Origin of the sequence: Polaribacter septentrionalilitoris (genome assembly GCF_009832745.1) — a bacterium.
GTDB classification, from domain to species: domain Bacteria; phylum Bacteroidota; class Bacteroidia; order Flavobacteriales; family Flavobacteriaceae; genus Polaribacter; species Polaribacter septentrionalilitoris.
In genome coordinates this window covers 115,344-173,014 of the sequence record NZ_VRMJ01000042.1, presented here as the reverse complement: position 1 = coordinate 173,014, position 57,671 = coordinate 115,344, and the positions used below count along the sequence as shown (strand labels likewise).

The window sequence follows — 57,671 nt, the reverse complement described above, 5'->3', positions numbered from 1 at the left end:
GTTTTCCTTTAAAATCTGAAAAATGGATAGGCTTATTCTGGAGACTATTCATCTCTATATTATAAATACTTGTCATAAATAAAATTAAATTTTAAAACTTACGATTCCGCAGTCTAATTCAAAAATTTGACCTGAAATAGAACTCGCTTTATCAGAAATTAGAAAAGTTGCTAAATCTGCAACCTCATTTGGTTTTAAAAACTTTTTTAAAGGATGACGTTCTTTAATATTTTCTATTAAACGTTCATTGCGCAATAATTTTGATGCTAAATCTGTATCAGTAACAGTTGGTGCAATGGCGTTAACACGAATTGTTGGTGCTAATTCTGCACCTAAAGATTTTGTAAGTCCTTCTATAGCAGATTTAGAGGCAGCTACACTTGCGTGAAAAGGCATACCTAATTTAGAAGCTACTGTGCTAAACAATAAGATTGATGAATTATTTCCTTTTTTTAAAACAGGTAAATATTGCTGTACCGCTTTTACAGCACCTATTACATTAATTTCAAAATCTTCTCTAAAATCATCTAATTTTAAACGAGAAATAGGTTTTAGATTTATGCTTCCCGGACAATAAATTAAAGAATCTATTGCGTCTAATTCAGGAAAATCATCAGTAAGAACATCACAATTGTGATGCGTGAGATTTTTATGATTTAGTTCTGGGGAAGTTCTACTAATGTTGATAACTTTGTTTTCATCGATTAGGGAAGTTAGAATTGCGTTTCCTATTCCTTTACTTCCCCCAATAACTAAAATTGTTTTCATAAGTGCTTTATCGTCTTCCTTTCAAGCGCTTTTCTATTTTTTGTTTAACAGCAGTTAAGCGCTTCATTTGATCCATAATTTCTGGATCTTTTTCTAATTTGTATACTTCGTTAAGCTCTAATATTAAAGCTTTTACTTCTCTAGAAGCTAAAATTCTATCACTTGTAGTTTTAAACGAGAATTTTCTGTTTTCAAACTCAGTGGCTCTTTCTAATAAATTCATTCTATGTATTTCCTATTTTACTAACTTTCGAATATAAATATAAAAGTTAGAAAAGCAAGAAAAAACTGAATTTATTATGCAGCTGTAAGAGGTTTTCCTTTTAAACGTTTTTCAATTCTTTGTTTAATAGCTGTTAAACGTTTCATAATATCCATTATTTTTTGATCTTTATTTTGCTTATAAATTTCGTTTAAGCTTAAAATTAAAGATTTTGCTTCTCTAGATGCTAAAATGCGATCGCTTGTAGTTGGGAATCTCATTTTTCTGTTTTCGAACTCAATTGCTTTTTGTATTAAATCCATGATTTAGTATTTTAAGGTGTTTTGTAATTCAGTGATTTTTTCTTGATTATTAAATTTTCCTCCAAAGAATGATGTAACCGTAGATGAAGTATCATCTTTAATACCTCTAGATGATACACATAGATGTTTGGCGTCTATTATAACAGCTACATCTTCTGTATTTAAAATAGTTTTTAATTCTTCTGCAATCTGGTTGGTTAATCGTTCTTGAACTTGAGGTCTTTTAGCGTAATATTGAACAATTCTATTTAATTTTGATAAACCAATTACTTTTCCAGAAGAAATATAAGCCACGTGGGCTTTACCTATAATTGGTACAAAATGATGTTCGCAATTTGAATAAAAAGTAATATTTTTTTCTACCAACATTTGGTTGTATTGATATTTGTTATCAAACAACGCCACTTTTGGTTTATTGGCAGGGTTTAAACCAGAAAAAATTTCTTCGATATACATTTTTGCAACTCTTTTTGGAGTTCCTTTCAGTGAATCGTCTGTTAGGTCTAAGCCCATAACATCCATAATTTCTGAAAATAATCTTGCAATTTTTTCTTTTTTTAGTTCATCAGAGAGTTTAAAAGCATCTTTTTTCATTGGTGTTTCTAAACCTGTAAACAAGTGGTCATCACCAACTTCTTCAAAGGAAAATCCGTTTAATTTTTCTGAGGCTTCTTTTTCTTTAAGTATTACTTCTGTAATCATCTTTAGTCTTTTTAATGTGCTGTCTTTAAGTACTCTAATCTTATAAGCAAAGCACTGTTATTATCTTTTTGCTATAGAGTTATTTGATATTGTTTTTTGTCTTGAACATTTAAATCTTCCTTTTTCAAACGTTCTTAATTTTTGATGTTTTGTTTTTCTTCCTTGTACTCGTTTTCTCCACATTCTAAAACTCGAAGGTTTCATTTCTCTTCTCATTAGGTTGATGACCTGTTGTTCTTTTAAACCAAATTGATGTTCTATAGCCTCAAATGTGGTTCTATCTTCCCATGCCATCTCTATTATTCTGTCAATTTCTATTCCATCTAACTTCATTTTAAATAGAATTAATTGATAGGAGTATAGAAATCATATTGTTTGTCGTGTTCAATCTTTAAATCGATTATTTTGTTGATAAATTTTTTATTTTCTTTTAATAATTTATTGTTTTTAAATCTCACAAAATTACCATGCGCGTGTATACTAAAGCCATTAGTTTTGTAAGTATGTAATTGATAAAAAGGAATTGCCCAACTAAAAGTTTGTAGCCCTTTATTTATATGAACAATAATGCCTTTTCTTCTCAATTCAATATTTCCATAGTTGATGTCTGCAACAGTATTCATATACTTTTTAAAACCAATACCCACTTCATTAATCATCATCCTCTTAGAGCCAGTACCACGCATCTTTATAGATTCTATGATAGAGAAGCCTTTACCTAAAAGGTCATTGAATATTGTTTGTGCTTCTTTGTTTGTGTGTGTAGTGTTATATATCATTTCTACATCAAATATATAAATGTTTAACTAAATTAAAAAATAGTTAAACAGAAATTAACATAACATTATAATTTCTTAAGCGTATGTAAATCAGTCATTTTTTAACATTCTATTTCTGTTAGAAATAGTATGTTTTTTAAGAATTCTAATGCTTTCTTCACGTACTCTTGGATTCCTTTTTAGGTTCCAAAGAATATCACTTGCTTTTTTTCTTGCAGATTTTAACTCAACAATTGGATGAGGATAATTTTCTCCCAATCTAAAATTGTTAAATTGTTGATCTAAAGGAGTCATTAAATATGGTTCATGTATAAAAGGAGTAGGCAAATTTGCCAATTCTGGAACCCATTTTTTGATGAAACTTGCATCAGCATCGTGTTCTAAGCTATTTTTTATAGGATTGTAAATTCTTAAATTATTAATGCCAGTTTCACCTGCTTGCATTTGCAATTGTGGAAAATGAATTCCAGGTTCAAAATCTAAGAATTGTTTTGATAAATGTTGCGAAGATGCTTGCCAAGGTTGCCATAGAATATGTGTAAAAAAAGAAACTAATAAAGAGCGCATCCTAAAGTTTAAATACCCAGTTTCTATTAAACATCGCATGCTAGCGTCTACTAAAGGGAAGCCTGTTTTACCTTCTTTCCAAGCTTTTTGGTACTTTACTGAAACACTTTTTTTTAATTTATGATATCCTTTATTTACACTTGCATTTTCCATAGTATGTTCCATTTCAAACTTTTGTATAAAATGCGCTTGCCAACGTAATCTTGATATAAAAGCACCTAAATGTCTTTTATTACTATTATTTTTATATTCTAAAGCTTTTTGAAATATTTGACGAATAGAAACATTTCCCCATGCTATATAAGGGGATAGTCTACTACTGCTTTCTCTTGCTAAAGCTGGTTTAGAAATGTGAAACATATATTGTTTATGTCTTTTTTCGAAAAAACTTACTGCATATTTCCAAGCCATTTTTGTGCCTCCAGGTTGAAATCTATTTGAAGGTTTTGTTTCTAGGTTAGGAATGATAAAACCTTTTTCTAAATTTTTAATCTTATCAAGATTGATAAAATTAGTGTGAGAATATTGAATGTTAATTTGAGGTGAAGCCATATATTCATCCCATTTTTCAAACCAATCTTCACGATTTAAAAGTCCTCTTAAAACACCATTATTATTGTTTTCAATCCAATTTATATTATTGTTTCTACAATATCTTGTAAAATCTTTGTCTCTTTTGTAGGTAATTAATAAACCTGTTTCTTGATGTGAAAAAACCGTATCAATTTTATAATAGTTTTGTAATTGGTTAAAAGCTGTAATTACTTCTGTTTGGACACATAAGATTTTAGTATTGTGTTTGGCTAAATCTTCATTAATATCAACAATAGATTGTTTTATAAAGTTCCAATGGCGTTTATCGTAATGAGGGTCATCAATCAAAGAATTTTCTAATACATATAAGAAAAGGGTTTTTTTATCAGAATTTATTGCATTAAATATAGCTTCGTTATCTTGTAAACGAAGGTCTCTTTTAAACCAAATTACATTTATTTCTTCTCTTTCAATCATTATCTAATTGTTTAAAAAACAGTTCTGCGTTTTTAAAATGAGTTTCTTTTTTCTCTTGCTTCATTTTATCAAATGTTCTAATTAGCATTCCTAATCTGGGATTACTCAAAAAGAAATCACGATGTTTATCCATAAAAGTCCAAAACAACCCATCCCAAGTTTCTTGCCAATCATCTTTTTTGTAATTGCTCATTTTCATGATATAATTACTACTGCTGATGTAGGGCTTTGTACTCATTAAGCCACCGTCTGCAAACAGACTCATACCGTAAACATTAGGTACCATTACCCAATCGTAAGCATCAATAAATAGTTCCATAAACCACTTGTAAACTTCATCAGGATCAAATTCACACAAGACCATGAAATTTCCTAAAATCATCAGTCGCTCAATGTGATGTGCATAACCAGTTTTTAGAACTTTTTTGATGACATCATCCACAGGGACAATTCCCGTTGAACCATCATAAAAAGATTTTGGAATTTTACGTTTGAATTTCCAAAAGTTTTTGGTGCGTTCTTCAGTTCCTTTGGCTTCGTAAACTCCTCTAATAAATTCTCTCCAACCTAATATTTGTCTCACAAATCCTTCAGTAGAGTTGATAGGGATTTCATTTTCTTTGGCAAAAGAAATCGCTTTTTCAATGACTTCTAAAGGATCTAATAATCCCACATTAATTAATGGAGATAGTAAACTGTGATTTAGAAAATGTTCCTCTTTTACTATTGCATCTTCATAAACTCCAAATTCGTGGAAACGGATTTCAAAAAACTGTGTTAACCATTTTTCTGAGGATTCATAATCAATAGGATAAACTACAAAATCATTAAATTCTCCATAATTGTCATTGAAATTATCATCTACATATTTTATGGCTTCTTTGTGATAATTTGTTTGCTTAGAAAATTGAATTGCAGGTGGTGTTTTGCCTTTTGGATATTTCTTTCTGTTGTCAGCATCAAACGTCCATTGACCTCCACTTGGATTTTTTCCATTCATCAAAATGTTTCTATCTCTTCTCTGGTTTTTATAAAATGAGGTTTGAAAAAACTTCTTTTTTGACGGTTTAAAAAATGAAGTCAACTCTTCTTTTGTGTTGATAAATAAAGGATTTTCATGCCAAATAATATCTAAACGCTCTTTAAATTGATTGAGATGTTTTTCTAACCAATTATCAGTAGGATTGATAATATGTATTTTTTGAATACCATCTTTTGCCAATTTAGGAAGTAGCTTTCTAACATCACATAAATCATCAGTTGCATCAATGTAGTTTACTTTTTTATTTTTTTTGAGGAGGTAATTTTCATAAAACTTCATGCTAGCTCTATGAAAAGCAATTTTTTGCTTATGAAATTTATATTGATTAAAAAATAAGTGTTCTTCCACCAAAAAAACAATATCAACTTTATCTAAAATTGCTGTTTTTTTAAAAAGTTGATGAGGGAAAATAATATGAATTTCTGTTTCTTTCATTTAGAATAACGTTTTTTGCAACCATAGATCTCTAAACTTGTAATTGCTGTCATAACGCTCTGCTTGCAATCTTGTATTGAATTTTCTATCTCTAGGGTCGTTACCAACACCAGCTACATACATCCAGTTTCCGTAGTTACTATGCACGTCATAATCTAATAACATCGATTCGAAATAAGCAGCACCAATTCTCCAGTCTTGTAATAATTCTTTTGCGAAATAAGAAGCAACATTTTGTCTTCCTCTGTTGCTCATCCAACCAGTTTCTTTGAGCTCAACCATATTTGCATTTACAAAATCGTCTTTAGTTTCACCATTAATCCAATTTTGAATAATGTTTTGATTGTTTTTCCATTCATAATCTCTGTCAAGAATTCCTCCAATTTTAAAGATGTTAGAATTGTATTTTAAGGATATAAATTTGAAATAATCTCTCCAAATCAACTCGAAAATTACCCAATAAGTAGATTGATTAGCTCCGTGTTTTTGTTCAAATTCTTTTACTTTCCAATAAATTTTTTTTGCAGAAATGCTTCCGTTTGCTAGCCAAGGAGAGAATTTAGTTGAGTAATCTTTACCTAATAACCCATTTCTTGTTTTTTTATAAAAAGCGATTTTTTTAGATTCAAAAAAATAATATTCCAATCGTTCTAAAGCAGCATTTTCTCCTCCTAAAAACGGAAAAGCACTTTTTTTAATGATTTTAATATTTGCAAAACTTAAATCTTTTAAAGTTGGAATAGAAGTTTTTTGCTCAATGATATTATAATCAAGCATTTTTTTGGGAATAACTTCAGGTAAAACTTCAACATATTTTTCAGCTTTTTTTCTAAAAATGCTAAAAACATCTGGAATTCTAGAAAAATCATTAGTTACTTTTTCTGGATGATATAAAAATTGATCATAATCATCGATAATATGTAATGAATTTGGTATTGATTCCTTAATTCTATAGTTTGTATTTGCCTCTTCAAAAGTCCATTCTTTCTGAGTGTAAATTGTATCAACAAAAAACTCTTCGCAAAGTTTATAAATTCTATTTTCTGGATTATCGAAATAGGTCAGGAGAGTGATATTTAAATCTGCTAAGTTTTGTTTTAAATCTTTTACAGTTTCAATTAAAAATTTTGCTCTAAACTTTTCGGTTTTTCGGAATCCAAATTTATCTTTTTCAAAAAGTTTAGGATCAAAGAAAAAAACAGCAATTACTTTATTGTGGTTTTGAGTAGCCTTAGATAATGAAATATTATCATTTACTCTCAAATTATTTCGAAACCAAACTAACCCAGTATCTTTTTGTTTTTGCTGCATTTTTTACTACAATATTTTACGTTTTTCCAATTTTTTTCCCATTTTTTTCTCCAGTTAAATGGTCTTTTGCAAACTGGACAAACCTTTGATGGGAGGTGTTCTTTTTTCAAAATTATTTGTTGATATTGTTAATCATTCCATTAAAAACAAACCAATGAAATGGCATTACTGCATACCAATACAATCTACCTCCAAGGCCATGAGGTCTAAAAGTGGCAGTTTGATATATTTTATTTTCTTTGATTTTAAACTCTAACCAAGCCTCTCCTGGTAAAATCATTTCTGCATATAATAGCAACTTGCCTTTTTCTTTATCCGCATAAATAACACGCCAAAAATCGAGCGCATCTCCTGCGTTTAATTCTGTAGGGTGTCTTCTTCCTCGTCGTAATCCAGCACCACCGAAAAATTGATCTAAAAAACCTCTAATTTTCCATAAGAAAGTACCATAATACCAACCAGTTTCTCCACCAATAGCCCAAATTCTATCTAAGGCTAGTTCTTTGTTTTTAATTTTACGTTTTTTAATATCTTTGAAACAACCGTATTCAGGAACATTGATGAATTCGTGAACATATTTTTTTAATTTCCCGCTACTTATATAAGAATCTTTCCAACTAGATATAATACTATTTTGCTCTATTTTTTTAAAAGCAAGTTGCACTGCTTCTTTGTAAGTCATTGGATTTACATCCAAAATTTGATTGATGTTACTCTTTTTTCCAATTACTTCAACTCCCATAGAATTTACCAATGAAGCTGCTAGTTTGTAGGAAGTAGAGGTAACAAAGTATAACCAATAAGAAGAAAGTTTCGGAGTCATCACTGGCACAGTAAAAATCCATCTTTTTAGCTTTCTTACGTCAGCAAACTGTAAAAGCATTTCCTTGTAAGTAAGAATTTCTGGCCCATAGATGTCGTATGAAGCATTGAATAATTCTTTTTTATTTAAAGCTCTATGTAAAAAAGACAAAACATCTCTTACAGCTAAAGGTTGTGTTTTTGTATTCAGCCATTTTGGGGCAATCATTGCAGGAAGTTTTTCAACTAAATCTCTAATAATTTCAAAAGACGAACTTCCTGAGCCTACAATAATTCCTGCTTTAAAAGTTGTAAGTGCATAATCTCCAGAGCTTAAGGTGTTTTCGACGTTTTTTCTTGATAGTAAATGTTTTGAAAGTTTCGTGTCATTGGTGATTCCACTGAGATAAATGACTTGTTTTAATGAGGTGGTTTTTGCAAATCGTTTAAAATTATTTGCACATTTTTCTTCTAAAATATGAAATTCTTTTGCAGAATTTGACATAGAATGAATTAAGTAATAAGCTGCATCTATGTCTTTGGGAATATCGTTTAATGATTGGGAATTTAAAAAATCTGCTTCTATTAAGTGTATTCTCTTTTGATTTCTGTAGTAGTTTTCAGCTCTTTTTTTGTCTCTAACAGGGCAAATAATGGTATGTCCGTCGTTTAGTAATAACGGAATTAAACGTTTGCCTATATAACCAGTAGCTCCTGTTACGAGAATTTTCATACACTTTATTGAATGTTTTTGGGTCTTTGGTAAGACAGTTGTTTTTTAAATTTCGGAATTGCATAGGTGTCTAGACCATTGATAGTAGCTATATTTCCTTTAGATAGATTTATAAGTCCATCTTTTTGCAATAATTCATCCTTGATGTATAATTCTTGAATTTGAGAAACAATTAGCAACACATCATTAGAAGGTACATAAATTTCTTCTATAAATTTCATGCTCATTTGTACAGGTGCACCCTTTACAAAAGGAGCTTTAAATTCGCCTTTATATTCTTCTTCTAAGTTGGTCATGTCAAACTCAGATATATCATCAGGATATTTTGCAGAAGTATGATGTGCATCTTCAATAATGTCTTCATAAATATGATTGATTGTAAAAAAAACTGTTTCTTTTAAGTTTTTGTGTGTATTTCTTGGAACAGTTGTGGGTCTTAAAATAAAACCAAGCGTTGGTGGATTAGAGCCCAAATGTGTTACTGAACTAAAAACTGCTAAATTAGGTATTCCATCTTTAGAAATAGAACCTAATAAATTTGCTGATTTAAATCCAGAGCAGCTATTAATCAAGTTAATTCTAAAGATTTTTTCTAAACCATAAATATCTTTTGCGTCAAAAAATGCCATTAATATGTGTTAAAATTATTAATTTTTATATTTTTTGCTTTTAAGTCATGCATTAAATTATACAATCCAAAAAAGGTCCTGTTAATGTAAATAAAGTGTTTAGATCCCCTATTTCCATTCATGTTTTTAAGTTCTGTGCTCTTTGCATATTTTGCACCAAGGTCAGATATTTTTCCAAAAAATACTTCATCAGAAAAATCAAAAGTTTCTTGATTAAAAGGTTGTGTAAATAAACTTAACATTTCATGAAACATAGCTCTAAAAAAAATCAATTCTTCTTTAGAGTCGTCTTCTCTTAAAATTTCTAACTCAAACAATTTCTGCTCAAAATATTCAGGATTAGCGATATTTTCTTTTTTTGCTAATTCAAAATAAGGAATGTAGAAATCATCAGGAATGGTTTTCATACAACCAAAATCGATAACAATTAGTTCGTTTTTTGGAGAAATTAAAAAGTTTCCTGGGTGTGGATCTGCGTGAACTTTTTGTAATTTATGAATTTGAAACATGTAAAAATCCCATAAAGCTTGCCCTAATTTATTAGCAACTTCTTCATCTTTGTATACAAATTCAGAGAGATGAACACCTTGCATCCAATCCATAGATATAATCCTGTCAGAAGATAATTCTGGATAGTAATTTGGAAACTTTAAATTTGGAATGTGTTTACAAGCTTCAACAATAGTTCGACTTTGTTCTACTTCTAAAATATAATTCGTTTCTTCTACGAGTTTATTTTCTACTTCTTTAAAATATTTATCAGAATCTTTTCCTCTGATGTTAAACATTTTAATTGCTATTGGTTTTACTAGAGATAGATCTGATGCAATACTTTCTGCAACTCCAGGATACTGAATTTTTACCGCCAATTTTTTGCCATCTTTCTCGGCCTTATGTACTTGACCAATACTGGCAGCATTTACAGAAACAGAATCGAAACTATCGTAAATTTCATTTGGGTTTTTGCCAAAATATTTTTTAAAAGTTTTGGTAACTAGGGCAGGAGATAAAGGCGGAACAGAAAATTGTGATAATGAAAATTTCTCTACATACGCCTGAGGCAGGATACTTTTTTCCATGCTCAACATTTGTGCAACTTTTAGCGCACTTCCTTTTAGTTGTTTTAAACCGTCATAAATATCGCCAGCATTGTTTTCATTCAAACGAGCTTTTGCTTCTTCTTCAGTTTTGGTAATTTTATCACCATAGTATTTTATGTAATTCACGCCAATTTTAGCACCAGTAGATACTAATTTTGAAGCACGTTGAATTTTCGACGTAGGTATAGAATCGATTGTTTTCATAATTTTTTAGTTAAAGTTTACCTTTTCCTTTAGAATAAATTTACCAAAATCTATAATGCTTTTTAACGGTTTGATATCCATAACATCAAAACGCGCATTGATAGATTTTTCAATAAAAATATCTGTCTTTTCAAAAGATGGAGAAACGTCATCTAACCAAAATTTCATCGTGATTAATAGATGCATCCAAGAGGTTTCTTTGATAGAAGTGTTTTGAATTTTCTCTAAAGTTTCCTGCTTTAATTCGATTCTTTCAATATTTAAATCTTCAACGAATTGAGTGTAGTGATTGCGTAAAGATTGCAATGATTTTAATTTTTTTAGATCTCTTTTAGCATTTTCTAGAGCATAAACTACATAGCTTCTGTTAGCCGTTAAAATTTCGAAGAAAGTAAAATAGAAACTTAATAATTTATTTCTAGCATCATAAGTTTCATAATCTTCGCTTTTCTGTAAAACAACAGTAGTATGATGAAAAAATTCTGAAAAAATTGATTCTTCAACTGCTTCAAAAGAGCCATAATATTTATAAAAATCTGATTCTTCAAAATTATTTTCTTTAGCAAAACTAAATACTGATTTCGGTTGATGATTGTTCTCTAAAACAAATTCCATATACCAAGAAATAATGTTGTCTTTGGTGATGTTTTTCTTGCGAGCCATAATATTTTAATTTTATGTAAATATACGAATGTTTAAAGTATTTTGAATTTAGTTAAACAATAATCTTTTGTTAAAAATCAAAAGGATTTTTAATTGAATTAAATTTAAAAGCTGTTAGAATATTATATTTGCTCAAAACAATAAATTTTAATTATGAACCTTAGGTTTAAAATAGTCTCAATAATAGTTTTTACTCTTTCATTATTGTTGGTGAGTTGTAATCAAAAGAAATCTACAACTAATCAAAAGAATGTTAAAGAAATAACATCAACAAAAGAAGTAAAAACACCAAACGGAATGGTTTGGGTGCCAAAGAAAACCTTTTTAATGGGTGCAAAAACTCAAGATAAGTTTGCAATGCCAAGAGAAAAACCAGCTCATAAAGTAGAAGTTGGTGGCTTTTTTATAGACGTTCAAGAAGTAACCAATAAACAATTTAAAAAGTTTGTAGAAGAAACTAAATATATTACTGTTGCAGAGAGGCCTTTAGATTGGGAAATCATAAAAAAAGATTTACCTCCAGGAACACCCAAACCAGCAGATTCAATTTTACAACCAGGAAGTTTGATTTTCAATAAAAAAGCAAAGGGTGTGGTTTCTATGGCTAATTATGGTCAATGGTGGAAATGGCAGCTTGGAGCTAATTGGAAACAACCAGAAGGACCAGGAAGTTCTATTGAAGGCAAAGAGAATTACCCGGTAGTACATGTTGCTCAAGAAGATGCTTTAGCCTACTGTAAATGGGCAAATAGAAGATTACCAACAGAGGCAGAATGGGAATCTGCAGCACAAGGTAAGTTTGAGGACAATATTTATGCTTGGGGAAATAAATATGAAGATTTGAATGATAATGCAAATACTTGGCAAGGAACTTTCCCAATTGAAAATATTTCAGAAGATAGGTTTGAGTATATTTCTCCTGTAAAATCCTATCCAGCAAATAGTATAGGTTTATATGATATGGCAGGTAATGTCTGGGAAATGACTTCAGATTTTTTTAATGTAAATTATTACAAAGAGATCGATCCAACAATTGTTCACAAAAACCCAAAAGGAGCTTCTAAATCTTTTACTCCAAGTAATCCATATCAAACAGAATATGTAATGAAAGGAGGTTCTTTTTTATGTCATGAATCCTATTGTGCAAGTTTTCGAATTTCTGCAAAAATGGGGATGGAGCCAAGTTCTAGTTCTGATCATATAGGGTTTAGAACAGTGGCAACTATAGAAATGTTGTCTCAGTAGTACTGTTTAATTTTAATAAAAATAAAAAAGCCTTAGCATTTAATGCTAAGGCTTTTTAGTCGGGGTGGCAGGATGATAACTAAACCGCCACTATGCAGTAAAATCAATACTTTAGGAAAAGTGCTAAAACAGTGTGAACCGAATTGTAGACCTAATAGTTAAATTGAAATAGTATGTTTTGTTTGAACGTCTAAAACAAATTTACGATTTTAACTTCATTAAAACCAGATAAATAGCGTCAAATATTATGATTAATCTATTAAATATTTATTAATAGTTTCTTCCTCAATACCACTATAATTAGCAAAATCTTGTACTGTTATAAATTGATGAGGTTCTTTGTCTAAATATTCTTTAATCTTATTAATAAGCATACGACAATAACGCTCACTACGTCCTGTGATGCGTTGAATGTCTTTTGGGTATATACAAGCTCTTTTTGTAATCATCATACATTATCTATGCTTTATCTATACTTAGAGCTATTAGTGCCTATTTAGGTTTAATCGGTAAGGATGGATTAAAGCGGAATCTCTTTTTTTTAAGTGCGTCATAAAGTTACGTGATTTGATGTATTAATCAAAAAAAAGTAAAATTATGGCAAAACAAACAGGAATTATCAAATTAAAAGGAACTATTGGAGGTATTTCTTTTTACAAAACAAGTGATGGACATTTGGCTCGTGAAAAAGGTGGAGTGGATAAAAACAGAATTCAGAATGATCCTGCATTTCAGAGAACGCGTGAAAATGGCTCTGAATTTGGTCGTGCTGGTAAAGGCGGGAAAGTATTGCGAAATGCAATTCGTTTGCTTTTACAGAACGCAAAGGATAAAAGAGTCGTTTCTCGATTAACCAAAACGTTAGTGGCAGTTACTAAAACTGATGTGGTTAATGAGAGAGGTTTAAGAACCTTGCAGGATGGAAATTTAGGACTTTTGGAAGGTTTTGAATTCAATTTGAATGGAAAGCTTGGGGCAACTTTATTCGCTCCGTTTACCAAAGCTTTTGACAGAGTTACTGGTGAAGCAACTTTAGATTTGGTTGCCTTTTCACCAGTGGTGAGAATTGCAGCTCCTTCAGGAACCACACATTTTAAAATTGTGATGGGTGCTGCAGAACTAGATTTTGAAAATGAGACCTCAACTTTTGAAAGTGATGCAACTGCTATTCTTCCTTATACTGCTGCAGATACTGCTGCAATTGCATTGTCTGCAACGATTACTGCAAATTCAACGTTACAAGTGGTGCAAGTTATTGGCGTTGAGTTTTATCAAGAAGTAAATGGCGAAATGTATGCGCTTAAAAACGGTGCTTACAATGCTTTATCAGTAGTTACTATTGATACTCCATAATTATGGAGTTAGTGCTTCAAAGAGCTTATTTTAAAGAGGGCACTAATGGTGCTCTCTTTTCTGCTGATACATTTATCTGTCACACCATAGAGTTGCCCTGGTTCAATAACAAAAGAAATATTTCTTGTATTCCTGAAGGAGTCTATGAAATTATACCAAGATTTTCAAAACGTTTTCAGCATCATTTGATATTGAAAAATGTAAAAGGTAGAAGCTTTATTTTATTTCATCCAGCTAATGATGCCCTAAGGGATTTAGAGGGCTGTATTGCTCCTGTAACTTATTTGAGCGGCATTGGTAAAGGCATTTATTCAAAGGACGCAATGCAGAAACTATTGTCTTTGGTACATCAAGCAAAAGATAGAAAAGAAAAAATAATATTAACCATTAAATCACAGAATTATGAAAATTATAGAACGTTATCAAAAACCAACACCAAAGTTTTTTAGACTCTTAAGAAATATTGGTATTGCATTGGCTACAGCTGGAGGAGCAATTATTGCAGCACCTGTAAGTATCCCTGCTTCAATAGTAACTATTGCGACTTACATGACAGTTGCAGGAACAGTGGCAACAGCTGTAAGTCAAGCTGTAGTTTCTGATGAAAAAAAGGATTAGTAAATATATGTTACAGAACGATATTCAAATAAAGTCTGGTGTTGTTGGAGGAACATTGCTTTCTACAGTTTTTACTATTAGTTTAGACGATATACTTTTTACTATTATTATGGCTATAATTGGAGCAATTGTTAGTTTTTCTGTTTCTACATTATTAAAGTGGTTGTTTTTTAGGAAGCAAAAAAAGAATACCTAGTTTTTGTACTGGGTATTCTTTTGTTTTCATTGACTAAATAGTCCGAATTTCGTTTTTAAAGAGAATTATTCTGGTTTCTAATTGGTTATATTTTGCGAGTTGAATCATATTTTTTGTTCCTTTACTTTCTCCATCCCAAAAAGCAATTAATGCGTCTGCGTATATTGCCATTTGATTATTTCTTTTTGGTCCAGCAGCTTTTCCGTATTTTGTCCAATCAGCCTGAAATTTTATGATTTTGATTTTTTTTTCGGAGGCGTATTTCTCACCTAATTTGTCTGCACCTTTGTAGTGAGCTCCAGATACAATCTCAATATTTTTATATTCCTGGAGGAATTTATCACATTCTTGTTTTAATTTTTGGTAGTTGGTGAAGTTTCTAGACCCAGCTATAATTATTTTCATAGTTTAATTTGTTAAGATTTTAGTAAGGCTATTTTTAGTTTTGAAATAGTTGACAATTGTTGTTGTAAGTTTTCTTCGAAAGCAGTTATTTTTTTGAGTTTTTCAACTTTCAATTGCCATTGTTGTTCTTCATAGTTCTGCAGTGCAGTATTTATTACTTTTTTCACATCAGAAATACCAATAAATGGAATGACAGAGCCTTTTAAATAATAACGAAAGTATTGACCAACTTTTAAAGACAAACACAGGTAATACAAAGACTCTCTATTTGCTCTAGAAGTTGTGGAAATTACAAAACAGTTTGGACAAGGTTTGTCTAATGGCTTTCCAGAATTTAATCCTTTATTTAAAATAAAAAAATGTGGGTTTGAGTAAGTTCGTCCAATTTTGTGGGTTTTGATTTCAAAAATTTGCATAAGTATCCATTTTTAGGTTCAGATTCTTTTGCTATTTTTTTGCCCATAAAATTTTGGAAAGGAAAACAACAAAAAGAAAGCTGTTTCTAAATGGAGAGGGTAGACTATCAAGGTTTTTGAAAAAAATACTACCAACTATCGAATGTTGAATTTTGAGTATTAAGTTGTCAGTTGGTGGAGATTTTTTTCAAAACCCAAAGGGCTTGACCTTTATAGGCTAAAAGCGTAGGCTTTAAAAAGACAAAATTTTATGCAATTACATTTTTCTTGAATGAAACAGATGTTGAAACCACTACAACATTAAGGGAACCATTTGTTTTGCTGTCTTTTTTTTGTTTTTCTTTTTATCCTTTATTTTTTATTATATCTAAAATGATAGATTTTATCTGGATTTTTTTTGTGATTACTTAATGAAATGAAACAAACAAAGACTTGAGATAAGGAATACTTGGACTTAGCGATGGTTTTGTGCAGTTGAATGAGATAAGGAATAATTAACTAAAAGTATTTTTGAAAATTTAATATCTTTACTATTGTGAGTTTAATCTCACATTCTTTTTCATAGCAATTTTTACCCACCTCTCCACGATGTGGGTTTCTTTTTTTAATAATTAAGGACGTAGTACCTAGTGCGTGAGCAGCAGCGAGAATAAGTGTAAAGACTTTTTATTTGTGCATTCTAAATTTATTGAGGTTTTATTAAAAGTGAATGCTTACTATTTTATATTTTAAAGGGGTAATTTACTAATGAAACTTTTTATTTGTTTTATACTTAGCATTTACTTTTAGTGAAAACGGTTACAACGAATGTTCTACACTAATAAAGAGTTTTACTCTTATTGGCTTTTTTTTGATTTTATATGTGCTTTATAATTTCTAATGTAAACTGAATTTTTAATGATTTTACTAATGTTAATTTAAAATAACAAATAAGCACTTATAAAACCAATGCAACAATGACGAAATGTTGTTAAAATAACTAAATTACATTATTAATAGCTGAAGTGTGCGTTGGAAGAGCGGCTATTTTACATAATGGCGTTATAGACCAGAAATTAAATGAATGTGTATATAACTGCGCATTATGTAACTTAGCTTTGGGAAGTTTTGTGTTTTTTGAAATAATAAAAACGCGTTGCTTTTTATAGTTGTGTTTGAGTGTGCGAAAATACAAGCTTTAAAATGCAAGTACCACTAGAATAGTAAAACGCTAAACTTGCAGGGGAAAGCGGAACAATACAAAAGACAGCCATTTTTTGCTTTTGCACTAAACTGGGTTTTGTGTTGTGGGGAATTATATTTTCTTTTGAGATTCTAACATTTTTAAAGGAGATACGATAGGTAAAATCATTCCTTTAAAATTAGTTTCTTGCAATTGTTGAAATATAAGACCTCTTGCAGTTGAAAAACTAATACCTATTAGGGTAGCAATAAATTGACCAGAAAATATTGGTATTTCATTTTCATTTAATTCATAATGATTCTCTAAATCTTTGATATTGTAATGAAAGTCTATATGAAATTTAACCCCTATTTCTTGATGCGATAACAAATTAATAAATAATTCAATTTTAACACGTTCGTCATTGAGGTTATGTCTTGTGTTGTGAGCAACACTAAATTCAAGATTTAAGTTTTCATCAATTGTATTGTCGTTTATATAAGTGCTAACAACATCAATATGAAATAATTTTATTTTATCTGGAATGATTACGTTATCTGCCATTATACAGCTTCTTGTGTGTAATACGTTTGCTCATAATTATCTATTGCTTTTGCTAAATCTTTAGAACCACCTTCAACTTTACCTAAATAAATATATTGAGGCTCTGGGTTCATTAAGTTTACACCTAATGCTACCTCCATTTTTGTAATACTTTTTAATGTTAAATTATGTAAACCTGACAACCATTTTGTAACTTCAGAAGGTCTTTTATCTAACATTTTAGCAAACTCTTTTTTCTTTATACCTCTTTTGTTCAAGATAGCACATACTTTTTGAGTAATCTCTAAATTACGTTCAATAAATCTATCTATCTCTGGGTTTTTGTTTTCTTCTAACCAGTTATTAAGTATGTTTTCTTTAGGAAATTCCATTTTTGTTTTATTTAATAATAAAGGATGAAATCTTCATCGCAATTAATTAAAGTGCAATCTTCGTTCCAAATAATATCGTTTTCTCTAAAAGCGTTATCAATGGCTTTAGTTAATGCATTTGCTAAATTAAAATGTTTTCTAACATTTGGACAATCTTGTGCTTTTTGTGTTGTTTTTATATCGCCACTAAAAAGAAAAACGACATTTGAATTTGCTTTTAAGCAATATAATCTTAAATTATTTGCCTTTTTCTTACCATATTCCACGTAGTAAGGTTTTCGGTCTTTGCCAATTGGCGGTAATGCTGAAGTGTCTGCATTTTTTGCTTCATTTCTAAAAAAACGATTTTGTGCACCATATTTTTCACCTATAAGTTGTAACCATTTTTGAATATGATATAACTTGTTTTTATTTTCAAGTGTATGCTTTTCAACAAATTCTTGATAAAGTGTTACATCATTATCTTCTATACAAACAGAATAATAAGCTACTGTTTTTAATTTGAATAATGGTTTTATGCGTGCAAAGTTATTCACTTATAAGTTAATTTACAAATTTATTTCACTTAAAAGTGAATTTTTAACGTTTAATTAATTTTAGGTAATCAAATATTTAGAAAAAATAGAAGTCAAAAATAACATTTATCATACTTGATTAATATAGTTTAATTTAATAGTTATCAACTAAAACACAATATCTAGATTACTATTTTTTACTTGATAAAATTATTTTATTACTATCACTAAATCTAAAGCAGTTTTATCATATTTCTTTTTTTAATTTTTGATAATATTCAAATACTTTTTTTAGCCCTTTTTGATAAGCATCTAATAACTTTTTATCATTATCTTCATTTTTATCCCAAAAGTCATATTTACTATCTTTATATATATAAATTGGTTGGGTGTGCCAATTCCAATAATGTTTAAATCCTTTAAAACGAAATTCATTGTATTCTTGTTTCCAGAGATTATGTAGTTTTATTTTTTCTTTTTCATTTAGATTTATATGAAGTTTCAATCTATTCTCCTCAAAAATTAAATCAATATTATCATAATAATTTGTACAACTTATATCATATAATTCTAAACCTTCTGATTTTGCTCTTTCATCTATTATTGGTCTGAACACTTTATTACCAAAATGTTTATTGAATATTTCGCAATGCTTAAGAGCTAATTCAAAATCTGTTTGAATAGTTAAAAGTTTAAACCCTTTTTCTAACGTTATTTTTGATTTCTTTTCTAAAGTTGCCCCATTTATTATTTCTCTAATCTCTTTTAATGGCTCTTCAATACTTAATAGGTCATCATATTCAAAATAATCAACATTATATTTTACTTCAATAATATCATCTTCAGCACAACTGAATATTACCCCCATTTCTCTGTTGTTCTTTTCTGAATACTCATAAAGATTCATAGAGCCAATTATTAGTATATCCCCATTATAATAACATTTACAATGTATGTTTGGGTGATGTAATAAATCTACATTTTCTAATGCAAGCAATTTTTCTTTTTCTATACTATCTAATTTATTTTCTCTATAAACAATTACAATTCTTTTATTTGCCTTATTTGCTTTTTTTAATGCACTAAAAACATTTTCAGAAGTTTTAATATAGGGTACTATTAATATAATCTCTACATCTGCTTTGGTTATTAATTTAGGAATCCAAAAATTAAATTTTTCTCTATTTAAAAAGTGTGACATTCTATTTTTTTTAATATCTTCCAATCAGGGGTTCTAATTCTTTTGCTAATAGCTTTTCTAAAATTACGATAAGATGTTTCATGTTTTCATCAAATACAATATAATTTAGTTTAATGTCTCCAAATAATTCTGGTTTATACCAATGAAATAATTGCATACCCGCTGTTTTATAACTTTGGGCATACCCTAAATGGGTTACTAATCTACCCCAAAAACCTATCTCTACCTTACCTACATAAAGAGTTGAACTGTTAGGGTTGAATGTTTTTTTGTACGAAGAGGTATTTCTGTATGGGGTTTTTGAACCTTTTTTTATAGGTTCTCTGTAACCATTTATAAATTCCTCTCTTATTGATTGGTTGTGTTTAGAAGAAACAAGTTCAAACCAATATAAAACAGGTTTTTTAATCTCTTTTAAATCTCTAAACTCAGTAATTGCCTCGCTAATATTAACAGCATTCATAAATTTTTCATGAAAGTATTTTTCATCTAAAACTATGGAGTTTTTACTTTGAGTTGATTGTATTTTTAATTGAGCATCTTGTAATATCTCTATTGAGTTAGAAATATATTGTTGTATTTTCTTTTTCATAATTTTATTAATCTTCTTTTAATTGAGGTATTATATCTGCATTATTGAAATTAACAATCTTTTTTCTCATTGAGTTATTATCTTTAAAATGCCTTGATATTTCCATAGTTTTATTATTAAAATCATTTTCATCTTTATAATAATATACCTTAATAGATTTGCAATTTTCGTTTTCAAAAATTTCGTTAAGCATAACCCTATCTGACAAACCACAAGAATGCCCATAAATACAAACTTGATACTCATTAGAATTTACAAACCTTAGTAAATTTCTATAATTAGGACTCCTGAAATATTGAAAGGACTTTATGTTTTCTAAAAATAAATTATCGTTTAAATCTTGAATTTCTTCATACTTTTCGTCCATTTCATCACCATAACCAAAAATTATTTTTTCTTCTTTTGAATTTAATTTACCGTGAATATGGCTTAATTGATAATTTGGTTTGAACGATTTATTTGTATTCTGGGTAAAAAAGGAATCTAAAATCTGTTTAAGAGAATCTGTATAATTAAAATTTAAAAAATAGTAATTTTTTGTCCCTATTGAATGCTTATTTTCATTAACATCAATAACCTCACTGTGATGTATTACACAAAAAAAATGTTCTATAAAATCCGTTAGAATTGGTCTTTTAAGTTCGGGAATTTTAAGCGTTGATAAATAAATCTCTAATTGATTTTTTAAAAAATTAAAATCATTATTTAATTTTTCAACTTCTTTTTTTTCTTTTAGATTTGACTTTAAAATGTGATAATATGTTCTTTCAATATCCACCCAAGAGTTTAAAGATGAATCATATATCATTCTAAAGAGTAAAGAGTCTCTTTCTATTATTACTCTTGAATTTTCTTTTAATAAGTCTTGTAGTTTTTTAAGTGTATCATACCTATCTATAAATTCTAATAATTGATTATGATCATAAAGTCTATTCCAATAAGTAGTAGTTAACTCATCTTTGTAATAGAAATATTTTGTGCTCATATTTCTATCATCAAAACGTTGTTTGTTTTGAACTGATGTAATCAACAAGTTTCTTAAATACCAAAATAAAAAATCATTGTATGAAGTTTTTAAACCTAAGGCTAAATCGAAACCATTGCCTATTAAAATAAGTTTATTGTATATTTTTTCTTCCTTTTCCATAACCAGTAGTTCGTTCTAACTATTTTCCACAATAGCAATTTCCTCATCAGTTAAACCATACAACTCATACACCATTTTATCTATTTGTTCATTCATTTTTATTTTTTGGTATTCACGAATCTCCCTAATTTTTACTATAATTAACTATTTTCTACAATCTCAATTTCTTCCTTAGTTAGATTATATAATTCGTATACCATCTGGTCGATTTCTGCATCTGTTTGGTTAATTTGGGTTTGTAAGGCTTGTGCTTTTTGTTTGTTTTCTTCAAAGAGGTCTAACCACTCAAACTCATCTTTCTTGGTTAATGGTTCAATTGGCTCTAAATCTTCTTTTGTTCTTAACTTATTATTGGCTTTTATGGCTTTGTTGAGTTCTTTTATAAAGTCTCCAAAATCTAACTCGTGCCAGTTTTGTAGTTTTTTGGAGAGTTTTTCTAATTGGAATTTTTGTTTTGTATAGTTTTTAAATTTGTTTTTTGTTCTGTTTAATAGTTTATAACTATCAGAAATAAAATCTGTTTTTTCAATAAAAAAAGCTTCTTTATTTTTTAAGTTTTGAGGAACAGGTAATAATTGTATTTTATCTCTTCTAAAGTCATAATAACCTCCTTGTAATGTTGTGCAAACATTTGAAAGATAAAAAAATGAAATTTTTGAATTTAAATAAGCTAATAATGATTTTGAACCAGATGAAATAAACATACTATTTTTTTGAAGATAAATTTCTCCTGATTCATCCAAATAGAAATTACATTTATTATTTATAAAAGGAGCTATTATTTTGGGTTCATTTAAAAGATGAGAATTGTTACTACCATATCTGCTTAAACACCACCAATTAAATCTACCTGATTTTACTTCTGGTCTTTTTTCAAGTCCTTTTTTGTTACTTATCAAGTATTCTTTAATTGATTCTGAATAATTTAAATCATAATCCCAAGGAATGAATACAATGTGATTATCAACTGGGTTGATATTATATCTGGAAATTTCACTACCCCCAAGTATTAATTTTAACTTCTCTTTTGCTTTGAAATCGTTATTAAATGGACTTAAATCTTTGACTATAAATACGTCATTCTTACCTGATGCTATTCCTGCAAATATTTTGTTATCAACTAAATCTTTTAAAATTGTTGATTTGCTTTCTATTTTTTTTAATAACGCAGATTTTTTTAGATTAATAAAATTCCACATTTCTACTTTCAATGATTCTACTGAAACTTTATATTTTTTAATTTCTAAAGTATTTATGGGGTCACTTGTATTATCTCTTTTGTTGATTTCAGAATAAAAAAAGGTTTTAGCTTTGTCATTTGATTTTTTATTTAAAACATAAATTATGGGGTATGTTGTAGCATCAGCAAAAACAGGATAATCATCAAAATCTAATAACAATTCTAAATTCGCATCTTCTTTTATTACTTTTCTTATGTTTTTACCATAAGTAGCTTTTAAAAACTTATTTGGCAGAATAAATGAAAACAAACCATTTTCATTCATTAAATTAATTCCTTTTTCAATAAAGTAAGTATACAAATCTGCAATGCTATTATAGCATTTATAATTTTTTTCTAAAAATGGTTTAATCTCTTTAAACAATTCTTGCCTTACATAAGGAGGATTCCCAATCACCACATCAAAACCACCTTTTTCAAATACTTGTGGGAATTGTGTTTCCCAATGAAAGGCTTTATTGCCAGCAACTGTTTTGCTATCTATTAAAGAATTACCACATTTTATATTGCTACTTAAATCGTTTAATTTACGTCTTGGTTGTGCTGTACGTAACCATAAAGATAGTTTGGCAATTTCTACAGATTCTTCGTTTAAATCTACCCCAAAAATGTTGTTTTCTAATATGGTATTTTCAATGTCTGGAAACTGTAAACCACCACCTAAAACTTTTGTTTTTAGTTCATCTATATAGGTGTGTTCTGCAATTAAAAAGTTTAAAGCTTGGTTTAAAAAAGCACCAGAACCACAAGCAGGGTCGCAAATAGTGAGTTGTAAGATCCAATCTCTATAGTCATCTAATAGCGTAACTAATTTTGAAATGGTTGATTTATTTCTGTTTTTACGTCCTTTAAAATACTCTTCTTCTTTTATGCCTAACTCAACTTTCTTTTCTGTACAGAGTTTACCAACCGTATTTTCTACAATGTATTTGGTAATGTATTTGGGTGTGTAGAATACTCCGTCTTTTTTACGTTTGCTTTTTTGCTTGTCGAAATCTGCACCTTCAATTTCTGCATTTACGCTTTCTATTTCATTAAGGGAATTTTCAAAAATGTGTCCTAGAATATTTACATCTACTTGACTTTCGAAATCGTAACCTGCTAATTTGTGGGTGTGTTTGTAGAGTAAATCACTATCAATTTCTAAACCATCTAACAAGGTGTCTTCTTTAAATAAACCGCCATTATAAGCGTATATTTCGCCTCTACTTTTTGTGCCTTGTCTTCCTTGGTCTAAGAATTTAAAGTATTGTTTGAATAGGGTGTATAGTGGTCTGTCGTCACCAAAATCTACATCATCTTTCCATTTGTCTAATATTTGTTGGGTGCTATTTGCAGGTAGTAAACTTCGGTCTTCTGCAAAGAATATAAACAGAAAACGGTCTATTAATTTTTGTGATTTTTTAAAGAGGGTTAGCTTTACGTTTTTTTCTAGTTTTAAACTTTCTGCTTGTTGTTCTATAGACTTCTCGACAACTTCGTTGGCTGCTCCTAACGAAACTTTCTTTTCATTAGAACCAATGCTCGAAGAGACAGTTGAACTTTTTAAACGTTTGGCATTTTGTTTTACCAAATCTCTGTATAATTCTCTTTTAAAGAGTGAATAATCTTTGTAGAAGTCTTTGGTTATTTTTTCTTCTTGTACTATAGATGCTTCTTTAATTTTTAAAGGAACATTGTTGATGATATTGTCTTTCTGTAAGCATAAATAGAAGAGTTGAAAACGTTCTTTGGTGAGTTCAAATAAATTAAACTCCTCAAACTCTGTGGCATCATTGATATAAAAACGTAACTTCTCAAAGTTAGATGTAATTACATATACACATCCTTTTTGATTGGCTTTATAATCAAAGGCTTGTTTGCGAATACTTTCTAAGTCTTTGGTTTTTGTGCCTTTTAATTCTATAACTCCTAGAGCAATATCGTTGTTTAATATTGCACCATCTGCTTTTCTAGAATTGGTTTGATTTTTATACTCGGCTACTAAATTAAAATCGGCTTTTGGTTTTAGGGTATAGTCTAAAATATTGACAAACAGTTCTGTTAAAAAAATACCTTGATATTCTTCTTCTTTAGAACTTCTTATGTTTTCTTGAATGGTAGGATTTAAAAAATACTTGACATATTTTTTATAGGCTTTTTCTATAACAGCATCTTCTTGTAAGTTGATATAACTTTTTAATACTGATGTTTGATATAGTGACATTTATTCGCGGCAATTTTTTTTGAACTCTAAAAATAGAAATTATATCATTACAATACCAGATAAACACAATTGAATTTTATTAAAATTGAAGGAGTTTCTCTTTTTTTACTTCCTTTTATCACTAGTGGTTTTATCAAAAGCTATCAAATTAAATAATTGACGCATTCTTGAACGTACTCTGTTACCATACCTGTTTTCTAATTCTTGTGCATTTAAATTGGTAGTTGCATGCGTTCTTACTTTATTTTTTAAGAATAAATCGTAACGAGACAACAAAATTTCACCCATAACATTGCAATCTTTACCAAAGTGTCTTCCTGTGATTTCTACACCTAAATCATCAAAACAATAAAAACCATTATTTCCATAATCTTCAATAATTTTAAATCCGCTTTTATTAAAATTAAATGTGATGTTTCTTGCAGCGACTACACTATGTTTACTTTGATGAGGCACAATAAATGGCAATAATTTCATTAAACTTGTTTTACCACAACCTACTGGACCGGATAGTAAAATACCTTTATTTGGATCTATTTTTAATTTTCTACAAGTTTCAAAATCACGAATGAAATAGACACATAGTTTGTGTAAAATTACTTCATCTTCTGGATATATTTTGAAGTTTTTACCAAATTGTAGTTTCCCTTTTGTTTCTAAATAGATTAGGATTTTTTGGAAATCGTAGTGAATGGTATTACCTTTTAGTACTCCTAATTGGTATTGGACACTACCTTCGGTTATGATATGTGGTGATTCTATTTTCATTTTTTATTCTAATTCTTTTTTCTCTAATACTTTTTCCATTGATGAAAAAGTATTCAAAAAATCTAGCCTTGGATTTTCGACGGTCAATCTCGTTTTCAATTCCGAAAATAAAAGAACTCGCTATGCTCAAACAGCTTTTATTTTTGCCGTCATTTTCAAACTATTGACACTCGTCTGTAAATCCTATGGCGGGTTTAAATTGCGAATTCATTTTGTATTTATTAGATTTTTGGTTGTTCATTTCTTTTTATTTTATCGTCAATTTGCAGAGAGGAAGGGATTCTCTACCTCAAAACACAGGGTTATAGATTCTATCTTCAATTTAATGAGACTCTTCGACAAGCTCAGAGTGACACTTTGAGTCAGAGTGGTTCATTGTAATTTTTGTTTTTGGTTGTTTTGAGGTTGTCCCTGTTTTGGCTATCTGCTTTTTGGTTTGTTCTCGACTGCGCTCGAACTGACAAAATTTCTTCGGCTTTGAGCATCCAATTTTTAGCTGTTGCTTGCCAATTGACAATTTTTGTTTTGCCACCGACTTTCCAACCAATTCCTTGATAGTGATTGTAAAATTTTTTTGCTTCTATTTCTGGCCATTTTTCTTTTTTGAAAAAAGCAATTACTTCTTTTTCATTTTTTGGCTGGTCTAGTTTAGCTATGTTTTTATTGTTTCTATTAGTTTGTATATGTTTATTAATAGATACCAGTGCTTGTCCACTGCTTGTCTCGATATTGGTATTGTTGTGTACCAGAGCTTGTCCAGTACTTGTCTCGAATTTGAACATCTTGATTTTACTGCCTTTGTATGGATTGTGTGAAGGATAATAAACGATATATTTCCAATGACTTAAGTCTTTAATACATTTGTGATAGGTTGATTTAGAACCAATTTTTGAAAACCGCATTACTTCTTCACGATTGATATAAAAGACCTCTACAAATCGATTGTTGTTCCATATTTGAAAAAGTGCTACATATAAACTAATGTGCGTTGGGTTTAAACGATTGTCTTTAGAGAATTGAAGAAATACACCTTTTAGGTGTTTTATAAAATTTACGTTTTGCATAGCATAGACTTCTCGATACAATTTTACTGTCGCATTCCGCTATGCGCAATATGACATTAAAATCACTCGAAGTGACAGTTAAAATTTATTATGAATGCGATTTTCTTCTAATACTTTTTGAATTTCTTCATAATCATAATAGATTACACCCCCAACTTTAGAGTAGGGGAGTGTGCCATTTATTCTTAAGTTTTGTAAAGTTCCTGGAGAGATGCTTAATAAATCTCTGACTTCAGGAGATTTTAACCATTTTTTAGGAGCAAAGCCAGATTGATGATTGATCATTGCTTTGATGTCTTCTAATAATTCTTCTTTGAATTCTCTTAAATCTTCTGTAGTGATAATTGATGTTGGCATTTGTAAACGATTTTTAAAAGAAGAAGCTACCGAATGTTCCCCAACATTATTAGTAACTTCTTCTTATTGATTTAGCTCACGACTTTTATATTATTAAATAAATGAGTTCGTGAACCGTTGGTTTGACTTTCGCTGGCAAACTTCAGAAGAATTTTTAGATTCATTACGTTAGTTGGACGTAACTACGAAAAGTTTTTATTTGTCTTTTTCTACTATTATTATCTTGTTTTTTGTTGCGTTTTGGTAAGAAATGAGACTTTACTATTCTGAAAATAATGTTTTCGTAGTTACGAGGAGGTTACGTGTTTAGATGCCATCATCATATTCTAATTTTGCTTCAAAATCTTGCAATAATCTATTTAAAAACTTTGATCTTTCTGTATTTCTATTCTTAATTTCTGAGTATGTTTTATAATAATTTGACACATCTATGTTGAATAAAGAGGAAAAAATAGTTACTAGTTCTTTTGTGTTTATATGCCCTGTATTTACTGCACCAGAAATTTTTAATGCATAAATTAATTCAATTAAATCTGTTTTGGAGGCTGTCCAATTTAAAGGGCTTTTTGATTTGATATTTTTGGTTTTACTAGATGCAACTTCCTTTAATTTATTTATTTCTGTTTTGTAAAAATTTGTCAATAAATCGTAAGTAATTACTTCTGCAGCTAAGGTATCATGACTTGTGTAAAATTCTGAATCTATATGAATGGATAGGTCTGCAGAAAATAAATCTAGTTGTTTGTTTTCTCTTAAGAAATATACATGATCTAAAAAAGCACTATTATGTTTGTAATATTGATAAAACTTTAAATTTCTACGTTTCTTGGATTCTAACTTTTTTAGTTCGTTTTTGAAATAATTTTTAAGTATTGAATTTGTTGTATTTGGTTTGTTTACGTGATACTTTAATAGACTATTGTAAAAAATAAAATCAGCATAGATGTTGGGTTTTATATTTTTAAAAAAATCTATTTCTTCATCACTATCTTTAAACTTATTAGTTCTAATGTAAACTCTTAAATCGTTCAAGACTTCTTTGGCTAATTCTAACTGAAGATTTAGTTTTTCAGTTTCGGGTATTTTTTTTTCTGCGTGTTTTTTTTGCTGAACATAATACTGTTCAACTAGAGGAATACTTTTTTTCATTTTCTTGCAATTATTTAGGTTTTTTCTTTTTTTTTATATTTTCATCATTATTTCTTTAGCAAAAAAAAAGACATAGCTGCTGCTATATCTTTTTTTTAAAATATTAATATTGTACGTTTTTATTAACTGATATCGGCAATTTCTTTTAATAAATTAGCAGCCATTTCTGGAGTTATATCTCTTTGTGGCATTGCAAACATTTCATAACCTACCATAAATTTTTTTACTGAAGCAGAACGCAATAGGGGAGGATAAAAACTCATATGCCAATGCCAACTATCATAGTTTTCTTTATCAGTAGGTGCTTGATGAATACCTGCAGAATAAGGGAAAGACACATCAAAGACTTTATCATAAATAGTAGTAATTGTTTTTATTGCTTTCGCAAAGTTTACAATCTTATTTTCATTCATTTGTAAAATATTCTTTGCTTTCTCTTTTGGAATAATCATCGTTTCATAAGGCCAAACTGCCCAAAAAGGAACCACTATTATAAAGTCTGCATTTTCATAAACAACTCTTTTCCCTACTGATAATTCTTGTTTACTATAGTCTTCTAATATTGATGTGTTATTTTTTTTATAGTAGTTTAAGAAATTTGATGTTTTCTTTTTTATTTCAACTGGAATTGTTTCTTGTGCCCAAATTTGTCCGTGAGGATGAGGATTACTGCATCCCATAATTTCACCTCTATTTTCAAATATTTGTACAGAATTTATAAACTCTTTTTCAGCTAATTCTTTGAACTCTTTTTGCCAAGTTAAAATGACTTGAACAATTTCATCAATTGTCATTTTAGCAAGTGTTAAAGAATGATTTGGCGAAAAACAAATCACTTTACAAATTCCTCTTTCTGAATGTGCTTCTAATAATCCGTTTTTTAATTTTTGAGTATTTGATTCTGGAAGTATTGCTGCAAAATCATTTTCAAAAACATAGGTGTTTTTATAGTTAGGCGTTATTTGACCACCAGCTCTTTTATTAGTTGGACATAAATAACAATTTTCATCATAAGCAGTTTTATTTAAAACTTCATTTTTTTCTACTTTTCCTTGCCAAGGTCTTTTGGTTCTGTGAGGTGAAACCAATACCTCTTCACCAGTTAGTATGTTTTTTCTAATGTGTGTTTTGTCTAATAATGAATTCATATTTATTTTTTAAGATTGTTTTCTTGCTTTTTGTTCCCATACCCAAGAAGATTTAATCATCTCATCTAGCGTTCTATCTGCTTTCCAATTCAGTTTTTCTTCTGCTAGTTTTGCATCAGCATATAATTCAGGTACATCTCCAGCTCTTCTTTGTGTAATCTCATAATTCAATTTTTGTTGTGTTACTTCTTCAAAAGTTTTGATTACTTCTAAAACAGAAAACCCATTACCTGTTCCTAAATTCATTACTTCAAAATTGGATTCCTGATTTTTATTTAGCAATCTACTTAACGCTTTTACGTGTGCATCTGCTAAATCTTCTACGTGAATATAATCTCTTATTGGTGTGCCATCTTTAGTAGGGTAGTCATTTCCATAAACCATTAATTTTTCTCTTAAACCAATTGCAGTTTGTGTAATGTATGGCATTAAATTATTAGGGATGCCTGTTGGAAGTTCGCCAATTAAACCCGATTTATGTGCACCAATTGGGTTGAAGTAACGAAGTGATATTGCTGAAAAGTCTTTAGAAGCTGCAGCAAGATCTTCTATGATTTCTTCAGCAACTTTTTTTGAATTCCCATAAGGAGATGATGGTCTTTGTGTTTTATTTTTTTCTGATATGGGTAAAGATTTTGGCTTGCCATAAACCGTTGCTGATGAAGAAAAAATTAAGTTATCTATTTTGTATTTTTTAGCAGAGGCTAATAAATTAATTAAACCTGTTAGGTTATTCTGATAATACATTAATGGATTTTGTACGGACTCACCAACTGCTTTATGCGCTGCAAAATGAATAATTGCATCAAAACCTTTATGATATTTTAGAATATTCTCTAAATGTTTTAGGTTTTTTAAATCACATTTTAAGAAATAAGGTTTTCTTCCTGTAATTTCTTTAATACTATCAATTACATTTTCTTGAGAATTAGAGAGATTATCTAATATTGTTACTTCAAAATTATTTTCAATTAGTTGCACAACAGTATGAGATCCTATGTAACCACAACCACCAGTTACTAATATTTTATTTTTCATTTATTTTTTTAATTTGTCTAAACAATCCGAAATATTATAATTAACTATATGAAAGCTATTGATACCCGTTTTTTGAGCAGCTTTAATGTTTGTTAGAGAATCATCTATGAAAAGTGTTTCTGATGCTTTTAAGTTGCTGTCTTTTAAAACAAATTCATATACTTTTTTGTCTGGTTTTCTTAAACCTATTTCATGTGAATAATATGCTCTTTGAAATAAATTATTGAATGAATAGTTGTATTTCTGATTAAATTCAGACAAATATTTGAATTGATGAATACTATTGGTATTACTCAATAAGAATAAATTATATTCTTCTTTTAAATCTTTAAGAAAATCAATTCTATATTCGGGAATATCTAATATCATCGCATTCCAAGCTTCTTTTATTTCTAAAAAAGTCATTTTTTTCTTTGATAGTTTCTGTAGAGATTCTAAAAATTGTTCTTCTGAAATATCACCAACTTCAAAATCATAAAAAAAAGAATGATGGTAATTGTGCCCAGTGTTATTGACAATTTTTTCTATACCTATTTTATGTAATGCCTTAATTGTTTTTGGTACATCCAAATTCATAATCACACCACCTAAATCGAATACTATATTTTTTATTTTACTCATTTATTTACGTTTTTTTCCAAACTAATAAAGCCAATACAACTGATAGAATTGCTGAACCTATCCAAAAGAATGTTATTGTATCGAAGTTATATACGATTTCATTATTAACTATTGTTTTATTATTTTCAATTAAATATCCACTTGCAATATCTTGAATACCTGCAGCAGCATAACTCATAATACCTACAATACCTAGAGCTGCACCAGATGCTTTTTTTGATGCAATATCAACCGCCATTAAACCACCTAAATAACAAATTAATGCTCCTATACCTAAACCAAAAATCACCATACTTATGGCATCTAACCACCAGGTGTTTTTAGGGCCTAATAAGAAAAGACAAAGGGCAAAAACATTCATCAATCCAAATAATAAAGCTGGTATATTTCTTCTTCCATTAAATATTTTATCTGAAACAAAACCAGATGATGCGGTTCCAATTATTCCACAAACAGCACTAATGGCTACTAAACTATTTGCTTGTGTTAATGTATATCCTTTTGCTGCTTCAAAATAATAAGGCCCCCAACTATTTACAGCATATCTTGATATGTACATAAAAGCACTTGATAATGCTAAAAGCCATACATATGGATTTTTTAGTACACCGCTTTGTTCTTCCCAAGTTGAAGTTTTCTTTTTGGTGAAATCTTTATTGACTGGAGGTAAACCTTTACTTTCAGGGGTGTCGTGAAAAAACAAAGAGATTATTAAAGCTCCTAATAAACCAATTATTGCAGCTGCTCTAAATCCCCATTGCCAACCAAAATAAGAAACAACAACTGCAGTTAAAATGTATGTTAATGCTTCACCTATATTGTGGCTTGTGCTCCAAAAGCCATAAAAACTACCTCTTTCTGAATCTTTATACCACCTGGATAATGATACTACACTTGATGGTGCACCCATAGACTGTACCCATCCATTTATACCCCAGCAAATCGCAAAAAATAGAAAAGTACTTGTAAAGCCCATTACTAAATTTGCTAATGCTGAGATTAACAAACCTACAGACATGAATCTTTTTATATTGCTATGATCTGCTAAAAAGCCATTGGTAAACTTACCTATTGCATAAGCAAAGAATAAAGTAGAACCAATAATACCTAATTCAGATTCGGTTAAAACACCAGCATCAACAATTGGTTTTTTAATTACATTTAAGCTTAGCCTACAGACATAATATAATCCATAACCTAGAGTGGCTGAAATAAATACTTGCCATTTTAATTTTTTATAATAGGATTGTTGTTCACTTTCTGTTTTTGTAATTGAAGTAGGAGCTGATTTTTTAAAGTATTTTATCATTTTTTGATAAGAATTTAAAAAGGGCATAACACATTCTGCTATGCCCTTTAATTAACTAATTCAAATAAATAGTTTATTTGTGTAACCCTTTTTTTCTTAAATAATTGAGTAATAATTGTGGACGGTCTGTTTGAATAATATCGATATGGTTATTAATAAACCAATCATAGATTTCTATATTATTTACAGCTTCTTCATCATCGTGATTAGCATTGTGATGAGGCCATAAAGAATTTACCCAAATACTTGCACCATTATCTCTAATATTTTTAAATTTTTTCAGAAAATTAATAGTATCAGACTTTACTGTAAACTCGAAAGCTATAGGCTTGTTTTCTGAATTCATATAATCATCAACGAATCTTTTAGCACTATTATTAGGTAAGCCTAAAATTGGCATAAAATGTACTTTATCTAAATACTCACCAAATTCTTTTTTTACTGTAAGATAATCTTTACCACCTTTAATTACTACTTGATTTTCTGTGCCAGTTTCTAAAATAATTTGATAACATTTGTCAAAAATTTTATAGCTCTTATCAAGATTTACCAAGATTTTATTTTTTGATACCTCTAAAGCTTCTTTTAGTGTTGGTATTTTATGTTTAGTTACTACGCCTAAGCCATCTTTTAGGTTTAAAGTTCTTAATGAATCTAATGTCCATTCTTTTACTTTACCTTTTCCGTTTGTTGTTCTATTTAGAGTTTTGTCGTGCATTAGAACTAAATGACCATCTTTGGTTTCTCTTATATCAATTTCAACCATATCTACACCCATCTTTATACAGTTTTTAATTGCTTGTAAAGAATTTTCAGGTGCGTTTCGCCAATCTCCTCTGTGAGACACTACAATAACTTGATTATCTTTAGAGTTGGTTAAGTTCTCTATTTTTTCTTCAATTGTTAGGTTAAGAGAATTTTGATTTTCACCTCTCGAATATTTACTTTCACAACTCGTAAAAAGAATGGATAATAGAATAAATAAATAACAGATTTTTTTCATTTTTAATTGAATTACTCAATAATAATTTTAGATGAAGCCGTTTTATTATCCTGAATAGCTTTTAACATATAAATGCCTGATTTTAAATTTTGAGTTTCTATTTTCTCATTACTATTTATTGTTTTTGAAAAAATTTCTTTGCCTAGAATATCGAAAAGACGAACAGTTATTTTAGCATTGGAAGTTGCTGTTATATAAAAACCCTCTTTGTTAACTGGATTAGGATAGATATTTAAACCCTCAATGGAGTTAAAACTTTCTATTGATAGTACTACATTATTTACATTTGAAGTATGTTTTGTATTTCTACCATACATTGGCCAACCACTTGTCTGCAAACCGGTTGCAGAAGTAGTTAAAGCACTTAATTTACCACCAGTTGAAGTTTCAACACCAACAAATATTTTACCATCAGTGTGAATTGCTGCAGGAGAAGTAATTTTAGTCCCGAGACTCAAAGGAGTGTAAGCTTCCGTGCCATCACTATTAAGCACATAAAACATCCCAGAGGTATCACCGAAATAAATTCTTCCTAAATTATCAATAGCTGGTACAACCTCAATAGCAGAATTCGCTGAATAAGTCCATAAAATTGCTCCGTTTGCAGGGTTAAATGCTTGCATTTTACCGCCAGTATTCCCAAGGTACACTGTACCATCTGCTGCAACAGCTGGACCACCTTTTTCAACATTTTCACCTGTAAATGTAACAGACCATTTTTCAGAACCATCTGCAGGATTGTATGCTTTTAAAACACCATCCTTATCAGAATTAAGTTTGGCAGAAGCATAAATAGTCCCATCATTAGCAAGAGCAATAGCAGAACTTGCATAACCGCCACCAGCACTGTAAGGTGCAGACCATTTTTGAGTACCATCTGGATTTATTGCATAAATATTATCATTCGTAGATATTGCGTAAATAGTACCATCTGCACCAATTGCAGGCACACTATTAAAATCAGTACCAGTTTCAAAAATCCAATTTTGTGTTGTTAAATCGGTAGAAAAGTTTCGTACTCCTTTATCACCATTGTTACGAACTAAAACATAAACATCTCCGTTTGATGAAAATGCAGGTGCAGTGTATCGCATTCTGGAATTTATATAATTTGTACTTAAAGTATCACCAGTAATAGCATTAAACCTGTGAATTCTTCTACCATAATGCCCACCTATATACACAGAGCCATCAGCATTTATTGAAGCACTAGATATAACTTGATCAACTTTATTTTGAGTAGAACCTTCATTAATGTGCCCTTGCCATTTTAAAGTATTGTTTGGGTTTATAGCGAAGAAATTAAAAGGAGTGTCTTCATAAGATGCTTCAGAATTTCTGTCACTATAGTCACAAGCTATATATATTGTGCCATCTTCAGCGATAGCTGGTCCAGAGTATGCTACTTTATCTGGTAAAGTATAAAACCAGCTTTCAGTAAGTTGACTATAAGAAGCCATAGATAAAATAGATAATACGAATAATAATGTGTAGTTTTTTTTCATAATATTAGAATTTAAAATGTTGATTTTTAAGACGGTTCATTTTCAGAACCGTCTAATTATTAAAATAGATATGTGTTTTTGTTTACCTTCCTGTGTGTTTTGCGTCTTTAGCATACATAGGCCAACCTCCAGATTGAAGACCAGTTGCATTTGTTTTTAAAGCATATACTTTACCAAAATCGCCTTGATTTACAGCTAAATAAATGATACCATTAGAACCAATAGCTGCAGATGAATGAATTTCATCACCTAGTTTTGTAACCTTGTATGGGTTTAAACCATCAGAATTTACAACGTGAAAGAATCCATTTGTATCACCAAAATAAAGGTTTCCATCATTATCAATAGCTGGTACAACTTCAATTGCACCTTTTGCTGAATAAGACCATTTTTCAGAACCATCTGGATTATAAGCTATCATTTTTTCTTCATAACCACCTAGGTAAATAGTACCATCAGCAGCAACTGCTGGTCCACCTTGTGCTGCTTTTGCAGGTAAATCTTTTTGCCATTTAATAGAACCATTTGGATTAATTGCTAAAAGCACACCTCCAGTCGAAGTTTCACCAGAAAAATAAATCGTACCATCTGGACCAATTGCAGTGGCACTTGCTGTCCAAGTCCCATAATTTATACTCCATTTTTCTGTACCATCTGGATTTATAGCGTAAAAATTATCATTTGTTGAACCCACATAAATAGTTCCATCTGTACCAATAGCTGGAGTTGCATTAAACTCTGAACCACTTTGAAATACCCAATTCGCTGTTGTTAAACTTTGATTTACCGAATGGAAACCTCTACCATCTTTATTATGACCAGCAATATAAACTGAACCATCTGTACCAAATGTTGGGCAATTGTATCTTACCCTTGCATTTAGATTTATTTCATTGTCAATAACACCAGTTGCAGGATTTAAAACAAATGTTGTTCTACTATAATAAGATGAGGTATATAAATTACCATTTGGACCAATTGAAGGAGAAGACCTTATTTGATCTGATTTTTGAGCACTACCTTCAATAAATACTTGTTCCCAAACTTTAGCACCATCTTTTATGGCAAAGAAGTCTGGACCTTGGTTTTCTCTTATGGCTTGATTAAAACCTATATATACAGTTCCATCATCAGATACAGCAGGGTTAGAGTGATTTAATTTCCCATCTAAATCAAAGCTCCAAAGGGTTTCTGGAGCATCGATATTTGCTAAAGGGTCATCAGCGACAACCACTTCTTTTGAGAAAACTTCACTTTCACTTCCTGTATTATCAATAGCAATTAATTTTACAGAGTAATTACCACCTAATTGGTAAAAGTGATCAGGAGATTGGTCAGAAGAAGTTTGAGAGTCACCAAAATCCCATTCCCAAGCTGTTATAAAACCATCAGGATCTTCTGATAAATCTGTAAATTCTATTTTTTGACCTGCTTGAAATTTATCTGCTTTTACAGAAAAATTAGCATTTGGTATTACTGTAGAAACAGGTTTACCAACAATTTCATTGTCTTCACAAGACGTGATTATTAGACTTAAAAATATCAATAAAGATATTATCAAAGCATTTGATTTATTTTTCATTTTATAATTAGTTTAAATGTTCTTTAATTAAAACAGGGTTATCTGTTTGTATAATATTACCTCCTAGATTACTTATTTTATCTACTTCAGCGTAATTATCATCTAAAGGAGTTTTTGTTGTATTAATATAAGCATTCATAAATATGAACCAGCCTTTTGCTTTTGCTCTACTTACGAAATTTTGATTGAAAGTTTGAGACTGAAAATGAGCAACTTTTATTCTACTATCATCTTCGAATTGGCTTAATCTATTTTCGTTACTAATCACTGGCATAGCAATGACGTTTTCATCTTTATTGAGAGCTGATTGTGTAATGCTTACACCTTGTGTATAAAAAATAGATTGTTTTATCATACCATATTGCTTTACAACAGGATATATTCTATCAAATGACACTTTATTATTACTCATATCTAAATCAAAGTAGATTTTACCTCTACCCAGATTTAAAGCTTCTTGAAGCGTAGGGATTTTTTCTGATGTTAAAACTCCTCTATTATCTTTTAACTTTAGTTTTTGCAGTTCTACCAATGTGAAATCGCTTACGTTTCCAGAACCATTAGTAGTTCTTTCTAAAGCGCTGTCATGCATTAAAACAAACTTACCATCTTTAGTCTGTCTTATATCAATTTCAACCATTTCTATTTCTTCATTAATCGCATCTTGAATTGATTTTAAAGAGTTTTCTGGTGCGTTATTTTGATTGCCTCTATGAGCACAGGTTAAAATTTTATTTTCTCCTAGTTTTTCGACTAAACTTTTTCTGCCAACTATGTTTTCAGTAAAGGCTATAGTTATGTCTTTTGTAAAACTACTTTCATTATTGCCATTAGAAACTTTTAAAAGTATCGTATATGTACCTTCTCCGATAGCAGCATACGAGTGTGTAGGGTTCTTATTTGTTGAGGTATTACCATCACCAAAGTCCCATTCAAAAACTGAATTTGTACCAATACCAGAAGATGTATTTGAAAACCTTATAGGTTCATTTGCGAAATATTCACTTTGTTCAATTTCAAAAGAGGCATTTACTTGATTTATTATTGGCTCATCAGAACCACAAGCATTTAGAATTAGAAAAAAAAGAATACCTAAAAACTTACTATAAGGTTTCATCTACTTGTAATTTTTATATTAATAACCAGGGTTTTGTTGCATACTTCCTGGATCACTATTTAATTGATCTAAAGGAATTGGTAATAGTAAATCATTTTGGTCTATGGTAATATTTAAACCCACAAAACCTGCAAAATGATTATTCATTACTTGGACTGGATCACCTAATCTTTTTAAGTCCAACCATCTATGACTTTCATAGAAAAATTCGTGTCTTCTTTCTTTTAATAGTGCTTCTGTAAACTCTTGTTGGTTTGTAATTGTAGCTGATGTTAAATTTGGTAAACCAGCTCTTGTTCTAATTCTATTGATTAAATCGAAGGCCTCTCCACCAGCAACATACCCTTTTGCATTTAAAGCTTCTGCTAGAGAAAGTAATACGTCTGCATATCTAAAAACAATGGCATTGTTATCTCCATCATCTACAAGAGTTCTTGTGTTATCTATATATTTTGTAGAGATGTAAACAGTAGGGTCTAAAGGGTCTTGGATAATCTCATTTCTACGTAAGTCTCCAGCTTCAAAAGAGTTTAACAAATCTTGAGTAATGATATTGTTTCCTTTAGAACCAGGGTTTTTTTGAGAATTAAACTTTGACGCAAATAAACTTCCTTCTTCACCTCCATTTACACCAGATTGAAATTGCACTTCAAAAATTGAACCTGCATTATTTTCGTTAGCAATGCCAAATAAATCTGCATATGTATTTATAAATGTATATCCGTTAATTGCTCTTAATGCAGTTTCTGCCTCAGAAGGGTTACCAAGAGTTAAATGTGCTTTACCTAATAGAATTAGACTAGCACCTTTATTTGCTCTACCAATATCATTAGATTCTGGTAAAGCACTTGAAGCTTCATTTAAATCTATAATTATTTGATCAAAAACCTCTTGCTCGCTCGCTCTGCCTTGTCCAAAGAAATCTGTTGGATTTGTTGTTTCTTGTAATACTAAAGGAACACCACCATATAAATTCACCAAGTTGTAATAAACCAATGCTCTTATAAATTTTACCTCCCCTTTTCTTATTTCTTTTAAAGCACTATCCATATCAGTAATTGCATCAATTCTGTTTAAGACAATATTAGCTGCTTGGATTGTAACATAAGAATCTACCCAGGTTTGTCTAAAAACTCCATTTGTTGTAACTCTGTTAAATAAATCAACATCTCCAAAACCACCAGAATTTGAAGGTTCTTCTTCAAAAGTATTATCTGATCTAGTTTCAATTAGAATATGATAGTTAAAACCATAAAGGCCATTTTTTTGGAGGCCACCATAAGCAGCATTCACAGCAGCTTCAATATCTGAAGCATTCTTATAAAAACTACCAGCTGTAAATCTATCTTCAGGAGCAGTATCTAAATCATTTTCGCAGGCTGTAAAAACTATTAATACAACCAATATTTTAATATAATTTGTTATTTTCATTTTTTTTATTTTTTAGTTAAAATGAAACGTTTAATCCCAAAACAAATGATTTATTTAGAGGATAAACACCCTCATTATCACTTGGTGATAATGGATTATTATTATCTCTTTGCTCTGGGTTAAAACCTTTAAAATTAGTAGATATAAAGGGATTTGTTGCAGTAACGTATACCCTTAACTTTGAAAGTTTTATCTTTTCTAATATAGAATCAGATAAACTATAACCTAAAGTTATATTTCTAACTCTGAAAAAAGAACCATCTTCTATGAAAGCTGAAGAGACGTTAGCCCTTAATCTTTCACTGGATTGTGTATAGTCTGGTCTTGCTAAAAATCCATTAGGATTGTTTGTTGGATGCCATCTGTTTTCGTAATAAGATTGAAATTGATTTGAAAAACCTTGGCCATTTGATGCATTTCTAACAGTTCTATCAAGAACATTAACACCTTGAACGCCATCAACAAATACGTTTAAATCAAAGTTTTTATAAGAAAATCTGTTATTCATACCATAGGTGAAATCTGGTAAAGTAGCTCCTAATGATTGTCTATCATCATCATTAATAATACCATCTCCTGAAGTATCAACGATTCTCCAGTCTCCAACACGAACATCAGTACCACTTTGTGCAGATGCGTTTATTTCTGCTTGAGACTTATAAATACCATCAACTTGATAGCCAAAAAGTTCACCAATAGAATTTCCGATTTTTGTAATATGGGCACCATCAATAATTTCAGTTTGTCCAGGGCCTAAAGCTTTAACTTTATTATCTATCGTCGTAAAATTGATACTCGAATTCCATTTTACACCACCTAAATTAATATCTGATGTTGACAAAACAATTTCCAATCCTTTGTTTTCCATTTTACCAACATTTTGCAAAGATCTAGTAAAACCAGATTGTAATGGTACAGGAACATCGAGTAGCATATCTTCTGTTTTAGCAACAAAATAATCTACTACTAAATTTAATTTATTATCAAACAAACCTAAATCAAAACCAATATTATTTGTAACTGATGTTTCCCAAGATAAATCTGCATTAGGAGATGCACTTGGAATTTGCCCAGTAGCTAAACCACCATTAATAAAACCATTTAGATTTTTAAGCGTTGCTATAGAGCCAAAGTTCCCAATTTGATCATTACCTGTTTGTCCCCAACTATATCTTAATTTTAATTTGGAAATAAAAGAATCTTCTGGAAAGAAATTTTCATTACTTACTACCCATCCAGCAGAAAAAGAAGAAAAGTTACCAAATTTTGTATTTGCTCCAAAACGAGAGGAACCATCTCTTCTAGTAGAGGCAGAAACTAAATATTTAGAATCATAATCATATTGAATTCTACCAAAGTAAGAAATTCTTACCCATTCTGAAATGTCTTTATCTGTAGTTGTAACAGCAGTTCCAGCAATATTTGGAATATTATCGCTATCTAAATTGGGAGCATCTACAAAAGTACGTGTGGAGTTTTCTTTTTGATAAGAATACCCTGCTAAACCGTTAATACTATGTTTACCAATACTTTTATTATAGGTAAAAGTATTTTCTGTAATAATATTTTTTCTTACTGATGTTCTTTCTGTAGCCCAAGCTACTGTAGAATTTACATCATTTCTATAACTACCAATTGAAGATGGTCTGAATGCTTCTCTAAAAGAATAGTCATAATCACCACCTAATAGCGTTTTGAGCTTTAAACCTTCTATTATTTGATATTCTAAAAAAGTACTACCAAATAATCGAAATTTATTTCTTTCGTCTTTACGCCCTAAAGCTATTGCAACTGGATTTTCTGTTAAAGCACCATCAGTACCTCCATTATTATGCCATCTAATTTGTTGACTAATATTTAGTTCTCCTTGATTGTTATATGGTGTGAAAAAGGGTTCTGATAATATTGCTTGTTGTAAAGGACTATCTGTCCATCCATCGATTACACGATTATTATTAGAAATACTAGGGGTTAGGTTTATACCAAAAGACAATTTATCATTGAATTTTGTATTTAAATTAACTTTGGCAATATATCTCTTAAAATCCGAACCAAGTATTAAACCTTCTTGATTGAAATATCCACCAGAAACATACCAATTTGTATTTCCTGACCTTCCAGAAACAGAAACATCATAACTCTCAATTCTACCACTTCTAAAAATATCATCTAACCAATTATTATCTGTTAAACCGGGAGTACCTGATAAATACTTATCAAAATTAGATGGAATTAAATGTCTAGATACTGCACCTTGGGATAGTCTTGTAGCATTGCTATCATTTTCATTTCTATTCGCTGGGTCTGCAGATACATATCCCCAATCTCTCGCTTCTTTTACTACCTCTGCAAATTGATACGCATTCATAAATTTAGGTTGATTTAGGACTTCTTGAAACCCAGAAAAAGTATTGAAGTTAAAAGTTACTTTGTCTGATTTTGCTTTTTTGGTAGTAATAATGATGACACCATTAGCACCTCTTGAACCATAAATTGCAGTAGAAGCTGCATCTTTTAAAATGTTCATTGATTCAATATCATTTGGATTAACAGCATTAAGGTCACTACCTTCTGTTAAGGGATAACCATCAACAACAATTAGTGGAGAACCACCAGCTGTAAGGGTACCAATTCCTCTAATATTAATTGTAGAACCAGCACCAGGAGCACCATTTGATACAATTTGTACACCTGCAACACGACCAGCAATAGCATCATCTAGGCTACTTACAGGTAATTCGCTGATGTCTTCTGCACCTACAGAACTAACAGCTCCTAATACTTTTGATCTAGATAAAGAACCATAACCAATTACAACAATTTCATCAAGTGCTGCTGCATCTTCTAATAAAACTATTTTAAAAGTCGTTTTATCTTTTACTGCAATTTCTTTTTTAGCATAACCTAGATATTGTACTACTAAAATTGCATTCTTATCGGTTACAGAAATTTTAAAATTACCATCAAAATCTGTTTCAGTACCATTTGTTGTTCCTTTTTCTATAATACTAGCTCCGGGTAATGGATTATCATCTTTATCAACTATGCTTCCGGAAATAGTTGTTTTTTGATTTTTTTCCTTTTGAATTACTTGTTTTGTATTAGAAGCTATTTTAAGTGGTTTTAAAATAATTTGTTTACCATTAACTAAATATGTGATTTTTGAGTTGGTAAGTAGTCTTTTTAAAACTTTAGAAAGCTGTTCCTTTTTTGCTTTAATAGAAACTTTTTGATTGTAATCAATTTCTTTGTCTTTGTATATAAATTTAAAATCTGTAATTGATTCAATTTTATTAAAAATGGTTTCAAGACTAACATTTTTATAATCTAAAGAGACTTTTGTTTTTTGAGCATAAGAATTATTAGCCTGAAGCTGAAAAAGAGATACCAATAATAAAAGTGTAGTAATTCTCATTTTTAAATTAAGCGTTATTGGAATAGCGTTTTTAACTCTTTTCCTAATTACTTTTTTCATATTTTTGTAGTGAATTTTAGTGATTAATTAATTTTAGTCACAATATTTAATCGGAAGATGTTCCAGCATCTTTCGATTTTTCTCATATTATGACTCAATAGTTTTACTGTATTTAATATGTCATTGGCATTTTATTTTAGTTAATTGTTATTGTTTTATCTTTTATTTTATATTCAATTGGATGAAGTTCTTTTATAACCTCAAAAACTTGTTCAATTGTTTCAATGTCAAATGTTGCTGTAATTAATTCTTCTTCAAGAGATTTGTTGTTGTTCTTTATTTCTACATCGTAATGACGTTCTAGTTTTTTTATGATATTGCCAAACTTCATATGTTTTAAAATGATTCTCCCATTTATCCAAGCTGTATGAACTTCTATATCTGCCTTTTCTATTTTGATTGATTTATTTCTTTTATTCCAACCTGCTAGGTATCCAGGTTTTAAAAGTGTGGCATTTTCAGATTTGTAAGCATCATTACTATTATATAAACTTACACTACCTTCTACTAATACTGTTGAAACATTTACATCTTCAGGATAAGAACTTATATTAAATTGAGTTCCCAAAACCCTTACATTTACGTTGTTGTTTGATACAATAAATGGATGCTTTACATCTTTAGTAACATTAAAATATGCTTCTCCGTTTTCAACATATACTTGTCTGTTTTGCCCCTCTATAAACTTAACAGGATATCTTAAAGATGTTCCAGCATTTAAGTTAACTTTTGTGCCATCGGATAATTTTAAAGCAAATCTTTTACCATAAGGTACTGTTAATGTATTGTATACCAGTTTTTCTATTTTGACTTTATCATTATAAACAATTGCATTCCCATTTTGAGTTCCTAGCTCATTCCCATCTTTATCCTTTATCTTAAAATTACCTTTCTCATCAATTATTTTCACACTACCATCGCTCATTTTTAAAGTTATACTTTCTTTAGGTGATTTTACAATAGTAGGTTCAGAAACTATATCGTTTTTAACGAAATAAAATATGCCTAAAAAAAAGACTATAGCTGCTGCATATTTTGAGAAAACTGCAATTTTTCTAATTCTTTTGACTCTTTTTTGTTGAGAAATAAATTCTAATAATTTTTTTTGAGAATTAGAAGTATTAAACTTTTTTAAGTTTAAATCAATTAAGTAATTAACTTTGACATACTCAATGAAGAATTTCTTATTCAAATCATTATTTAACCAAAGTTCTATTTCTTCTATTTCTAAAAATGAAGCTTGATTATTCAAATACTTTATAAGTATATTTTGTATTTTTTTGGAAACCATTTATGTTTGCTATATATTAATAAAACGTTATAAATTTGCTTAACCCTAACTTTTATAGCAACTTTTTTTCTACATTCGTATTAAATAACCTTAAATTTTATGATATTCTAAAATGAAATCACTTTTTCTAAATGATGTAGAATTGATAAGTTCCTTAAAAAGAGGAGATTCTAATGGCTATAAATTTTTAGTTGCTTCATATCATCAAAAGTTATGTACTTATGCTTTTAGTCTAACTAATGATTTTGATTTGGCTGAAGATATTGTACAGAACGTGTTTATGAGTATTTGGAAAAATAGAAATAAGCTTAAAAAAGAATTTGTGGTTAGAAGTTATCTATATAGATCTGTTTATAATGAGTTTATTGATCAATACAGAAAAAAGAAAGCTGTTCTCACTCTTGAAAAAAAATATATTGACGCACTTACTTATATTGTTGAAGAGGAAGATGAGAAGTCAATTGATAAAATGATGAAACTTGTTAAGATTGAAATTGAGAATTTACCACCAAAATGTAAACAAACTTTCTTATTAAGTAAACAAGAAGGATTAACCAATATAGAAATAGCAGAATATTTAAATGTTTCAATAAAATCTGTAGAAGCACATATTACAAAGGCTTTTAGTATTTTAAGAAAATCTATTGGGGATAAGGTTGATGGTATTTTATTTTTATTATTTGGAAGGAAAACCTTTAGTTAAAAAATAATAAATTTAATTAAAGAGAAATATTATACTTTAAAAACAACCAAAATATACCTTCTGGTGTTTCATTTTTAATAAATGAGTTTAATCTGTAATCTAAACCAAAGTTTATCGATTGAGAATCTTTTACTTTAAAAGTGAAACTTGGTATAGTTCTTATTTCTAAATCAAAATTTTTATTTGAGAAAATATTTACATATTCAGCACCAAGGTTAAAATAAACCTTTAATTTATTTATTGGTATACTTATTCGAAATTTGTATCTTAATCTTTTAATCGGTAAGTAATTGTTTTGGAAACTAGCATCAAACCTTAAGCGATTTGATAATATATTGTAACTAACTTTACTTTTGCTTTTAATTTGAAATATAAATCGATGCATAAGTGTATTGTTATTTTCTACTCTTAAAACATAACCACCAGCAAAAGATATTTTGTTACTTTTTTGTTTAGTTGCGATAAAAGTATAATCCGTATGAATATAATTGTAATCAAAATTATTGTTTTCAGTCAAAAAGTTTGTAGCTAAATTTTGTCTAAATTCAGTATTAAAATTTATTTTCCAATTATTCAGTAATTTTTTTTCGAATCTTATTGAGGGTAATAATCCTAATTCAAAATTACTAGTCTGTGCTTTTAATTTTAGAGAAAAAAAAAGAGAAAATATAGCAATGGCTATTTTGAAATAAGAATTGATAGGCAATAAGAGTTAAAGTGTTCTTATTAAAAACGAAAACAATTTTAAATACCCTAACTGACATTTTTTTTAATTGTCTGTTTTTCTTTTTCAGATATTATATTTCTTAAAAGATTCATATCCTCACTAACCTTTCTTTCAATAACTTTAGCATAGATTTGAGTTGTTGCTATTTTAGAATGGCCAAGTAGTTTTGATACAGTTTCTATAGGTACACCATTGCTTAAAGTTATGGTAGTAGCAAAAGTATGTCTAGCAATATGAAATGTAAGATTCTTTTTTATGCCACTTAAATCTGCAATTTCTTTCAAGTAAGAATTTAATTTTTGATTTGAAATATTAGGAAATAGTGTTTTTGTTTTCTTTGTTTTAATATGGCTTTGATATTTTATTATTAATTCTTCTGCCAAAGGAAGTAAAGGTATTTTTACCTTATTATGTGTCTTCTGTCTATTTGTGATAATCCATTTACCACCATCAATACCTAAACCTATATTATCTTCGTTCAGCTGCATAACATCAATATAAGATAAGCCTGTATAGCAACTAAAAATAAATAAGTCTTTAACTAGGATTAATCTTTCTATATCAAATTCTTTTTCAATGATTTTTTGCAATTCATCTTCTCTTAAAAATTCACGCTCATTTTTAATATATGTAGGTTTAAACTTTATAAAGGGGTCTTTGTCAATCCACTCCATTTTATAAGCTAATGTTACCATTTTACGGAGCCTTTGAATATGTTTCATTACTGTGTTGTTTTCCATCTGTTTTTGATGGTCTAAAGGAACATATGAACGCAAGAATTTTTCAAAGTCAACAACAAAACGATATGTTAATTGAGATAAATAGATGTCTTGAATTTTTCTTTTTTTAGTTAAAAATAGTTTGATATACTTTTGAGTTGTAAAGTAGTTTTTTAAAGTCCCATAAGTTAAAGATTCACTCATTTGAGTGTTGTGATAATCGATTAAAGTAAGTAAAGAATATTCTTCATTGTCTTCACCTAAAAAACGAGCTTTAATTGATTGAGAGCAGATAAATGCTTTTTCTTTTATAAGTTCATCATAGGCTGTATAAACTCTATTTTTAACCTGGTCCAAATACCTATTGAGTAAACGTGATTCTTGTTTATTACCTTTTGCTCTTCCTCTTCTAGAATCCCATTCAGATAGAATAACTTTTCGTTGTAAGCTAATATTAGCTCTTTTGCCATTTACAGTTATTCTGCCATATACAGATACTTGGTTGTTTTTAATACGTGTTGCGTTTACCCAAAAAGATAAGGTAAAATTAATTTGTGATTGCATAGTTGTCGTCTTTTAATTAAACATTTTTCTAGACGAAAGTCAAATCAACTATTTCAAAAACAGTTTATTAAGGCTTCAATTTGGTTCACACTTTTTGTGTTTTGAAACTGTGAACCGAATTGTGAACCAAACTAAACTATATTAATTCAATTCTTATGTTAACCCAAAAACCACAAAACCTTGTAAATCATACGATTTACAAGGTTTTAGTTTCTATTGGTATTCATTTTAGTCGGGGTGGCAGGATTCGAACCTGCGACCTCCTCGTCCCAAACGAGGCGCGATGACCGGGCTACGCTACACCCCGAAAATAGTCATCAATTTTAGGACTGCAAATATACTTTTTTTATTTATTACAGTAATGTTTTTTTTATGAATTATTTCTTTAATCAAAATTACTAATTTAGCCGCTTATATTTTAAAATTTATTTTTTGAAACTATCACTAAAAAAAATAGCATTTTGTGCTTTTTTTATTCAAGTTTTTACAGGGTTTAGCCAATCAGTTATTAGGGGGAAGGTTTTAAACGAAAATGGAGTTCCATTAGAGGGTACAGAAATTATCAATTTTAGAAACCAAACCGTTACAAAATCTAGTAATAATGGGATTTTTAAAGTTGAAAAAGAAGGAGTATACTTATTTCAAAAGAAAGGTTATCACCCAAAAACAATCCGACTAAAAAATAATCAATTTTATGTTGTTCAATTAGTTGTAAATTCCTTCGAGTTAGATGAGGTTATTATTACTGCAAACCATATTCCGAAGCAACTAAAAAAAGCAACAGCTACTATTGCTATTATTTCGGCTAAAGATATTAGTCGCTCAAACAACACAGATTTCTCAGCAATTTTAAATAGAACTACAGGGGTTTTTATGCAAAATGGAGCATTAAATACCAACAGAATTTCAATTAGAGGAATTGGATCAAGAAATCTATTTGGCACTTCAAAAATAAGGGCATATTTTAAAGATATTCCATTAACCAATGGAAGTGGACAGACTACAATCGAAGATTTTGAATTGGCTTCAATTGCTAATTTTGAAATTATTAAAGGTGCAGCATCAAGTATTTATGGTGCTGGTTTAGGAGGTGTTATTCACTTAAATCCCTATAGTGCTAACTTTAATGAGTTTAGTCTAAAACCAGAATTTTCTGTAGGTTCTTTTGGGGTACATAAAAGTATTTTAACTGCTAATTATGGAACCGAAAAGCATAGTTTTAAAGCAGTTTATAGTGATACCCAAAGTGATGGGTTTCGTGAAAATAACAAGTATAATAGAAAAACATTTACTATAAATTCTAATCATTTCTTAGGAGAAAAAGATGAACTCACTTTTTTAGCTAGTTATTTAGATTTAAAAGCATTTATCCCTAGTTCAATTAATGAAGATAATTTTATAAATAATCCACAATCTGCGGTATTTACATGGAAAATTGCAAGAGGATTTGAAGATTCAGAAAGAGGCGTTTTTGGAATGTCTTGGAATCATACTTTTCATAAAAACTTGAGGCAAGTAACAAGCGTTTTTACTTCTTTTAAAGAAAATTATGAGCCTAGACCATTTAATATTTTAGAAGAAAAAACACTTACTTTTGGAGTAAGAACTCGTTTATTAGGAAACTATCGATTATTTGATAACAGCTTAAAATGGACTATTGGTGTGGAAATTTTTGATGAAAATTATGCTTCTAAAACATATGAAAACTTGTATCGAGATTTTCCACAAGGTACAGGAAGTGTTCAAGGCAATATTTTATCAGACTTTAAAGAAAAAAGAAATTATTACAATGTTTTTGCAGAAATCAATTACAACTTTTCAGAAAAAACTACACTTTCGGTTGGTTTAAATGCAAACGAAACATGGTATAAACTTGATGATCTTTTTAAAGTTTCTGCAAGCAATCCAGATCAATCAGGAGATTTCTCGTTCAACACAGTATTCTCACCAAAAATAGGAATATCTCATCTGCAGTCAAAAAATATAAGTTTTTTTTCAAGTGTAAGTCATGGGTTTTCGCCAATATCTTTGGAAGAAACACTTTTACCTGATGGTCAAATAAATACCAATCTGCAACCAGAAACTGGTTGGAATTTTGAAATGGGTACAAGAGGTAATTTTTTTAATAATCGTTTGTTATTTAATCTGTCTATTTATCGATTAAATATTAAAAATTTATTAGTTTCTAGAAGAACTGCTCAAGATGAATTTATAGGAATAAATGCAGGTAAAACACAACACGATGGTTTGGAATCAGAAATCAATTTTACATGGGTTAGAAACGAAAAATTGAGCATACAAACATTTACAAATTTTACAATCAACAATTTTAAGTTTAAAGAATTTATAGATGGAGATAATGATTTTTCAGGGAATGATTTAACAGGAGTTCCATCATCAGTTTTTAATACAGGAATTGATTTTAAACTGGCTAATGGTTTCTATGGTAATATCAATTATCAATATGTGGGAAGTATGCCAATAACAGATGCGAATACCTTATATTCTGATGATTATAGTCTTACAAATTTAAAAATTGGTTATGTATTTAAATTTTTAAAAGAAATAGAAATAAACGCTTTTTTTGGAGTAAATAATCTTTTTGATGAAAAATATGCTTCTCAAATTTTAATTAACGCTTCAAGTTTTGGAGGAAATGCTCCACGATATTTTTACCCAGGTAATCCTGTAAATTATTTTATAGGAATCAATCTTAATTATGTATTTTAGTTGAACATTAAAAATAAAAAAATGAAACATATCTATTTTTTACTGTCCTTTCTTTTTATAGCTTTTTTTTCGTGCGCTCAAGAGTCATTGACTGCTAAAAGTGAGGGTTTTAAGTACACCACAGAAGTTGTTGTGCCCGAATTAAATATTCCTTGGGGATTTACATTTTTACCAGACAATTCTATTTTAATTACAGAAAAATCGGGAGAATTGATTCATTTTAAGAATGGTAAAAAAACTAAAATTACGGGTATGCCAGAAGTTACTGTAAGGGGGCAAGGAGGATTAATGGATATTGAGTTGCATCCAAATTTTAAAAAGAATAATTTTATTTATTTCACTTATGCATCTTCTCAGGGTAAAGAAAGAGGAGCAAATACAACATTAATGAGGGCAGTTTTTAAAGACGGAAAATTATCTGAACAAAAAGTATTGTATAAAGCGTATCCAAATAGCAGAAGAGGGCAACATTTTGGCTCTAGAATTGCTTTTGATACAGATAATAGAATTTATTTTTCTATTGGAGATAGAGGTAATAGAGATGAAAATCCGCAAGATATTACCAGAGATTGTGGTAAAATTTATCGTTTAAATGATGATGGAACTGTGCCAGAAGATAATCCGTTTGTAAACGAAAAAAATGCTAAAACAGCCATTTTTAGTTTCGGACATAGAAATCCACAAGGAATGGAAATCAATCCGTTTACCAAAGAAATTTGGTCTCATGAACATGGTCCTAAAGGTGGTGATGAAATAAATATCATCAAAAAAGGAAAAAATTACGGTTGGCCAGTTATAAGTTATGGGGTAAATTATTCAGGTACCAAGTTTACGGATATCACTAAAAAAGTAGGTATGGAACAACCATTGCATTATTGGGATCCATCAATAGCGCCAAGTGGAATGGCTTTTGTAAACTCAGATAAATACCCAAAATGGAAAGGTAATTTATTGGTTGGCTCTTTAAAATTTAAATATGTTGCAAACTGTTATTTAGAAAACGGAAAAGTTGTAAAAGAAGAAAAAATTTTAGAAAATTTAGGAAGAGTGCGTTCTATAGAACAAGGTAATGATGGCTATTTATATGTTGGAATAGAAGGTGTAGGAATTGTAAAAATAATACCAAATTAATATGAAAAAAACGATTAGAATTTTAGTGTTGTGTTTTTTTGTTTTATCATTTAAAACTAAAAACAAAGAGTATACTTTAATACAAGACAATAAACTTAAAGAAAGTATAAAAAGAGGCAAAGCAGTGTATAAAGATATGTGTGCAACTTGCCATTTACCAAATGGTAAAGGTGTTGCTAAAGTGTATCCGCCTTTGGCGAAATCTGACTACTTAATGGAAAAAAGAGAGGCAAGTATTAGAGCTATAAAGTATGGTTTAAGTGGTAAAATAGTTGTAAACGGATTTACATACAGAGGTATGATGACCAATTTAGGTTTGTATGCAGATGAAGTTGCAGATGTTATGAATTATATTACCAATTCTTGGGGAAATACAAATAATAAAATGATTACAGAAAAAGAAGTAGAATCCGTTTCTAAGTAAATATTTTCATTAATATAAACAATCTATAAATTTTTGTTATTAACTAATTATAATTATTCATGTAAAAATATGTGATAAATAAATCTAAAAATATAGTTTTGTTATCTAAATTTTTCAAATCAAATTATGTCAGAAAATATCGAAAAAATTAAATGTTTAATTATTGGTTCTGGTCCTGCAGGTTATACTGCAGCAATTTATGCAGCTAGAGCAGATATGAAACCTGTAATGTACACAGGTATGCAAATGGGTGGACAATTAACCACAACTACAGAGGTAGATAATTTTCCTGGTTATAAAGATGGTACTGATGGACCTGCAATGATGGAAGACTTAAAACATCAAGCAGAGCGTTTTGGTACTGAAGTTCGTTTTGGAATGGTTACCAAAGTAGATTTGAGTGATAAAGTTGGTGGAGTTCATAAAATAATTGTAGATGAATCTAAACACATAGAAGCAAAAACTATAATTATATCTACAGGAGCTACTGCAAAATACTTAGGTATAGAAAGTGAACAACGTTTAATTGGTGGTGGTGTTTCTGCATGTGCAACTTGCGATGGTTTTTTCTATAAAGGACAAGATGTTGTGGTTGTTGGAGCAGGAGATACTGCTGCAGAAGAAGCAACCTATTTAGCAAATATTTGTAGCAAAGTAACGATGTTGGTTCGTAAAGATTATATGAGAGCCTCTAAAGCTATGCAACACAGAGTTAATAAAACAGAAAATATAGAAGTGTTGTATAACACAGAAATTGATGAGGTTTTAGGTGATAATGTGGTTACAGGTGTAAGAGCTATCAATAATCAAACAAAGGAAACTGCAGAAATACCTGTAACAGGTGTGTTTATTGCAATTGGTCATAAACCAAATTCTGACTTGTTTAAAGGAGTTTTAGATATGGATGAAACAGGATATTTAATCACCAAAGGCAAATCTACAAAAACAAATTTACCAGGAGTTTTTGCTGCTGGAGATATCCAAGATAAAGAATACAGACAAGCAGTAACTGCTGCAGGTACAGGTTGTATGGCTGCTTTAGATGCAGAACGTTACTTAGGAGCTTTAGAATAAGCAGCACAACTGTTGTAGTTTAATAAAAAAGAGATTCCAGAAACGGAATCTCTTTTTATTTTAAAGAACTATCTAAATTCTCAATAGCTTCAATAATCAATTTTACTGACTCAGCATAAAACTCTTGATTAATATTCTCAAAAGTATCAGTGGGTTTGTGATAATCTTTGTGATCTTCAACTCCAAAATAGATGAATGGTATTTTTTCTTTATGAAAAATTCTATGATCAGAAGAAAATGTCCAGTCATCTTTAGTTTTGTCATTAGGATTATCATGACCAAATAACAAACGAATGGTAGATGTGTTTTTTTGCAAAGGTGCTTTTAACAGAGGATAATGATACGTTCCACAAGCATACAATTCGTTACTATCATTGTGAGCAATCATATCCATATTTACATTTAAAACAATGTCTTTTTTATTAGGATAATTTTTCAGCCAATAATCAGCACCCAAAGAACCAATTTCTTCTGCATCTACAGCAGCAAAAACTAAGGTGTGTTTGGGTTTGTGTTTTTTAAAATATTTAGCAATAGTAAACAATGCTGCTGTTCCTGAAGCATCATCATCTGCACCATTGTAAATTTTTCCATTTCTAATGCCTAGATGATCTAAATGACCAGAAACTACAATTGTTTTGTTTGATTTCCCAGCTATTTTTCCAATCACATTTCCCCCATAAACAATAGTATCTGGGACATTAGAAAAATCTTCATTTGTATTTTCTATTGGAAACATTCGTTGTCTTCGTTTACCAGAAAAAGTATAGGGAAACTTCTGAATAAAATCATCATTTTGTACTTTTTCTAAACCTATTTTATCAAATTGGTTTGAAATAAATGTTTGTGCTTTATAATTTCCTTTTTTCGAAAAACCACGACCTTCTAACGAGTCATGAGAAAGAATTTTGATGTTATTTAACAATGCTTTTTTATCAATCTGAATTGTTTTTTTTGACTGACAGCCAAAGACAAGTATTGATATACTAAGTAGGTAAAATAGGTTTTGTTTCATAGTAGCGATATTTATTGCCAAATTAGAAAAATTAATCCAAACCTAATTCTTTTCGTTCTTCAACATCTGCAGCACCATTTTTAGCCCAATAAGCAGATTGTATGGTTTTTATTTTTGCTGCTTTAGTAATTAATTTTTTTCCACGACTATTGATGCTTTCTTCCCAACTCTCAATAGTATAAGGGAAATATTTGGTTAGTTTGATGGTAAGTTTTCTTTTTAAAGTAGGATAATAGACTGAAAAGTATTGAAATTTTCCTTTTTCTACGAGATTAACTTCAGCATCATAAGCTTTAATTTTTTGATGATGTAATGCTAAAAACTCCATTGATGGAATTACTTTGTATCTTCCTTTTTTAATATTCTTAGGATCAATTCGAAGTTGATTCCAAAAATGATTTTCTAACGGATGTTTTTTAAGTGTTAACTTTCTATCGGAATTACTTTCAAAATACGAATGAAAATCAATTTGATAATTGGTTTTATTATTCAATTGCACAAAAGTATTTCCACACCATTCTTGTGCAGAAAAAGAAATTTTAATGGCATTTTCTTTTGTGTTAATAGGTGAGAAGGTACTTGTCATTAATGAATAAGGATAGATACCAGTGGTGAATTTTTTTGTACTATTCAGTTTTAAAATAGGAATATTTTTGTCATTTTGAGTATCCGCTTTCACTTGCTTCTTTGGTAAGAAATCCTCTGTAACATAAATATTAACAGCAGTACCTTCATGAATCTCTCCATATCTAACTTGTGATAGTTTGTACGAAGTTATTTCTGCTTTTCCTGCATACCAATAGTCGTTAAACTTTGGATGCTTTTCAGTAGGATTAGATTTTATTGTTTTAGAAGTTATTGATGATTCTTTTTTTACTTCAGGATTTGAGCAAAATAAGAACAAAAAACTAAATACTAATGGAGTATATGAAAATAACATTCGTTTCATTTTTAATAGTTTAGAAAGCACTAATTTACAATAAAACAAAATCAATGTGAATTCAAATACATGCAATTAACATCAATTTAATACAAAAAAAGACCATCAATAAAGATGGTCTTTTAAACAAACAACTAACCATAACCTAAAACTTGAAGCTTTAAATTAATTTTTATGTACTCTGGTTGTCAGTTGAGTTTGAAGAATTTTAGAATACAACAAACTCAATTTGACATCAAGAGTTTTTTAAAAGCAGTATTTATTTTCTGCTTTTACTTTTTCTGCTATTTCATTACGTAAGTCAACTATGTCAGGATAATTTGCATATTTTGTAAAACGCTTTAATCCCATTAACATCATACGTTGTTCATCTCCTTCAGCAAAAGAAATAATACTTTCTTTACCTTTTTCTTCAATGGTATCAACAGCATGATATAAATATAATTTAGACATTGCAATTTGTACAGATTGAGATTCTTCTCCAAAACGTTTTGCATTTTTCTCTGTTCTCAAAATTGCAGATTCAGCCATATAAATTTCAATTAATATATCTGAAGCTGCTAGTAATAATTGTTGATGATTTTCAATTTCTTGGCCATATTTTTGAAGTGCAGCACCAGCAACCATTAAAAATGTCTTTTTTAATTTAGCAATCATTACTTTTTCTTCAGAAAACAATTCTGAAAAATCAGGAGTTTCAAAAGAAGGAATCCCCATTAAACTTTCTGCAACTTCTGTTGCAGGGCCTAATAAATCAACATGACCTTTCATTGCTTTTTTTATTAACATTCCAATAGAAAGCATTCTGTTAATCTCATTTGTTCCTTCATAAATACGTGCTATTCTTGCATCTCTCCAAGCAGATTCCATGGGTGTTTCTTCAGAGAATCCCATACCTCCAAAAATTTGAATTCCTTCATCTGCACAATTTTGTACATCTTCAGAAACGGCTACTTTTAAAATAGAACATTCTATAGCATATTCTTCTACACCTTTTAATTCTGCTTCTTGATGAGAGTTACCTGCAGCAATTCTTAAAGCAATTCTATCTTCAATATTTTTAGAAGCTCTATAGGTTGCAGATTCACCAACATAAGTGCTGGTTGCCATTTCTGCTAACTTTACTTTTATGGCACCAAAATCTGAAATTGGAGTTTTAAATTGTTTACGTTCATTTGCGTAATTTACTGCATGAGAAACAATTCTTCGTTGCGAATCTAAACAAGCTGCTGCTAATTTAATACGACCAACATTTAGTGCATTCATAGCTATTTTAAAACCTTCTCCACGACCTGCTAACATGTTTTCTGCAGGAACAACAGTATCGTTAAAAAACACTTGTCTTGTAGATGATGCTCTAATACCTAATTTATGTTCTTCTTCTCCTAAAGTAATTCCGTTTGCATTTTCTTTGTCATATTCTACAATAAAACCTGTAATGTTTTTATCATTTTCAATACGAGCAAAAACTATCATTAAACGACAAAAACCTGCGTTTGAAATCCACATTTTTTGTCCGTTAATTTTATAAGATTTTCCATCTTCAGACAATTCTGCGGTAGTTTTTCCAGAATTTGCATCAGAACCAGCACCAGGTTCTGTTAAACAATAAGCTCCAAACCACTCACCAGTGGCTAATTTGGGCACATATTTTTGTTTTTGCTCTTCAGTTCCATAAAGTGTAATTGGCATTGTACCAATACCTGTATGTGCACCAAAAGCAGTACTAAAAGAACCTGTTCCGCTTGAAATGTAATCACAAGTTAAAACTGTAGAAACAAACCCCATTCCTAAACCATCGTATGCTTCAGGTACAGCAACACCTAAGAAACCTAACTCACCAGCTTTACGCATTACTTCTTCAGTAAGTGCATAATCTTTTGCTTCAAATCTGTCTTTATGAGGAATAATTTCTCTGTCATTAAATTCCATCACAGCTTCCTTCATCATCTGTTGTTCTTCAGAAAAATCTTCTGGAGTAAAAATGTCTTCACAGTTTGTTTCTTTAACTAAAAACTGTCCACCTCTTAAAATATCTTTTTGCTCTGTTGCTTCCATTTTTATAGTGTTTAATGTTGTTTTTTTAATTTAAAAATTCGAATATTCCTGCAGCACCTTGACCTGTTCCAACACACATCGTTACCATTCCGTATTTATTTTTCATACTACGTTTGCGCATTTCATCAAATAATTGCACAGATAGTTTTGCACCTGTACAACCTAAAGGATGTCCTAATGCAATTGCACCACCGTTTACATTTACAATGTCTTGATTCAAGTCTAATTCGCGCATAACAGCTAAAGATTGTGATGCAAAAGCTTCATTCAATTCTATTAATTCAATATCTTTTTGTTGCAAACCAGCTTGTTTTAAAGCTTTCGGAATTGCAGCTACAGGACCAATACCCATAATTCTAGGTTCTACACCAGCAGCAGCATAATTTACAACTCTAGCAATAGGCTCTATATTTAATTCTTTTACCATTTCTTCGCTCATCACCATTACAAAAGCAGCACCATCACTCATTTGTGATGAATTACCTGCAGTAACACTTCCATTAGCAGCAAAAACAGGTCTTAATTTATTTAAAACAGCCGTAGATGTCCCTGCTCTTGGGCCTTCATCTTTAGTAACTGTATATTTTTTAGTTGCTTTTTTGCCATTTTCATCTAAGTAAGTTTGTTCTACTTCAATAGGAACAATTTGATCTTGAAAACGATTTTCTGCCTGTGCTTTTAAAGCTTTCATGTGAGAATTATACGCAAATTCATCTTGGTCTTCTCTAGAAACTTTAAATTGATTAGCAACTGCTTCTGCAGTATTTCCCATTCCCCAATAATAATCTGCATGTCCATCTTTAATAGTGTCGTAGTTTAATTCTGGTTTAAAACCTGTCATAGGTACAGAGCTCATACTTTCTGAACCACCTGCAATGATACAACTTGCCATTCCTGCATTAATTTTAGCAGCAGCCATGGCAATCGTTTCTAATCCAGAAGAACAAAAACGGTTTACAGTTACTCCAGGAACATCCACAGAATTTAACCCTATTAAAGAAATAAAACGCGCCATGTTTAATCCTTGTGAACCTTCTGGCATTGCGTTACCAACAATTACATCATCTATACGTTTTACGTCTAAATTTGGTAATTCTTTCATCATATGTTGAATGGTTTCTGCACCCAACTCATCTGCACGCTTAAAACGGAAAACACCTTTTGGAGCCTTACCAACTGCAGTTCTGTATGCTTTTACTATGTAAGCTTGTTTGCTCATAATGTATTAAGATTTTAGTATTAAGAATTAAGACTTAGTAAGTGATTTTTGAAGAGAAAAATTCATTCTCGTAACTTCAAGTACTTCATTTATAATAGGTCTTACATTTTCTTCATTAATTAAATTTAATCTTTTTGATAAATATAATTGTGTTAATAATTCATAAGAAGAACCATTTGCAATTCCTAAAAACTGTCTAAATTCTCCATTTGTATTTCTACCTGCTCCTTCTGAAATATTTGAAGGAATTGACACAGCACTTCTTCTAAGTTGTGACGTTAAACCGTATTTTTCTTCCTTTGGAAAATTTTCGGTAGCGATGTAACATTTTTCAGTTATATCCATTGCTTTTTGCCATATTTTTAAATCTTCGAATCTGTGCATTCTATTTAGGTATTAAGATTGTTAGTATTAAGTATTAAGATTTTTAGAATTAACTATTTATTTTTTATAAGAATCTTAATACTTAATTCTGTCTACTCTATACTCTTTTATTTAGTTTCTCAACGGTTTACCAGTTTTTAACATATGCTGAATACGTTCTAAGGTTTTACGCTCTGTACATAATGATAAAAATGCTTCTCTTTCTAAATCCAATAAATATTGTTCAGTTACCATGGTTGGTTCAGATAAATCGCCACCAGCCATTACATAAGCAAGCTTATTGGCTATTTTTTGATCGTGCTCAGAAATGTATTTAGAATGTTCCATAGAATCTGTACCCACTAAGAACATACCTAAGGCTTGTTTACCTAATACTTTTACATCTTTACGTTTTACAGGTTGTGTATACCCACTTTCTGCCATTAATTTTGCATGTGCTTTTGCGGTTGCAATTTGTCTGTCTTTATTAACAACAATTACATCTTTTCCTTTTTGCAATAATCCCAAATCGAAAGCTTCGTAACCAGAAGTAGATACTTTTGCCATACCAATAGTTAAAAAGTTTTCTTGTAATATATTTAGCTCAACATCACCTTTATTAAAAGAATCTGATGCTCTTAATGC

At 29.8% G+C, this 57,671-nt stretch carries 58 protein-coding genes and 1 tRNA gene (2 of these 59 cut by a window edge); 10 read left to right on the top strand and 49 right to left on the bottom strand.

Annotated elements, in window-relative coordinates:
- The 15 genes from FP421_RS13275 to FP421_RS13205 form a co-directional block, all read right to left on the bottom strand.
- Positions 1-76 carry the beginning of a glutathione peroxidase gene (locus FP421_RS13275; RefSeq protein ID WP_159951414.1) on the bottom strand. The gene continues 398 nt to the left of window position 1, outside the view, so 76 of the gene's 474 nt are visible here — the first part of the coding sequence; the start codon lies at positions 74-76; its stop codon lies off the left edge, out of view.
- A gap of 8 nt (positions 77-84) precedes the next feature.
- Complete coding sequence (locus tag FP421_RS13270) at positions 85-768, bottom strand: SDR family NAD(P)-dependent oxidoreductase (RefSeq protein WP_159951412.1); 684 nt, start codon at positions 766-768, stop codon at positions 85-87.
- Positions 769-775: 7 nt separating this feature from the next.
- Entirely contained in the window at positions 776-991 is a 216-nt protein-coding gene (locus tag FP421_RS13265; RefSeq protein ID WP_159951410.1) for a hypothetical protein, read from the bottom strand.
- Positions 992-1,065: 74 nt separating this feature from the next.
- Entirely contained in the window at positions 1,066-1,293 is a 228-nt protein-coding gene (locus FP421_RS13260) for a hypothetical protein (RefSeq protein WP_159951408.1), read from the bottom strand.
- Between the two features lie 3 nt (positions 1,294-1,296).
- Entirely contained in the window at positions 1,297-1,995 is a 699-nt protein-coding gene (gene folE, locus FP421_RS13255) for a GTP cyclohydrolase I FolE (protein ID WP_159951406.1), read from the bottom strand.
- Between the two features lie 60 nt (positions 1,996-2,055).
- Positions 2,056-2,328 carry a TIGR03643 family protein gene (locus FP421_RS13250; RefSeq protein WP_159951404.1) on the bottom strand — a complete coding sequence of 91 codons (273 nt, stop codon included), beginning with the start codon at positions 2,326-2,328 and terminating at the stop codon, positions 2,056-2,058.
- Positions 2,329-2,339: 11 nt separating this feature from the next.
- The gene (locus FP421_RS13245; RefSeq protein ID WP_159951402.1) at positions 2,340-2,774 is read right to left on the bottom strand and encodes a hypothetical protein; all 435 of its coding nucleotides are present in this window, start codon (positions 2,772-2,774) and stop codon (positions 2,340-2,342) included.
- Positions 2,775-2,864: 90 nt separating this feature from the next.
- Positions 2,865-4,352 carry a cryptochrome/deoxyribodipyrimidine photo-lyase family protein gene (locus tag FP421_RS13240; RefSeq protein WP_201288850.1) on the bottom strand — a complete coding sequence of 496 codons (1,488 nt, stop codon included), beginning with the start codon at positions 4,350-4,352 and terminating at the stop codon, positions 2,865-2,867.
- Positions 4,345-5,829, bottom strand: coding sequence for a cryptochrome/photolyase family protein (locus FP421_RS13235; RefSeq protein WP_159951400.1), 1,485 nt, complete (start codon positions 5,827-5,829; stop codon positions 4,345-4,347). Before FP421_RS13235 ends, FP421_RS13240 begins: the two co-directional genes overlap by 8 nt.
- On the bottom strand, positions 5,830-7,140 hold the full coding sequence (locus FP421_RS13230; protein WP_159951398.1) for a DASH family cryptochrome: 1,311 nt from the start codon (positions 7,138-7,140) through the stop codon (positions 5,830-5,832).
- A complete protein-coding gene (locus FP421_RS13225; protein WP_159951396.1) occupies positions 7,110-7,250 on the bottom strand; it encodes a DUF2256 domain-containing protein in 141 nt (46 codons plus the stop codon). The genes FP421_RS13230 and FP421_RS13225 overlap by 31 nt, the downstream gene beginning before the upstream one ends.
- Positions 7,251-7,252: 2 nt before the next feature.
- Positions 7,253-8,674 (bottom strand): SDR family oxidoreductase, encoded by a 1,422-nt coding sequence (locus tag FP421_RS13220; RefSeq protein ID WP_159951394.1) that lies wholly within the window; start codon positions 8,672-8,674, stop codon positions 7,253-7,255.
- 5 nt (positions 8,675-8,679) lie between these two features.
- Positions 8,680-9,303: a flavin reductase family protein gene (locus tag FP421_RS13215; protein WP_159951392.1), complete on the bottom strand. Its 624-nt coding sequence runs from the start codon at positions 9,301-9,303 to the stop codon at positions 8,680-8,682.
- Positions 9,303-10,607 (bottom strand): ABC1 kinase family protein, encoded by a 1,305-nt coding sequence (locus FP421_RS13210; RefSeq protein ID WP_159951390.1) that lies wholly within the window; start codon positions 10,605-10,607, stop codon positions 9,303-9,305. The genes FP421_RS13215 and FP421_RS13210 overlap by 1 nt, the downstream gene beginning before the upstream one ends.
- Before the next feature lie 6 nt (positions 10,608-10,613).
- Positions 10,614-11,270 (bottom strand): TetR family transcriptional regulator C-terminal domain-containing protein, encoded by a 657-nt coding sequence (locus FP421_RS13205; RefSeq protein WP_159951388.1) that lies wholly within the window; start codon positions 11,268-11,270, stop codon positions 10,614-10,616.
- Positions 11,271-11,480: 210 nt separating this feature from the next.
- On the opposite strand from FP421_RS13205, the gene FP421_RS13200 reads away from it, so the two are divergent.
- On the top strand, positions 11,481-12,515 hold the full coding sequence (locus tag FP421_RS13200) for a formylglycine-generating enzyme family protein (protein ID WP_236548115.1): 1,035 nt from the start codon (positions 11,481-11,483) through the stop codon (positions 12,513-12,515).
- A 251-nt stretch (positions 12,516-12,766) separates the two neighbouring features.
- Here FP421_RS13200 and FP421_RS13195 read toward each other — a convergent pair whose 3' ends face one another.
- A complete protein-coding gene (locus FP421_RS13195; RefSeq protein ID WP_159951732.1) occupies positions 12,767-12,964 on the bottom strand; it encodes a hypothetical protein in 198 nt (65 codons plus the stop codon).
- Between the two features lie 148 nt (positions 12,965-13,112).
- Between FP421_RS13195 and FP421_RS13190 the strand changes: the two genes are divergently transcribed.
- From FP421_RS13190 to FP421_RS13175, 4 genes are read left to right on the top strand one after another with little or no spacing between them, the layout of a single operon-like run.
- Positions 13,113-13,868 (top strand): hypothetical protein, encoded by a 756-nt coding sequence (locus FP421_RS13190; protein WP_159951384.1) that lies wholly within the window; start codon positions 13,113-13,115, stop codon positions 13,866-13,868.
- 2 nt (positions 13,869-13,870) lie between these two features.
- A complete protein-coding gene (locus tag FP421_RS13185) occupies positions 13,871-14,317 on the top strand; it encodes a DUF5675 family protein (RefSeq protein WP_159951382.1) in 447 nt (148 codons plus the stop codon).
- A complete protein-coding gene (locus tag FP421_RS13180) occupies positions 14,271-14,486 on the top strand; it encodes a hypothetical protein (RefSeq protein ID WP_159951380.1) in 216 nt (71 codons plus the stop codon). The genes FP421_RS13185 and FP421_RS13180 overlap by 47 nt, the downstream gene beginning before the upstream one ends.
- Positions 14,470-14,682, top strand: a complete 213-nt coding sequence (locus FP421_RS13175; protein WP_236548114.1) for a hypothetical protein — start codon at positions 14,470-14,472, stop codon at positions 14,680-14,682. Before FP421_RS13180 ends, FP421_RS13175 begins: the two co-directional genes overlap by 17 nt.
- 33 nt (positions 14,683-14,715) lie before the next feature.
- On the opposite strand, the gene FP421_RS13170 is transcribed toward FP421_RS13175, so the two are convergent.
- The 24 genes from FP421_RS13170 to FP421_RS13055 form a co-directional block, all read right to left on the bottom strand.
- Entirely contained in the window at positions 14,716-15,087 is a 372-nt protein-coding gene (locus tag FP421_RS13170; RefSeq protein ID WP_159951378.1) for a DUF2493 domain-containing protein, read from the bottom strand.
- Positions 15,088-15,098: 11 nt separating this feature from the next.
- Positions 15,099-15,503: a DUF6943 family protein gene (locus tag FP421_RS13165; RefSeq protein ID WP_159951377.1), complete on the bottom strand. Its 405-nt coding sequence runs from the start codon at positions 15,501-15,503 to the stop codon at positions 15,099-15,101.
- A 1,294-nt stretch (positions 15,504-16,797) separates the two neighbouring features.
- Positions 16,798-17,229, bottom strand: coding sequence for a hypothetical protein (locus tag FP421_RS13160; RefSeq protein ID WP_159951376.1), 432 nt, complete (start codon positions 17,227-17,229; stop codon positions 16,798-16,800).
- A complete protein-coding gene (locus FP421_RS13155; protein WP_159951375.1) occupies positions 17,229-17,600 on the bottom strand; it encodes a helix-turn-helix domain-containing protein in 372 nt (123 codons plus the stop codon). The genes FP421_RS13160 and FP421_RS13155 overlap by 1 nt, the downstream gene beginning before the upstream one ends.
- Before the next feature lie 11 nt (positions 17,601-17,611).
- Positions 17,612-18,136: a hypothetical protein gene (locus FP421_RS13150; protein WP_159951374.1), complete on the bottom strand. Its 525-nt coding sequence runs from the start codon at positions 18,134-18,136 to the stop codon at positions 17,612-17,614.
- A gap of 226 nt (positions 18,137-18,362) precedes the next feature.
- On the bottom strand, positions 18,363-19,316 hold the full coding sequence (locus FP421_RS13145) for a phospholipase D family protein (RefSeq protein ID WP_159951373.1): 954 nt from the start codon (positions 19,314-19,316) through the stop codon (positions 18,363-18,365).
- 10 nt (positions 19,317-19,326) lie between these two features.
- Entirely contained in the window at positions 19,327-19,908 is a 582-nt protein-coding gene (locus FP421_RS13140; protein WP_159951372.1) for a hypothetical protein, read from the bottom strand.
- Positions 19,909-19,915: 7 nt separating this feature from the next.
- Complete coding sequence (locus tag FP421_RS13135; protein WP_159951371.1) at positions 19,916-21,055, bottom strand: AbiH family protein; 1,140 nt, start codon at positions 21,053-21,055, stop codon at positions 19,916-19,918.
- 140 nt (positions 21,056-21,195) lie between these two features.
- Positions 21,196-24,501 carry an Eco57I restriction-modification methylase domain-containing protein gene (locus tag FP421_RS13130; protein ID WP_159951370.1) on the bottom strand — a complete coding sequence of 1,102 codons (3,306 nt, stop codon included), beginning with the start codon at positions 24,499-24,501 and terminating at the stop codon, positions 21,196-21,198.
- A 105-nt stretch (positions 24,502-24,606) separates the two neighbouring features.
- Positions 24,607-25,269, bottom strand: coding sequence for a P-loop NTPase family protein (locus tag FP421_RS13125; protein WP_201288849.1), 663 nt, complete (start codon positions 25,267-25,269; stop codon positions 24,607-24,609).
- 362 nt (positions 25,270-25,631) lie between these two features.
- Positions 25,632-26,333 (bottom strand): hypothetical protein, encoded by a 702-nt coding sequence (locus FP421_RS13120; protein ID WP_159951369.1) that lies wholly within the window; start codon positions 26,331-26,333, stop codon positions 25,632-25,634.
- Between the two features lie 78 nt (positions 26,334-26,411).
- A complete protein-coding gene (locus tag FP421_RS13115) occupies positions 26,412-26,690 on the bottom strand; it encodes a helix-turn-helix domain-containing protein (protein WP_159951367.1) in 279 nt (92 codons plus the stop codon).
- Positions 26,691-26,996: 306 nt separating this feature from the next.
- Positions 26,997-27,839: an RteC domain-containing protein gene (locus tag FP421_RS13110; protein ID WP_159951365.1), complete on the bottom strand. Its 843-nt coding sequence runs from the start codon at positions 27,837-27,839 to the stop codon at positions 26,997-26,999.
- Positions 27,840-27,961: 122 nt separating this feature from the next.
- Entirely contained in the window at positions 27,962-28,987 is a 1,026-nt protein-coding gene (locus tag FP421_RS13105; protein ID WP_159951363.1) for a UDP-glucose--hexose-1-phosphate uridylyltransferase, read from the bottom strand.
- Positions 28,988-28,996: 9 nt separating this feature from the next.
- On the bottom strand, positions 28,997-30,025 hold the full coding sequence (gene galE / locus FP421_RS13100; protein WP_159951361.1) for a UDP-glucose 4-epimerase GalE: 1,029 nt from the start codon (positions 30,023-30,025) through the stop codon (positions 28,997-28,999).
- Positions 30,026-30,646, bottom strand: coding sequence for an HAD family hydrolase (locus FP421_RS13095; RefSeq protein WP_159951359.1), 621 nt, complete (start codon positions 30,644-30,646; stop codon positions 30,026-30,028). It lies immediately after the preceding gene.
- A 4-nt stretch (positions 30,647-30,650) separates the two neighbouring features.
- Positions 30,651-31,955, bottom strand: a complete 1,305-nt coding sequence (locus tag FP421_RS13090; protein WP_159951357.1) for an MFS transporter — start codon at positions 31,953-31,955, stop codon at positions 30,651-30,653.
- Between the two features lie 73 nt (positions 31,956-32,028).
- Positions 32,029-32,958, bottom strand: a complete 930-nt coding sequence (locus FP421_RS13085) for a glycerophosphodiester phosphodiesterase family protein (protein ID WP_159951355.1) — start codon at positions 32,956-32,958, stop codon at positions 32,029-32,031.
- Positions 32,959-32,969: 11 nt separating this feature from the next.
- Positions 32,970-34,463: an outer membrane protein assembly factor BamB family protein gene (locus FP421_RS13080; protein ID WP_159951353.1), complete on the bottom strand. Its 1,494-nt coding sequence runs from the start codon at positions 34,461-34,463 to the stop codon at positions 32,970-32,972.
- Between the two features lie 82 nt (positions 34,464-34,545).
- Positions 34,546-36,045, bottom strand: a complete 1,500-nt coding sequence (locus tag FP421_RS13075) for an outer membrane protein assembly factor BamB family protein (RefSeq protein ID WP_159951351.1) — start codon at positions 36,043-36,045, stop codon at positions 34,546-34,548.
- Positions 36,046-36,052: 7 nt separating this feature from the next.
- The gene (locus FP421_RS13070) at positions 36,053-37,162 is read right to left on the bottom strand and encodes a glycerophosphodiester phosphodiesterase family protein (protein ID WP_159951350.1); all 1,110 of its coding nucleotides are present in this window, start codon (positions 37,160-37,162) and stop codon (positions 36,053-36,055) included.
- Between the two features lie 18 nt (positions 37,163-37,180).
- Positions 37,181-38,593 carry a RagB/SusD family nutrient uptake outer membrane protein gene (locus FP421_RS13065; RefSeq protein ID WP_159951348.1) on the bottom strand — a complete coding sequence of 471 codons (1,413 nt, stop codon included), beginning with the start codon at positions 38,591-38,593 and terminating at the stop codon, positions 37,181-37,183.
- Positions 38,594-38,609: 16 nt separating this feature from the next.
- Entirely contained in the window at positions 38,610-42,068 is a 3,459-nt protein-coding gene (locus FP421_RS13060) for a SusC/RagA family TonB-linked outer membrane protein (protein ID WP_159951346.1), read from the bottom strand.
- 136 nt (positions 42,069-42,204) lie between these two features.
- Positions 42,205-43,320, bottom strand: coding sequence for a FecR family protein (locus FP421_RS13055; RefSeq protein ID WP_159951344.1), 1,116 nt, complete (start codon positions 43,318-43,320; stop codon positions 42,205-42,207).
- Positions 43,321-43,471: 151 nt separating this feature from the next.
- Between FP421_RS13055 and FP421_RS13050 the strand changes: the two genes are divergently transcribed.
- Positions 43,472-44,062 (top strand): RNA polymerase sigma factor, encoded by a 591-nt coding sequence (locus FP421_RS13050; RefSeq protein ID WP_159951342.1) that lies wholly within the window; start codon positions 43,472-43,474, stop codon positions 44,060-44,062.
- A gap of 16 nt (positions 44,063-44,078) precedes the next feature.
- Here FP421_RS13050 and FP421_RS13045 read toward each other — a convergent pair whose 3' ends face one another.
- The 3 genes from FP421_RS13045 to FP421_RS13035 form a co-directional block, all read right to left on the bottom strand.
- Complete coding sequence (locus FP421_RS13045; protein ID WP_159951340.1) at positions 44,079-44,768, bottom strand: DUF2490 domain-containing protein; 690 nt, start codon at positions 44,766-44,768, stop codon at positions 44,079-44,081.
- A gap of 47 nt (positions 44,769-44,815) precedes the next feature.
- Positions 44,816-46,072, bottom strand: a complete 1,257-nt coding sequence (locus FP421_RS13040) for a site-specific integrase (RefSeq protein WP_159951338.1) — start codon at positions 46,070-46,072, stop codon at positions 44,816-44,818.
- A 232-nt stretch (positions 46,073-46,304) separates the two neighbouring features.
- Positions 46,305-46,379, bottom strand: a tRNA-Pro gene (locus tag FP421_RS13035).
- A gap of 125 nt (positions 46,380-46,504) precedes the next feature.
- Between FP421_RS13035 and FP421_RS13030 the strand changes: the two genes are divergently transcribed.
- From FP421_RS13030 to trxB, 4 genes are all read left to right on the top strand, one after another.
- Positions 46,505-48,802 carry a TonB-dependent receptor family protein gene (locus tag FP421_RS13030; RefSeq protein WP_236548113.1) on the top strand — a complete coding sequence of 766 codons (2,298 nt, stop codon included), beginning with the start codon at positions 46,505-46,507 and terminating at the stop codon, positions 48,800-48,802.
- Positions 48,803-48,823: 21 nt separating this feature from the next.
- Positions 48,824-49,933 (top strand): PQQ-dependent sugar dehydrogenase, encoded by a 1,110-nt coding sequence (locus tag FP421_RS13025; protein WP_159951336.1) that lies wholly within the window; start codon positions 48,824-48,826, stop codon positions 49,931-49,933.
- 1 nt (position 49,934) lies between these two features.
- Complete coding sequence (locus FP421_RS13020; RefSeq protein ID WP_159951334.1) at positions 49,935-50,357, top strand: c-type cytochrome; 423 nt, start codon at positions 49,935-49,937, stop codon at positions 50,355-50,357.
- 126 nt (positions 50,358-50,483) lie between these two features.
- On the top strand, positions 50,484-51,431 hold the full coding sequence (gene trxB / locus FP421_RS13015) for a thioredoxin-disulfide reductase (RefSeq protein WP_159951332.1): 948 nt from the start codon (positions 50,484-50,486) through the stop codon (positions 51,429-51,431).
- A 55-nt stretch (positions 51,432-51,486) separates the two neighbouring features.
- On the opposite strand, the gene FP421_RS13010 is transcribed toward trxB, so the two are convergent.
- The 6 genes from FP421_RS13010 to FP421_RS12985 all read right to left on the bottom strand — a co-directional run.
- Complete coding sequence (locus FP421_RS13010) at positions 51,487-52,446, bottom strand: M20/M25/M40 family metallo-hydrolase (protein WP_159951330.1); 960 nt, start codon at positions 52,444-52,446, stop codon at positions 51,487-51,489.
- A 31-nt stretch (positions 52,447-52,477) separates the two neighbouring features.
- Positions 52,478-53,395 (bottom strand): septum formation inhibitor Maf, encoded by a 918-nt coding sequence (locus FP421_RS13005; RefSeq protein WP_159951328.1) that lies wholly within the window; start codon positions 53,393-53,395, stop codon positions 52,478-52,480.
- Positions 53,396-53,632: 237 nt separating this feature from the next.
- On the bottom strand, positions 53,633-55,444 hold the full coding sequence (locus FP421_RS13000; RefSeq protein ID WP_159951326.1) for an acyl-CoA dehydrogenase family protein: 1,812 nt from the start codon (positions 55,442-55,444) through the stop codon (positions 53,633-53,635).
- 25 nt (positions 55,445-55,469) lie between these two features.
- On the bottom strand, positions 55,470-56,663 hold the full coding sequence (locus tag FP421_RS12995) for an acetyl-CoA C-acyltransferase (protein WP_159951324.1): 1,194 nt from the start codon (positions 56,661-56,663) through the stop codon (positions 55,470-55,472).
- Positions 56,664-56,690: 27 nt separating this feature from the next.
- Positions 56,691-57,047 carry a four helix bundle protein gene (locus tag FP421_RS12990; RefSeq protein ID WP_159951322.1) on the bottom strand — a complete coding sequence of 119 codons (357 nt, stop codon included), beginning with the start codon at positions 57,045-57,047 and terminating at the stop codon, positions 56,691-56,693.
- Positions 57,048-57,158: 111 nt separating this feature from the next.
- A protein-coding gene (locus FP421_RS12985; RefSeq protein ID WP_159951320.1) for a 3-hydroxyacyl-CoA dehydrogenase/enoyl-CoA hydratase family protein crosses the window boundary here: on the bottom strand, positions 57,159-57,671 show its 3' end. 1,893 nt of this gene lie beyond the right edge of the window; only the last 513 of its 2,406 coding nucleotides appear in the window; its start codon lies beyond the right edge, outside the window; the stop codon is at positions 57,159-57,161.

Coding starts and splice junctions, on each gene's coding strand:
- FP421_RS13270 (WP_159951412.1), bottom strand. CDS start 768: ATGAAAACAATTTTAGTTATTGGGGGAAGTAAAGGAATAGGAAACGCA.
- galE (WP_159951361.1), bottom strand. CDS start 30,025: ATGAAAAATAAAATATTAGTAACTGGTGGTTGTGGTTACATAGGATCT.
- folE (WP_159951406.1), bottom strand. CDS start 1,995: ATGATTACAGAAGTAATACTTAAAGAAAAAGAAGCCTCAGAAAAATTA.
- FP421_RS12990 (WP_159951322.1), bottom strand. CDS start 57,047: ATGCACAGATTCGAAGATTTAAAAATATGGCAAAAAGCAATGGATATA.
- FP421_RS13075 (WP_159951351.1), bottom strand. CDS start 36,045: ATGAAAAATAAATCAAATGCTTTGATAATATCTTTATTGATATTTTTA.
- FP421_RS13135 (WP_159951371.1), bottom strand. CDS start 21,055: ATGGAAAAGGAAGAAAAAATATACAATAAACTTATTTTAATAGGCAAT.
- FP421_RS13005 (WP_159951328.1), bottom strand. CDS start 53,395: ATGAAACGAATGTTATTTTCATATACTCCATTAGTATTTAGTTTTTTG.
- FP421_RS12995 (WP_159951324.1), bottom strand. CDS start 56,663: ATGAGCAAACAAGCTTACATAGTAAAAGCATACAGAACTGCAGTTGGT.
- FP421_RS13025 (WP_159951336.1), top strand. CDS start 48,824: ATGAAACATATCTATTTTTTACTGTCCTTTCTTTTTATAGCTTTTTTT.
- FP421_RS13185 (WP_159951382.1), top strand. CDS start 13,871: ATGGAGTTAGTGCTTCAAAGAGCTTATTTTAAAGAGGGCACTAATGGT.
- FP421_RS13095 (WP_159951359.1), bottom strand. CDS start 30,646: ATGAGTAAAATAAAAAATATAGTATTCGATTTAGGTGGTGTGATTATG.
- FP421_RS13260 (WP_159951408.1), bottom strand. CDS start 1,293: ATGGATTTAATACAAAAAGCAATTGAGTTCGAAAACAGAAAAATGAGA.
- FP421_RS13250 (WP_159951404.1), bottom strand. CDS start 2,328: ATGAAGTTAGATGGAATAGAAATTGACAGAATAATAGAGATGGCATGG.
- FP421_RS13090 (WP_159951357.1), bottom strand. CDS start 31,955: ATGATAAAATACTTTAAAAAATCAGCTCCTACTTCAATTACAAAAACA.
- FP421_RS13230 (WP_159951398.1), bottom strand. CDS start 7,140: ATGCAGCAAAAACAAAAAGATACTGGGTTAGTTTGGTTTCGAAATAAT.
- FP421_RS13010 (WP_159951330.1), bottom strand. CDS start 52,446: ATGAAACAAAACCTATTTTACCTACTTAGTATATCAATACTTGTCTTT.
- trxB (WP_159951332.1), top strand. CDS start 50,484: ATGTCAGAAAATATCGAAAAAATTAAATGTTTAATTATTGGTTCTGGT.
- FP421_RS13020 (WP_159951334.1), top strand. CDS start 49,935: ATGAAAAAAACGATTAGAATTTTAGTGTTGTGTTTTTTTGTTTTATCA.
- FP421_RS13140 (WP_159951372.1), bottom strand. CDS start 19,908: ATGAAAAAGAAAATACAACAATATATTTCTAACTCAATAGAGATATTA.
- FP421_RS13145 (WP_159951373.1), bottom strand. CDS start 19,316: ATGTCACACTTTTTAAATAGAGAAAAATTTAATTTTTGGATTCCTAAA.
- FP421_RS13235 (WP_159951400.1), bottom strand. CDS start 5,829: ATGAAAGAAACAGAAATTCATATTATTTTCCCTCATCAACTTTTTAAA.
- FP421_RS13050 (WP_159951342.1), top strand. CDS start 43,472: ATGAAATCACTTTTTCTAAATGATGTAGAATTGATAAGTTCCTTAAAA.
- FP421_RS13175 (WP_236548114.1), top strand. CDS start 14,470: ATGAAAAAAAGGATTAGTAAATATATGTTACAGAACGATATTCAAATA.
- FP421_RS13195 (WP_159951732.1), bottom strand. CDS start 12,964: ATGATTACAAAAAGAGCTTGTATATACCCAAAAGACATTCAACGCATC.
- FP421_RS13070 (WP_159951350.1), bottom strand. CDS start 37,162: ATGAAACCTTATAGTAAGTTTTTAGGTATTCTTTTTTTTCTAATTCTA.
- FP421_RS13190 (WP_159951384.1), top strand. CDS start 13,113: ATGGCAAAACAAACAGGAATTATCAAATTAAAAGGAACTATTGGAGGT.
- FP421_RS13080 (WP_159951353.1), bottom strand. CDS start 34,463: ATGAAAAAAAACTACACATTATTATTCGTATTATCTATTTTATCTATG.
- FP421_RS13265 (WP_159951410.1), bottom strand. CDS start 991: ATGAATTTATTAGAAAGAGCCACTGAGTTTGAAAACAGAAAATTCTCG.
- FP421_RS13245 (WP_159951402.1), bottom strand. CDS start 2,774: ATGATATATAACACTACACACACAAACAAAGAAGCACAAACAATATTC.
- FP421_RS13085 (WP_159951355.1), bottom strand. CDS start 32,958: ATGAAAAAAATCTGTTATTTATTTATTCTATTATCCATTCTTTTTACG.
- FP421_RS13115 (WP_159951367.1), bottom strand. CDS start 26,690: ATGCCAACATCAATTATCACTACAGAAGATTTAAGAGAATTCAAAGAA.
- FP421_RS13240 (WP_201288850.1), bottom strand. CDS start 4,352: ATGATTGAAAGAGAAGAAATAAATGTAATTTGGTTTAAAAGAGACCTT.
- FP421_RS13160 (WP_159951376.1), bottom strand. CDS start 17,229: ATGGCAGATAACGTAATCATTCCAGATAAAATAAAATTATTTCATATT.
- FP421_RS13040 (WP_159951338.1), bottom strand. CDS start 46,072: ATGCAATCACAAATTAATTTTACCTTATCTTTTTGGGTAAACGCAACA.
- FP421_RS13120 (WP_159951369.1), bottom strand. CDS start 26,333: ATGCAAAACGTAAATTTTATAAAACACCTAAAAGGTGTATTTCTTCAA.
- FP421_RS13130 (WP_159951370.1), bottom strand. CDS start 24,501: ATGTCACTATATCAAACATCAGTATTAAAAAGTTATATCAACTTACAA.
- FP421_RS13220 (WP_159951394.1), bottom strand. CDS start 8,674: ATGAAAATTCTCGTAACAGGAGCTACTGGTTATATAGGCAAACGTTTA.
- FP421_RS13065 (WP_159951348.1), bottom strand. CDS start 38,593: ATGAAAATAACAAATTATATTAAAATATTGGTTGTATTAATAGTTTTT.
- FP421_RS13170 (WP_159951378.1), bottom strand. CDS start 15,087: ATGAAAATAATTATAGCTGGGTCTAGAAACTTCACCAACTACCAAAAA.
- FP421_RS13110 (WP_159951365.1), bottom strand. CDS start 27,839: ATGAAAAAAAGTATTCCTCTAGTTGAACAGTATTATGTTCAGCAAAAA.
- FP421_RS13215 (WP_159951392.1), bottom strand. CDS start 9,303: ATGGCATTTTTTGACGCAAAAGATATTTATGGTTTAGAAAAAATCTTT.
- FP421_RS13000 (WP_159951326.1), bottom strand. CDS start 55,444: ATGGAAGCAACAGAGCAAAAAGATATTTTAAGAGGTGGACAGTTTTTA.
- FP421_RS13180 (WP_159951380.1), top strand. CDS start 14,271: ATGAAAATTATAGAACGTTATCAAAAACCAACACCAAAGTTTTTTAGA.
- FP421_RS13155 (WP_159951375.1), bottom strand. CDS start 17,600: ATGGAATTTCCTAAAGAAAACATACTTAATAACTGGTTAGAAGAAAAC.
- FP421_RS13105 (WP_159951363.1), bottom strand. CDS start 28,987: ATGAATTCATTATTAGACAAAACACACATTAGAAAAAACATACTAACT.
- FP421_RS13210 (WP_159951390.1), bottom strand. CDS start 10,607: ATGAAAACAATCGATTCTATACCTACGTCGAAAATTCAACGTGCTTCA.
- FP421_RS13165 (WP_159951377.1), bottom strand. CDS start 15,503: ATGCAAATTTTTGAAATCAAAACCCACAAAATTGGACGAACTTACTCA.
- FP421_RS13060 (WP_159951346.1), bottom strand. CDS start 42,068: ATGAAAAAAGTAATTAGGAAAAGAGTTAAAAACGCTATTCCAATAACG.
- FP421_RS13125 (WP_201288849.1), bottom strand. CDS start 25,269: ATGAAAATAGAATCACCACATATCATAACCGAAGGTAGTGTCCAATAC.
- FP421_RS13205 (WP_159951388.1), bottom strand. CDS start 11,270: ATGGCTCGCAAGAAAAACATCACCAAAGACAACATTATTTCTTGGTAT.